At 42.9% G+C, this 57671-nt stretch carries 52 protein-coding genes (2 of these 52 running past the window's edge); 32 read left to right on the top strand and 20 right to left on the bottom strand.

The window, feature by feature from the left end; all coding sequences use genetic code 11:
- Positions 1–173 carry the 5' portion of a DUF2851 family protein gene (locus AC1RM2_RS29090; protein WP_492988656.1) on the bottom strand. The gene continues 1114 nt to the left of window position 1, outside the view, so the window shows 173 of its 1287 coding nt (coding positions 1–173); it begins with the start codon at positions 171–173; the stop codon falls past the left edge of the window.
- Positions 174–280: 107 nt separating this feature from the next.
- Between AC1RM2_RS29090 and AC1RM2_RS29085 the strand changes: the two genes are divergently transcribed.
- Positions 281–1579, top strand: a complete 1299-nt coding sequence (locus AC1RM2_RS29085) for an MFS transporter (protein WP_492988655.1) — start codon at positions 281–283, stop codon at positions 1577–1579.
- A 133-nt stretch (positions 1580–1712) separates the two neighbouring features.
- On the opposite strand, the gene AC1RM2_RS29080 is transcribed toward AC1RM2_RS29085, so the two are convergent.
- Positions 1713–2723: a cytochrome d ubiquinol oxidase subunit II gene (locus tag AC1RM2_RS29080; RefSeq protein ID WP_492988654.1), complete on the bottom strand. Its 1011-nt coding sequence runs from the start codon at positions 2721–2723 to the stop codon at positions 1713–1715.
- Between the two features lie 12 nt (positions 2724–2735).
- Positions 2736–4043 (bottom strand): cytochrome ubiquinol oxidase subunit I, encoded by a 1308-nt coding sequence (locus tag AC1RM2_RS29075; protein ID WP_492988653.1) that lies wholly within the window; start codon positions 4041–4043, stop codon positions 2736–2738.
- Between the two features lie 290 nt (positions 4044–4333).
- Between AC1RM2_RS29075 and AC1RM2_RS29070 the strand changes: the two genes are divergently transcribed.
- The gene (locus AC1RM2_RS29070) at positions 4334–7627 is read left to right on the top strand and encodes a glycosyl hydrolase (protein WP_492988652.1); all 3294 of its coding nucleotides are present in this window, start codon (positions 4334–4336) and stop codon (positions 7625–7627) included.
- Positions 7628–7785: 158 nt separating this feature from the next.
- Here AC1RM2_RS29070 and AC1RM2_RS29065 read toward each other — a convergent pair whose 3' ends face one another.
- Both AC1RM2_RS29065 and AC1RM2_RS29060 read right to left on the bottom strand, forming a co-directional pair.
- The gene (locus AC1RM2_RS29065) at positions 7786–8400 is read right to left on the bottom strand and encodes a nucleotidyl transferase AbiEii/AbiGii toxin family protein (RefSeq protein WP_492988651.1); all 615 of its coding nucleotides are present in this window, start codon (positions 8398–8400) and stop codon (positions 7786–7788) included.
- 26 nt (positions 8401–8426) lie between these two features.
- On the bottom strand, positions 8427–8930 hold the full coding sequence (locus AC1RM2_RS29060; RefSeq protein ID WP_492988650.1) for a helix-turn-helix transcriptional regulator: 504 nt from the start codon (positions 8928–8930) through the stop codon (positions 8427–8429).
- 529 nt (positions 8931–9459) lie between these two features.
- Here AC1RM2_RS29060 and AC1RM2_RS29055 point away from each other — a divergent pair.
- Complete coding sequence (locus tag AC1RM2_RS29055) at positions 9460–9834, top strand: VOC family protein (RefSeq protein WP_492988649.1); 375 nt, start codon at positions 9460–9462, stop codon at positions 9832–9834.
- A 128-nt stretch (positions 9835–9962) separates the two neighbouring features.
- Here AC1RM2_RS29055 and AC1RM2_RS29050 read toward each other — a convergent pair whose 3' ends face one another.
- Together AC1RM2_RS29050 and AC1RM2_RS29045 are read right to left on the bottom strand one after the other, a co-directional pair.
- Positions 9963–10472 (bottom strand): hypothetical protein, encoded by a 510-nt coding sequence (locus tag AC1RM2_RS29050; protein WP_492988648.1) that lies wholly within the window; start codon positions 10470–10472, stop codon positions 9963–9965.
- A gap of 129 nt (positions 10473–10601) precedes the next feature.
- Positions 10602–11639: a LacI family DNA-binding transcriptional regulator gene (locus tag AC1RM2_RS29045; RefSeq protein WP_492988647.1), complete on the bottom strand. Its 1038-nt coding sequence runs from the start codon at positions 11637–11639 to the stop codon at positions 10602–10604.
- 131 nt (positions 11640–11770) lie between these two features.
- On the opposite strand from AC1RM2_RS29045, the gene AC1RM2_RS29040 reads away from it, so the two are divergent.
- The 8 genes from AC1RM2_RS29040 to AC1RM2_RS29005 all read left to right on the top strand — a co-directional run bounded on the left by AC1RM2_RS29040 (position 11771) and on the right by AC1RM2_RS29005 (position 22748).
- Positions 11771–13258, top strand: coding sequence for a xylulokinase (locus tag AC1RM2_RS29040; protein WP_492988646.1), 1488 nt, complete (start codon positions 11771–11773; stop codon positions 13256–13258).
- 120 nt (positions 13259–13378) lie between these two features.
- Complete coding sequence (gene xylA / locus AC1RM2_RS29035; RefSeq protein WP_492988645.1) at positions 13379–14707, top strand: xylose isomerase; 1329 nt, start codon at positions 13379–13381, stop codon at positions 14705–14707.
- 52 nt (positions 14708–14759) lie between these two features.
- On the top strand, positions 14760–16460 hold the full coding sequence (locus AC1RM2_RS29030; protein ID WP_394349445.1) for a sodium/sugar symporter: 1701 nt from the start codon (positions 14760–14762) through the stop codon (positions 16458–16460).
- A 474-nt stretch (positions 16461–16934) separates the two neighbouring features.
- The gene (uxuA, locus tag AC1RM2_RS29025) at positions 16935–18134 is read left to right on the top strand and encodes a mannonate dehydratase (RefSeq protein WP_492989289.1); all 1200 of its coding nucleotides are present in this window, start codon (positions 16935–16937) and stop codon (positions 18132–18134) included.
- Between the two features lie 10 nt (positions 18135–18144).
- On the top strand, positions 18145–19557 hold the full coding sequence (gene uxaC, locus AC1RM2_RS29020) for a glucuronate isomerase (RefSeq protein ID WP_492988644.1): 1413 nt from the start codon (positions 18145–18147) through the stop codon (positions 19555–19557).
- Entirely contained in the window at positions 19554–20600 is a 1047-nt protein-coding gene (locus tag AC1RM2_RS29015) for a PfkB family carbohydrate kinase (protein WP_492988643.1), read from the top strand. The genes uxaC and AC1RM2_RS29015 overlap by 4 nt, the downstream gene beginning before the upstream one ends.
- A 111-nt stretch (positions 20601–20711) precedes the next feature.
- Entirely contained in the window at positions 20712–21371 is a 660-nt protein-coding gene (locus AC1RM2_RS29010) for a beta/alpha barrel domain-containing protein (RefSeq protein ID WP_492988642.1), read from the top strand.
- Positions 21372–21440: 69 nt separating this feature from the next.
- Positions 21441–22748 carry an MFS transporter gene (locus tag AC1RM2_RS29005; protein ID WP_492988641.1) on the top strand — a complete coding sequence of 436 codons (1308 nt, stop codon included), beginning with the start codon at positions 21441–21443 and terminating at the stop codon, positions 22746–22748.
- A 461-nt stretch (positions 22749–23209) separates the two neighbouring features.
- Here the strand turns inward: AC1RM2_RS29005 and AC1RM2_RS29000 are convergent, their stop codons facing one another.
- Entirely contained in the window at positions 23210–23437 is a 228-nt protein-coding gene (locus tag AC1RM2_RS29000; protein WP_274212877.1) for a hypothetical protein, read from the bottom strand.
- Positions 23438–23540: 103 nt separating this feature from the next.
- Between AC1RM2_RS29000 and AC1RM2_RS28995 the strand changes: the two genes are divergently transcribed.
- Together AC1RM2_RS28995 and msrA are read left to right on the top strand one after the other, a co-directional pair.
- Positions 23541–23804 (top strand): DUF3820 family protein, encoded by a 264-nt coding sequence (locus AC1RM2_RS28995; protein WP_090647026.1) that lies wholly within the window; start codon positions 23541–23543, stop codon positions 23802–23804.
- 194 nt (positions 23805–23998) lie between these two features.
- Positions 23999–24649, top strand: coding sequence for a peptide-methionine (S)-S-oxide reductase MsrA (msrA, locus tag AC1RM2_RS28990; protein ID WP_492988640.1), 651 nt, complete (start codon positions 23999–24001; stop codon positions 24647–24649).
- A gap of 105 nt (positions 24650–24754) precedes the next feature.
- Here msrA and AC1RM2_RS28985 read toward each other — a convergent pair whose 3' ends face one another.
- From AC1RM2_RS28985 to AC1RM2_RS28975, 3 genes are read right to left on the bottom strand one after another with little or no spacing between them, the layout of a single operon-like run.
- The gene (locus AC1RM2_RS28985; protein ID WP_492988639.1) at positions 24755–25198 is read right to left on the bottom strand and encodes a hypothetical protein; all 444 of its coding nucleotides are present in this window, start codon (positions 25196–25198) and stop codon (positions 24755–24757) included.
- A 26-nt stretch (positions 25199–25224) separates the two neighbouring features.
- Positions 25225–26349 (bottom strand): magnesium/cobalt transporter CorA, encoded by a 1125-nt coding sequence (gene corA, locus AC1RM2_RS28980; protein WP_492988638.1) that lies wholly within the window; start codon positions 26347–26349, stop codon positions 25225–25227.
- The gene (locus AC1RM2_RS28975; RefSeq protein ID WP_492988637.1) at positions 26350–26988 is read right to left on the bottom strand and encodes a WbqC family protein; all 639 of its coding nucleotides are present in this window, start codon (positions 26986–26988) and stop codon (positions 26350–26352) included. It lies immediately after the preceding gene.
- Positions 26989–27002: 14 nt separating this feature from the next.
- Here AC1RM2_RS28975 and AC1RM2_RS28970 point away from each other — a divergent pair, with 14 nt between their 5' ends.
- Positions 27003–27887: a lysophospholipid acyltransferase family protein gene (locus AC1RM2_RS28970; protein WP_492988636.1), complete on the top strand. Its 885-nt coding sequence runs from the start codon at positions 27003–27005 to the stop codon at positions 27885–27887.
- Entirely contained in the window at positions 27884–28936 is a 1053-nt protein-coding gene (locus AC1RM2_RS28965) for a glycosyltransferase family 2 protein (protein WP_492988635.1), read from the top strand. Before AC1RM2_RS28970 ends, AC1RM2_RS28965 begins: the two co-directional genes overlap by 4 nt.
- Before the next feature lie 34 nt (positions 28937–28970).
- Here the strand turns inward: AC1RM2_RS28965 and aroQ are convergent, their stop codons facing one another.
- On the bottom strand, positions 28971–29387 hold the full coding sequence (gene aroQ / locus AC1RM2_RS28960; protein WP_477363832.1) for a type II 3-dehydroquinate dehydratase: 417 nt from the start codon (positions 29385–29387) through the stop codon (positions 28971–28973).
- A 41-nt stretch (positions 29388–29428) separates the two neighbouring features.
- Here aroQ and xerD point away from each other — a divergent pair, with 41 nt between their 5' ends.
- The gene (xerD, locus tag AC1RM2_RS28955; protein ID WP_492988634.1) at positions 29429–30328 is read left to right on the top strand and encodes a site-specific tyrosine recombinase XerD; all 900 of its coding nucleotides are present in this window, start codon (positions 29429–29431) and stop codon (positions 30326–30328) included.
- A 239-nt stretch (positions 30329–30567) separates the two neighbouring features.
- Here the strand turns inward: xerD and AC1RM2_RS28950 are convergent, their stop codons facing one another.
- Positions 30568–30987 carry an acyl-CoA thioesterase gene (locus AC1RM2_RS28950; RefSeq protein ID WP_477363838.1) on the bottom strand — a complete coding sequence of 140 codons (420 nt, stop codon included), beginning with the start codon at positions 30985–30987 and terminating at the stop codon, positions 30568–30570.
- Between the two features lie 178 nt (positions 30988–31165).
- Between AC1RM2_RS28950 and AC1RM2_RS28945 the strand changes: the two genes are divergently transcribed.
- The 8 genes from AC1RM2_RS28945 (at position 31166) to AC1RM2_RS28910 (ending at position 40392) form a co-directional block, all read left to right on the top strand.
- Positions 31166–32971: a M61 family metallopeptidase gene (locus AC1RM2_RS28945; protein WP_492988633.1), complete on the top strand. Its 1806-nt coding sequence runs from the start codon at positions 31166–31168 to the stop codon at positions 32969–32971.
- 85 nt (positions 32972–33056) lie between these two features.
- Positions 33057–34010: an adenylyltransferase/cytidyltransferase family protein gene (locus tag AC1RM2_RS28940; RefSeq protein ID WP_492988632.1), complete on the top strand. Its 954-nt coding sequence runs from the start codon at positions 33057–33059 to the stop codon at positions 34008–34010.
- 262 nt (positions 34011–34272) lie between these two features.
- The gene (rpsO, locus tag AC1RM2_RS28935; RefSeq protein WP_090647072.1) at positions 34273–34551 is read left to right on the top strand and encodes a 30S ribosomal protein S15; all 279 of its coding nucleotides are present in this window, start codon (positions 34273–34275) and stop codon (positions 34549–34551) included.
- A gap of 129 nt (positions 34552–34680) precedes the next feature.
- Complete coding sequence (pnp, locus tag AC1RM2_RS28930; RefSeq protein WP_492988631.1) at positions 34681–36816, top strand: polyribonucleotide nucleotidyltransferase; 2136 nt, start codon at positions 34681–34683, stop codon at positions 36814–36816.
- Positions 36817–36984: 168 nt separating this feature from the next.
- On the top strand, positions 36985–37257 hold the full coding sequence (locus AC1RM2_RS28925) for a hypothetical protein (RefSeq protein ID WP_147060658.1): 273 nt from the start codon (positions 36985–36987) through the stop codon (positions 37255–37257).
- A gap of 180 nt (positions 37258–37437) precedes the next feature.
- On the top strand, positions 37438–38088 hold the full coding sequence (gene rpe, locus AC1RM2_RS28920) for a ribulose-phosphate 3-epimerase (RefSeq protein ID WP_492988630.1): 651 nt from the start codon (positions 37438–37440) through the stop codon (positions 38086–38088).
- 202 nt (positions 38089–38290) lie between these two features.
- On the top strand, positions 38291–39358 hold the full coding sequence (gene serC, locus AC1RM2_RS28915) for a 3-phosphoserine/phosphohydroxythreonine transaminase (protein ID WP_492988629.1): 1068 nt from the start codon (positions 38291–38293) through the stop codon (positions 39356–39358).
- An 83-nt stretch (positions 39359–39441) separates the two neighbouring features.
- Positions 39442–40392, top strand: coding sequence for a D-2-hydroxyacid dehydrogenase (locus AC1RM2_RS28910; RefSeq protein ID WP_492988628.1), 951 nt, complete (start codon positions 39442–39444; stop codon positions 40390–40392).
- Between the two features lie 103 nt (positions 40393–40495).
- Here the strand turns inward: AC1RM2_RS28910 and AC1RM2_RS28905 are convergent, their stop codons facing one another.
- The 5 genes from AC1RM2_RS28905 to AC1RM2_RS28885 all read right to left on the bottom strand — a co-directional run bounded on the left by AC1RM2_RS28905 (position 40496) and on the right by AC1RM2_RS28885 (position 45639).
- Complete coding sequence (locus AC1RM2_RS28905) at positions 40496–40825, bottom strand: hypothetical protein (RefSeq protein ID WP_492988627.1); 330 nt, start codon at positions 40823–40825, stop codon at positions 40496–40498.
- 73 nt (positions 40826–40898) lie between these two features.
- Positions 40899–42299 carry an MBL fold metallo-hydrolase gene (locus tag AC1RM2_RS28900; protein WP_492988626.1) on the bottom strand — a complete coding sequence of 467 codons (1401 nt, stop codon included), beginning with the start codon at positions 42297–42299 and terminating at the stop codon, positions 40899–40901.
- Positions 42300–42480: 181 nt separating this feature from the next.
- On the bottom strand, positions 42481–44307 hold the full coding sequence (locus tag AC1RM2_RS28895) for an ABC transporter ATP-binding protein (RefSeq protein ID WP_492988625.1): 1827 nt from the start codon (positions 44305–44307) through the stop codon (positions 42481–42483).
- Positions 44308–44337: 30 nt separating this feature from the next.
- Positions 44338–44853, bottom strand: coding sequence for a hypothetical protein (locus AC1RM2_RS28890; protein WP_492988624.1), 516 nt, complete (start codon positions 44851–44853; stop codon positions 44338–44340).
- Positions 44854–44862: 9 nt separating this feature from the next.
- On the bottom strand, positions 44863–45639 hold the full coding sequence (locus AC1RM2_RS28885; RefSeq protein ID WP_147060648.1) for an SAM hydrolase/SAM-dependent halogenase family protein: 777 nt from the start codon (positions 45637–45639) through the stop codon (positions 44863–44865).
- A 101-nt stretch (positions 45640–45740) separates the two neighbouring features.
- On the opposite strand from AC1RM2_RS28885, the gene AC1RM2_RS28880 reads away from it, so the two are divergent.
- The 4 genes from AC1RM2_RS28880 to AC1RM2_RS28865 all read left to right on the top strand — a co-directional run bounded on the left by AC1RM2_RS28880 (position 45741) and on the right by AC1RM2_RS28865 (position 49131).
- On the top strand, positions 45741–46700 hold the full coding sequence (locus AC1RM2_RS28880; protein ID WP_147060646.1) for a PhoH family protein: 960 nt from the start codon (positions 45741–45743) through the stop codon (positions 46698–46700).
- A gap of 120 nt (positions 46701–46820) precedes the next feature.
- The gene (locus AC1RM2_RS28875) at positions 46821–47765 is read left to right on the top strand and encodes a phosphoribosylaminoimidazolesuccinocarboxamide synthase (RefSeq protein ID WP_492988623.1); all 945 of its coding nucleotides are present in this window, start codon (positions 46821–46823) and stop codon (positions 47763–47765) included.
- 52 nt (positions 47766–47817) lie between these two features.
- The gene (locus tag AC1RM2_RS28870) at positions 47818–48195 is read left to right on the top strand and encodes an STAS domain-containing protein (protein WP_090650699.1); all 378 of its coding nucleotides are present in this window, start codon (positions 47818–47820) and stop codon (positions 48193–48195) included.
- Between the two features lie 21 nt (positions 48196–48216).
- Positions 48217–49131 (top strand): ribonuclease Z, encoded by a 915-nt coding sequence (locus AC1RM2_RS28865; protein ID WP_492988622.1) that lies wholly within the window; start codon positions 48217–48219, stop codon positions 49129–49131.
- 174 nt (positions 49132–49305) lie between these two features.
- Here AC1RM2_RS28865 and AC1RM2_RS28860 read toward each other — a convergent pair whose 3' ends face one another.
- Positions 49306–50250: an MlaD family protein gene (locus AC1RM2_RS28860; RefSeq protein ID WP_492988621.1), complete on the bottom strand. Its 945-nt coding sequence runs from the start codon at positions 50248–50250 to the stop codon at positions 49306–49308.
- Positions 50251–50387: 137 nt separating this feature from the next.
- Complete coding sequence (locus tag AC1RM2_RS28855; protein ID WP_492988620.1) at positions 50388–51290, bottom strand: N-acetylmuramoyl-L-alanine amidase family protein; 903 nt, start codon at positions 51288–51290, stop codon at positions 50388–50390.
- A gap of 52 nt (positions 51291–51342) precedes the next feature.
- Between AC1RM2_RS28855 and AC1RM2_RS28850 the strand changes: the two genes are divergently transcribed.
- The 4 genes from AC1RM2_RS28850 to AC1RM2_RS28835 all read left to right on the top strand — a co-directional run.
- Positions 51343–54192, top strand: coding sequence for a putative LPS assembly protein LptD (locus tag AC1RM2_RS28850; protein ID WP_492988619.1), 2850 nt, complete (start codon positions 51343–51345; stop codon positions 54190–54192).
- Positions 54193–54197: 5 nt separating this feature from the next.
- Entirely contained in the window at positions 54198–55445 is a 1248-nt protein-coding gene (locus AC1RM2_RS28845; RefSeq protein ID WP_492988618.1) for a competence/damage-inducible protein A, read from the top strand.
- A 44-nt stretch (positions 55446–55489) separates the two neighbouring features.
- The gene (locus tag AC1RM2_RS28840) at positions 55490–57223 is read left to right on the top strand and encodes a dihydrolipoamide acetyltransferase family protein (protein WP_492988617.1); all 1734 of its coding nucleotides are present in this window, start codon (positions 55490–55492) and stop codon (positions 57221–57223) included.
- Positions 57224–57424: 201 nt separating this feature from the next.
- On the top strand, positions 57425–57671 hold the start of the coding sequence (locus AC1RM2_RS28835; RefSeq protein ID WP_492988616.1) for a serine hydrolase domain-containing protein. It continues 1235 nt past the right edge of the window; only the first 247 of its 1482 coding nucleotides appear in the window; it begins with the start codon at positions 57425–57427; its stop codon lies off the right edge, out of view.

Below are 57671 nucleotides of genomic sequence, written 5' to 3'. Positions count from 1 at the left end.
CAAAGCGTTTCTCCAATTTTAATCCGGGCGTTATGAAAATCGGGGCCGGAATCGCTGTTGTGAATACCCGTGGAGAATATTTCCAGTGCCTCGCCATCTTCCGTTCGCAAATCTGAGCGGTCAAACAGGCGGAATTTCCATACGTAATGCAAAAAATCTTCGGTAAAAAGCATGCTTTAAATATAGTGAGTAGTTGATTTAGTTAGATTAGGTTGATTAAGTTTTTTGTACGCTAATTTGATTATGGTACATTTATGCGTTTATTTTTTTTAAGCAAAATATGACTAATACATCCCATGTTACCGTTAAAACAACAGGCGGCCGTATCAAATCAATAATTGGCGGATCGTTAGGAAACCTGGTTGAATGGTATGATTGGTATGTATACTCGGCATTTTCGCTTTATTTCTCCAGCTCGTTTTTTCCCAAAGGCGACCAGACAGCCCAACTATTAAATACCGCGGGTGTATTTGCCCTTGGTTTTCTGATGCGGCCGATAGGCGGGTGGCTGATGGGTACATATGCCGATAAACATGGCCGTAAAAAGGCGCTGACCATATCGGTACTGCTCATGAGCCTCGGCTCGCTTATTATTACCATAACGCCGGGTTACAAAACTATTGGTGTTGCTGCGCCGCTGCTGTTGGTGCTGGCCCGTGTTATACAGGGCCTGAGTGTTGGCGGCGAATATGGTACAAGCGCGACTTATTTAAGCGAAATGGCAGGCCGCAAACACAGGGGTTTTTATTCCAGCTTTCAATATGTAACCCTCATTATGGGCCAGCTGCTTGCCCTGGGATTATTAGTTTTATTGCAACGAATATTTTTAACTGAGCAACAGTTACATGACTGGGGTTGGCGCATCGCTTTCGGCATCGGGGCTTTTCTGGCTGTGATTACGATGTATCTGCGCCGTAGTTTGCAGGAATCAGCTTCGTTTGCCAAAGAAAAAACCAGTACGATAAACGGCACTATTGCCGAACTGGCCAAACACCCAAAGGCTGTACTAACAGTTATAGGCCTTACGGCAGGAGGTACATTGGCATTTTACACCTTTACAACGTATATGCAAAAGTTTTTGGTAGATACATCCGGTTTTAGCAAAGCCGAAGCTACCTTAATTTCAAGCCTTACGTTGCTGGTTTTTATGCTGATACAGCCGCTTTTTGGTTTGTTATCTGATAACATCGGGCGCAAACCATTGCTGATAGGCTTTGGGGTTTTAGGTACAATAACAACTATCCCGATACTCACATTATTGGGAGGCACAAAAGACGGCTGGATTGCATTCAGTCTTATTTTGGTAGCACTTATCATTATTAGCGGATATACCTCAATTAATGCTGTTGTGAAGGCCGAACTTTTCCCTGCAAACATACGTGCGCTTGGTGTCGGTTTCCCCTACGCCATAGCGGTATCTATATTTGGCGGCTCGGCCGAATACATTGCATTGGGTTTTAAAACGGCGCACCACGCCCAATGGTTTTACTGGTATGTAACCGTGTGCATCGCTCTATCGCTGGTGCTTTACGTGACCATGAGGGATACCCGGATGCACTCGAAGATGGAGGAGGATTAATTGATTTGAAAATTTTAGAATTTGAAGATTTGAAAATTATTTGTTTGAACTCGAATTTATTGAATTAAGGAATTTTCCAAAATTTAAAAATTCAAATAATTCCTTAATTCAATAAATTCAGTTCAGAAAAAAATTACTTTTCCTTCCGCTGAAAGCTATAATACAAATACCCCAATGCCGGCAATATAAACATACTGCCAACCAATAAGCCAATCCCCAAATCATCTATGGTATTTACGGTTGCATGGTCTGTGAGTAATGACATTGAGCTGCCGCCCTTGAATATCACAAACCTTGGGAAACGTGTCGACCCTACCGATATCAGGATCATACTTACCTGGAAAGCTGCCAATAGTCTTATCCATTGCCTGTTCTTTTGTTCGGAGATAATAAACCAAAGTAGTACGAGTGATAAAGTGGCAGCTATTACGGCTACCAAACTAATGGTATTGCCGAAAATCCATTTGGATAAGCCAACATGCTCAATTTCTGAAGCTATAAAAACCAGCCCCCCGCAAATAACGGCTACCACGTTAAATATCTTTGCTTTTTTGATGTAGCGTTTAATGTCGTCAATACTGTCCGTCTCTCCCACAATATAAATGGCTGCCAGGAAACCACAAAGCGCCACGGTAAACAGGCCTACAGCCACCGAGAACCAATTTAACCAGCTGAAAATATAGGCATGAACAAAATCTTTGGCTGTTGGATCAATCTGACCAGATAATGCGCTACCGGCTATAATACCCAGGAACATTGGTGTAACAAAACTTGAGTATATAAACAGGTGGTTATAAAGGTTTTGTGTTCTTTCGCCTTTAATGGCATCATAGTTTCTGAAAGTAAAAGCAGTACCACGCGCAATGATGCCTAATAACAAAATAAGTAGTGGGATATGCAGGTAGGTACACATCTGGCTGTAAATATCCGGGAAGCCTACAAATAATATTACCACCGTGATAATGAGCCACATGTGGTTAGCTTCCCAGATGGGACCAATGGCCTGGTACATGGTTTTGCGGGTGCGGTGCTTATTATCATCGGATGTAAAAAGCTCGATGATACCGGCGCCAAAATCGGCCCCGCCCAATAAGAAGTACAGGGTAATGGATGCAAATAAAAATAATATAACGATGTATAACATAGTGTCAGCAGGTTATTTGTCGTACAATTTGGGCACCATTTGGATCTGTCTTTTCAGCAGGAAAATAACAAATACGCTCAGGGTGAAGTAAATAAATGTAAACAGGTAAAATGTATACTGGATGCCCGGCATTTTGGTAACCGCCTCGCTGGTACGCATCACACCCTGGATAATCCACGGCTGGCGGCCAACTTCGGTTACTGTCCAGCCGGCCTCTAAGGCTATAAAACCCGTTGGCGTGGCAATAATAAACAGCTTTAAAAACCACGGTTTATTTAACCATTCTTTCTTCTTCCACAGGGCTATAAAGTACAAGATGCCGATAAACATCATCAAAGTACCAATACCCACCATCACCTGGAAAGCATAATGCGTTATTGCAACAGGCGGCTGATCTTTAACCGGGATTTTATCCAGGCCATTTACAACCGTTTTAAAATCATCGTGAACTAAAAAACTCAGCAGGCCGGGTATCTCCAGACCATAATTAACTTTTTTAGTGGCCGTATCCGGTATACCGCCAATAACCAGCGGCGCATATTCCTGTGTATGGAAATAAGCCTCCATAGCGGCCAGTTTAGCAGGTTGCCGTTTAGCTGCTCCTTTGGCAGATATATCGCCGCTTAAGGGCTGTAAAATGGCCGCAACCGCACCAAATACGATGGCTATTTTAAATGATTTGGTGTGGAAGGCCACATTTTGCTTCCGGTAGATCATCAGCGCGTGGATGCCGGCTACAGCGAAACCCGTTGCCGAAAATGCCGCTATCGTCATGTGTAGTGCTTCAGAAAACCAGGCCTCGTTAAACATGGCCTTTAACGGGTCTATATTGAGGTATTTGCCGTTTACGTAATCAAACCCCGATGGGCTGTTCATCCAGGAGTTGGCCGCCACTACCAATATGCCCGATGCTATCCCGCTTACACCCACCACAATACCCGTAACCCAATGAAACCAGGTGTTCAATTTGTTCCACCCGTACAGGAAAAAGCCCAGGGCTATCGCCTCAATAAAAAAGGCTGTTCCTTCTAACGAAAATGGCATCCCGAAAATAGGCCCGGCATGTTTCATAAAACCCGGCCAAAGCAGCCCCAACTCAAACGACAACATAGTGCCCGATACTGCACCAGTAGCAAAAAAAATAGCAACGCCTTTACTCCAGGCGATAGTTACATTTTTGTAAACCGGGTCTTTGGTTTTTATCCATTTATAATGCGATATGGCCATAAAAACAGGCATAACCATACCGATACAGGAGTAGATGATGTGAAACCCTAAGGATAAGGCCATTTGCGACCTTGCTGCTATAAAGTCATCCATAGTTGTGATATAAATTATGGTTGAAAGTTAAAAGCTATATCGCACAAATGTAACAGAAATGTTAATTGATATTGAATATGAATTGAAGGTATTTTAAGGTGGAGTATTGTATTTGTGGAGGAGATTTTGTAAAAAAAACACTCTGTAAATTAATAACTTTCAAAATATTTTAAAGAGGACAGCACAGGACAGTTTTGGAAAATATTAATGATAGTTTAGATTACCCAAATCCGGCAGGTATTTAAATGGATGCTGCCAACCCTTTATAACCTATAAGCAAAAACAAAAGGATGCGCCTAAAAAAAATATTATTCACGCTGTTGTTGGCTGTTTTGTTGATGATGGTAAGTTTTTTTTCATCAACGGCCCAGGTAGCGCCAATATTGCCGCCGGCGCAGCAGCTTAACCGCAGTTTTGGCCAATATGATAAGGCAGCCTTTATGTCGCCGCCAAAAGTTTACTATCCCGAAACCTGGTTTCATTTAATAGGGGGTAATGTTTCAAAAAAAGGCATCACGGCCGATCTGGAAGCTATTGCAAGGTCGGGAATTTCGGGCATCCAGCTTTTTCACGGACAGTTTGGCGGGCCCTGGCCGGGTGTTAGTCCGCAAATTGCATGTTTGAGCCCGTTATGGGAAGATGCTATACGCCATACCGCGCAGGAATGCCGCCGCCTGGGTTTGCGCTTTACCATGCAAAATTGCCCCGGATGGGCAATGGCTGGCGGGCCATGGATAACACCGGCCAACGCTATGCGACATTTAGCCTGGAGCAGAATCGATTTAGCAGGAGGGAGGGGAGTAATAAACATACACCTTGCCCAGCCGCAGCCCAGCAGCGAACCCTGGCGCGATTACAGGGATATCACCGTACTGGCATTTCCAACTCCGTTAGGCGATACCGGCAAGCCGCTTGTAGCCCAATCTGTTAAGGGCAGTAGCAATATTTCTTGGGAGGATTGTTTCCTGAAACAGGCGAAAGAATCTGTGCACCTTAAACCGGCAGCCACAGGCGAACCGTATTGGGCTGAAGTAACCTTTGCCGATACCGTGACCATCCGGACCATCGAATTTCCGAGCGTTAACAGCATGGGACATGCCTGGAATTATGAGCCCGGCGTAAAAATAAAAGCGCAGGCTATCATGGCAAGCGGTAAAGTAACAGATATTTTAAATACCACTATCCCCCAAGGGAACTGGCAGGATACCCGGCCGCTCTCTTTTGCCTGCACTGAAGTAAAAGGTGCTAAAACGATAAAGCTCTATATCGAAAACAAACACGATATGGCCCTTGGCTTCATCCGTTTCTTTTCGGCTGCCCGCAAAAATAGCTGGGAGTCAGAAGCCGGGTGGACCTTGCGCAGCATCGACCGCAACGGCAAAAAGTACGGGCAATCGCCTAAAAGCTATATCGATCCGGCCCAGATTCGCGATATCACCAACATGATGGATGCGCAAGGCAATTTAAAATGGGCTGCCCCACGCGGTAAATGGACGGTTTTGCGCATAGGCCACGTAAACAGCGGCAAGCAAAATGGCCCCGCCCCGGCAGAGGGTACTGGCTGGGAGAGTAATAAACTTTCAGAGGCCGGTGCCAACGCACACTTTGCCGGTTATATCGGCAGGCTATCCGGAGCAAATGGTGTGCTGGGCGATGGCCTGTTAAAAGGCATGCTGATGGACAGCTGGGAATGCGAAACTCAAACCTGGACACAAAATATGGAACAGGAGTTTAACCGTGTGGAGGCCTACCCGCTGCGCAAATGGATCCCTGCTTTGTTTGGCTATGTGCTGAAAGACCAAGAAACCACATTCAAATTCCTGCGCGACTGGCGGTCGACCTTAAACGACTTGTATACCAATAAGTTTTATGGACGCATGGCGCAGCTGGCCAAGCAAAACAACCTGGTTGTATCGTACGAAACTGCCGCCGGGGATGTTTTTCCGGCTGATATTTTAGAATATTACAAGTTTGCCGATGTACCCATGTGCGAATTCTGGCAGCCTTTTACCAATGGCTACGTAGGCTCGTTTAATTTTAAACCCATTAAACCGGCCGCCTCCGCCGCACATATTTACGGCAAACCCCGGTTGGGTGCCGAAGCATTTACATCTTTCGCGCTCACCTGGGACGAGCACTGGCAGGATTTAAAGGAAGTGGCCAACGTGAACATTGTTGAAGGCGTAACACACCTGGTATACCATACCTATACACATAATCCCAAAGCCGATTCGTTGAAGCCCGGTACTTCATTTGGGTCGGGCATAGGTACCCCGTTCCTGAGGCAGCAAACCTGGTGGGACGATATGCCACAGCTGAACGGCTATTTTGCGCGTGTTAGTTATTTACAGGAGCGTGGCAGGCCGGTATCGGATGTGCTTTGGTATCTGGGTGACGAGATAGACCATAAACCCGATCAAAACGCCCCGTTCCCGGAGGGCTTTAAATATGATTATTGCAACCCCGATGTTTTGCTGAACAGGCTTGCCGTGGCAAACGGGATGCTGGTAACGCCTGAAGGGATAAGCTACAGGGTGTTATGGTTGCCATCAACCATCCATATGCTGCCGCAAACATTAGAAAAACTGGAGGCATTAATCCGTGCCGGCGCTACAGTTGTTGGCGATGCCCCACAATACCTGGCAACGCTTAGCGGCGGCCAAAAATCACAACTCCGTTTTAATACCGCTGTAAAAAACATTTGGGGTGATAAACAAACAAAAGGCCTGCGTAAATTGGGCAAAGGCGCTTTAATATCAGGAACTTCCCTGGCCGATGCTTTACAACAAATGCAATTAACCCCTGATGTTACCGGCGGAGACGCCATTTGGACACACCGCAAAGCAGAGGGGGCCGACTGGTATTTCATATGCGCGCCAAAAGGCAAAGCATTTAAAGGCACGCTTGATTTCCGCAATACAGGTGCTGCCGAAATGTGGGATCCCCTTAATGGCACAACCAGGGCTGTAGCAGCCGAACAAAAACAAGGCCGTACATCTGTAACTTTTGATTTACCACAGACAGGCTCATGCTTTGTGGTTTTTAATCATAATCAGGCGCAAAACGCCGCAAATAAACCCGTCCAAACAAAAGTAATTGCCACAACCAACCTCACCGCTCCCTGGGAACTATCTTTCCCGGAAGGATGGGGCGCGCCGCAATCAACCCGGATCAATGAATTAAAACCCTGGAAAGATCTGGATCTATCGCCCGAGGCAAAAGCGTTTTCGGGTACCGCCGCGTATATCACCACGTTTAACATTGATAAAATTGAACCCGGTGCGCATTTTTTGATTAACCTTGGCTCGGTGAATATGATTGCCAAAGTTACGCTAAACGGGAAGTTTATCGGTACTGTATGGTGCAATCCTTACCAGCTGGATTTAACCAATGCAATTGTTGCCGGCAAAAATTCGCTTAAAGTGGAAGTAACCAGCACGTGGTTCAACCACTTGGCCTATGATGCCGGCTTACCCGAAGATAAACGCAAAACCTGGACGATAAGCGGGCCGGAAAAAGGTTCGCCGTTGAGGGAAAGTGGGTTGATTGGGCCGGTGAGGTTGGTGGTGGAGAAGGGGGAATAGATCCGATAATGTTTAGAATATCAATTAAAGATAGTCCACGCAGCCATTAGCGAATGATCACGAAGCATTGTTATACATACGATTAACTAAAAGAAATCTTTGATGAATAACTGGTGTTTACCGATGCAGATCGAAAGAGTGTTTGATGATAATGAAAATTAACGGTTAGTCACAGCATTTTCAATGTCTTCCATTATAAATATCCATTCTTTGTTTTTGAGGCAGATGGGGTCTGGCTCCTCATTGGCAGCGTCGAATGATACAAAATTCTTAAGAATGGTATCCCTGTTGTGTGTCCATTGAAAACGTTTGTTATGCAATTGGATCATGTCATCAATGGTGTATTTGGTAAGCAATTCGTGTAAGTCCCAAAAGTCTTTTTTACGGCCTCCGCGCAGTACCACGTCGATTTTCATGGCCACTATTTCTTCCATAGAGGCAATTCTGACACCATCCTCTAAAATAAACGGCTGGAAAAACGGATCCATCGAATAGTAGATGTCGAGTTTTACGGCATTTTCTGCATTTGTACCGATTCTGTAAGATTTTCCCATTCCAGGGTTGCCTCCAAAATCGCCATTTATAAAAGGGAACTTTTGTGCAAGCATTGATTCAATGCGGTTAAAATCAACAGTTCCATAAGGTTTGTCTGTAAAAAGGTCTATATCCACAGATATCCGGTGGCCGAGATGAAAACTTAGCGCGGTTCCTCCTACTAAGCGGAAGTCTATCAATTCCGGTGCATCCATCAAAGTTAGAAGGCTGTCTCTCAATTTATCTTCAACTGTATTCCAATACATTAGCGAGTGTTTAAATGCGGCATAACAGGACTATTTTTAGCCGATATGCTGGCACTCCCTGTGATCTCCTTTATTTTGGCTGCTCCGTAGAAGCGCAGCAGCTCTTGCTTCTGTTCGTGGGTGCCGCGCTCAAAAACACGCTGAATTACATACCTGGCATGTTTTTCCCAATTGATCTTACCCAGATCAGTATCCCAGAAAAGCGACTTATGAATGATTGAAAAATCAGGATGCTGCTTGTTTTGCCCTTCCTTTTGTTTTTTAATCTCGTAAAAAACCTGTAACATCATCATCGATCCTTCTTCCAGTCCCAGTGCATTTTCAATTTTCAGCGCCAGTGGGGTGTTTAGGTTTCGTATTCCTTTAGTTATCGCGTTGAGGGTTTGCGGATGCTCGGGAAGTGAAAGCGCAAAGGCGCGTTTGCTGAGCTTTCTTTTTTTTAACTCACGCTCCAATACCAGGCCGGGATGAATACCCTTGTATTTTTCAAATTCTTTGATCATATTCAAATGTAAGCAAATTTGCTTACATCAACAAATGCAAAACCTGGACGATAAGCGGTCCGGAGAAAGGTTCGCCGTTGAGGGAAAGTGGATTGATTGGGCCGGTGAGGTTGGTGGTGGAGAAGGAGTTGTAGGGGACAAGAAAACGTTGGTTATGAACGTAGGCGTAGCCCCGCCGGGTGAGTCTTCTCCGTTATGCAATATCGGTATTACATTAGCGCGTGTTTAAATGCGGCACAACAATCGTATTTTTAACAGAACTGTTGGACCACCCGGCGATCTCCTTTATTTTTGTGGCGCCGGTAAAACGTAGTCCCTGCTTTGCATGAATGGGCCGCTTGGGACGCGTACAGTTCTACAGATGAACCCGGCGCATTATTTGAAAAATACAGTGCTGCCAGTGTATTATTTATTTCACAAATCAATCCATAATAATAGCAATTGATTGCGTGGGTTTGAGGTAGCGGATACCGATGGCTACGTTTTATTTTTTTTTGGAGGCCTAACGCATAATTCTAAATTTATCAAAATGAGTACAAATTATCTGAAAATCAAAAGCATGAGTCCGCAGTTTGTCGTAACCGACCTTGAGCGTTCCCTGGATTTTTATACCCGTGAACTGGGATTCGAAATTGATTTCCGTTACGAGGATTTTTATGCCGGGATTATTAAAGGTAGTTACACAATACACCTTAAATTAGGTTACGGAACTATCGAAAAAAAGGCATTCAAAGCTAAAAACGAACACCTTGATCTGTGTTTTGCGGTAGTAGATATTGACAGCCTTTTTGAAGCGATAAAAAAACAGCCGATAAACATTATACAGCCACTAAGGGAAATGCCCTACGGACGCGAATTTTATATTACCGACCCGGATGGTTATATCCTGAGTTTTTTAGAATAATCCGGTTTCGCTGAGGATGTCTATTATTTGTTATAGAAGAGAGAATTGCTTTGAATCGTCATGCCATATAGGCTATTCCCACTTGGGTAAGCTGGCATTATTAAAATATCTAAAGGATAACGTGCTTACTAAAACCAGCTTTTAAGTTCCCCCGTCATTTTATCTTGTTCAGGTAGTTCAGTTTTACCGCATATCAGGTCATCAATTCCCGCAGCAATACTGGTAGCTACAGTTTCGTGTCTTATAAAACTGATAATCCAATTGGCACCGCATAACCACAAAAACGCGGCAATGCCTACCCACCAGGAACCGCCACTTACCAACGAAAAAGCGCCCATAATAGTTGAGGCTATTGTTGTGAAAACAAAAAGCTCACGCATATCGATCTGATAATTCAACCACCATGTATCATTTTTATAAATTAAACTAAAGATCCCATCGTCAACGCTCCCGAATAAAGACCCTCTCCTGGCAGATGTCGAACCTTTATAGCTTACATGGATATCTTCGGCAACAACGTTATTTGCTTTATCGTCCAATATACTCTTCACTATATATTGCAATACCTTATGTTGGTTATTAGGTGTTATTGTTGCTTTTAATCGCCTGTTATAGTTTATGCTGAATGGGAAAATCATAGCCTAATGATCTGTTAAATAAAGATAACAGGATATTTTGACAATAAGATAATCAAAAAACTGGGGCAAGCGTTACAATTTGATCATTGACACCTTCATCTGGTTTGATGAAGAAAATAAATTTACTTTTTACCCTTTCCCATTTCTCGCCGTCGATCCCCTGATAATCAATTCCGGTTTTATGCTGATGATTTTTGGTTTGGATGTGGTATCGGTATTACCTTTTTCCTGGAAATACAGGTTGGCAACCGTATTGCCCATATAAATACTAAACTGGTCTATCGTAGTTATGGATGGGCTGGTAATTTCTGAGAAACCTTCGTTGGCGTAGCCGCAAACGCCTAACTCAGATGGCACCTTTATTTTCATCGCATTGGCAACCTCCAAAACACCCAGGGCCGAGAAATCAGATGTGGAAGCAAATATGGCATCGGGAGGCTGGGGGAGGCTGAGCAGTTTGCGGGTACCTTCGGCACCTAATTCTTTTGTCCAGGCGTTTTCAACTATCAGTTCGTCAATCACATCAATATTGTAGGCTTTTAAGGCCCGCAGGTAGCCGGTTTTGCGCTGTTTAAAAATGCTTAGGTTTTGTGGGCCTTCCAGTAAGGCTATGCGTTTGTAGCCACTTTCTATCAGGTGCGATACGGCTTCGTACGATGCCTGTTCGTTATCGTTTATTACTTTTAGGGTTTCCAGTTCCTCGGCCACACGGTCGAACTGGATGAGCTGGATGCCATGGTCAATCACGTTTTGCAGGTGCTGGTAGTCGCTGCCATCAGCCGATACCGATATTACAATACAATCCACATCTTGGTTTATCAAGGTATTTACACACTGTATCTCTTTATCATGCGATTCGCCCGATTGGCAGATGATGAGATTGTAGCCTTTTTGATAGGTTGCTTCCTCGATACCCGCAATAACGTTGGCAAAAAAGTTTTGATTAATGCGCGGCACCACAATGCCGATAGTTTTGGAATGCCCCTTGCGCAGGTTTGACGCCAGGATGTTACGCTTGTAGTTAAGTTCGTCGGCGGTTTTCATGATCAGCTCCTTGGTTTTTTCGTTTACCTGGTTGCTGTTATTCAATGCGCGAGACACCGACGAAGCGGTTATGCCCAGTTTTTCGGCGATGTCATAAATGGTGGTGCGTTTTCCCTTTTTCATTATAAAGTGCAAGTTGGAAAAAATATTTTACGCAATCGATTGTAATTTTAAATATTTATTTAATTTCGTGAAGTTAAATACCCAAAAATAAACCCGTTTTTACTATTCATGCTAAAACCCAAAACAAATCCATGTTATTATTAGGGATTGATATAGGTACTTCTTCAGTTAAAGTTAGTGTTGTTAACGCTGATACGCAACAAATTATAACGTCGGCACAGTTTCCGGACGAGGAATCGCCTATAAAGGCGGTACATCCCGGTTGGGCCGAGCAGTCGCCACTCATGTGGTGGGACCAGGCGCAACAGGCATTGGCACGCTGCCATGCCAAAGGTGGTTACAACCCGCAGGATATTGCCGCCATAGGGATAGCTTACCAGATGCACGGCTTAGTTTTGGTTGATAAAGACCAGAATGTTTTACGCGACAGCATTATCTGGTGCGATAGCCGCGCCGTTGAAATTGGCGATAAAGCCTTTGCCGCCATAGGTGAAGAAAAATGCTTATCGCACCTGTTAAACTCGCCGGGCAACTTTACCGCATCCAAACTGGCCTGGGTAAAAGAGAACGAGCCCAGGATTTATGCTAAAATAGACAAGATCATGCTGCCAGGCGATTACATCGCCATGAAGCTAACCGGCGAGATCACCACCTCGGTATCGGCATTATCAGAAGGGGTGTTCTTCGATTTTAAAACCAACGGTATCTCTAAAGATGTTATCAATTATTTTGGTTTTGATGAAAGCCTGTTCCCGGTTATCAACCCGGTTTTTTCATCACACGGAGCGTTAAAAAGCGATGTAGCCGGAAAACTTGGCCTTAAAGCAGGTATCCCGGTGACCTATAAATCGGGCGATCAGCCAAATAATGCTTTATCATTAAATGTATTAAACCCAGGCGAGGTAGCTGCCACGGCAGGCACATCAGGCGTAATATACGGTGTAAGCGATCAACTGGCTTATGACCAGCAATCGCGCATCAACACCTTTGCCCACGTAAACTATTCCGAAGAGGAGAAACGATTGGGCGTATTGCTTTGCATTAACGGAACGGGCAGCCTATACCGCTGGGCCAAATACAATTTTGGCGCAGGCTTGGGCTACAATCAACTCAACGAAGAAGCAAAAAGAGCCCCCCTGGGCAGCGATGGCTTGCGCGTGCTGCCCTTTGGCAACGGTGCCGAGCGCATGCTGAACAATAAACAGGTAGGCGCCCATTTTCAAAATATCGACCTTAACCTGCATACCCAGGCGCATATTTTCCGCGCGGTACAGGAGGGCATTGCATGCGCGTTCCGCTATGGTTTTGATATCATGCGCAGCAACGGCATGAACCCAACCGTCATCCGCGCCGGCAAAAGCAACCTGTTTTTAAGCGAGCTGTTTACCGAAACTTTTGTAAACGCCACTGGCGTCCCCGTTGAACTATACAACAACGACGGCAGCGTAGGCGCGGCATTAGGCGCCGGGATAGGTGCAGGCATCTTCAAATCGCCGTCAGAAGCATTCAGCAATACCAAAGCCATCCAATTAATAGAACCAGATCTTTCCGTTGATTTTGAACCTATTTATAATGAGTGGAAAGAACTACTTGAGATTAGGTTAAAGGCGAAAGGATAAAGGCAAAAGGACGGAGCCGCCAATAAAAGCAGACGAAATTCAATAACTCAGTAATTCAATAATTAATAAAATTCAATAAATCACTAATTCACTAACTCAATAATTCACTAATTAAACAATATGAAAATCATCACAGGCGAAAAGGAATTTTTCAAAGGAATAGGGCAGATAGCTTACGAAGGGCAGGAATCAGATAACCCGCTGGCGTTTCGCTGGTACGATGCCAACAGGGTAGTGGCCGGCAAAACCATGGCCGAGCATTTGCGTTTTGCCTGCGCTTACTGGCATTCATTTAATGGTAACGGCGCCGATCCGTTTGGCGGACCAACCCACATTTTTGAATGGGACGAGAAAACCGACGCTGTAGAACGCGCTAAAGACAAAATGGATGCAGCGTTTGAGTTTATCACCAAAATGAATATCCCTTACTACTGTTTTCATGATGTAGACGTGGTAGATTATACCAACGATGTAAACGAAAACGACCGACGCATCCAGGCTTTGGTTGAATATGCCAAACAAAAACAAGCCGAAAGCGGTGTTAAATTGCTTTGGGGAACATCAAACCTGTTTAGCCACCGCAGGTATATGAACGGTGCTGCAACTAATCCCGATTTTCATGTATTAGCCCACGCTGGCGCACAGGTTAAGGCTGCAATTGACGCCACCATCGCTTTAGGCGGCGAAAACTATGTTTTCTGGGGTGGTCGTGAAGGCTATATGAGCCTGCTGAATACCGATATGAAACGCGAGCAGGAGCATTTTGCTAAATTTTTACATACCGCTAAAGATTACGCACGCAAACAAGGCTTTAAAGGAAACTTCTTTATCGAACCAAAACCCTGCGAGCCAACCAAACACCAGTATGATTATGATGCCGCTACCGTTTTAGGCTTTTTGCAGAAATATGATTTGCTGAATGACTTTAAACTGAACCTGGAAGTTAACCACGCTACATTGGCCGGCCATACTTTCCAGCATGAATTGCAGGTAGCTGCAGATTCGGGTTTATTAGGCTCGATAGATGCCAACCGTGGCGATACCCAAAACGGATGGGATACCGATCAGTTTCCGAACGATATCAACGAAATTACCGAATCGATGATGATTATCCTGGAAGCAGGTGGTTTACAAGGCGGCGGTATTAATTTTGATGCCAAAATTCGCCGTAACTCAACAGATCAGGCTGACTTGTTCTACGCTCATATTGGTGGTATGGATATCTTCGCCCGCGCCCTGGTTATAGCCGATAATATTTTGCAAAAATCGGAGTATAAAAAGATCCGTGCCGACAGATATGCCTCATTTGATGCAGGTTCGGGAAAAGATTTTGAGGATGGTAAGTTATCGTTAGAAGATTTGCGTAACTATGCAATAGCCAATGGCGAGCCAAAAACATTAAGTGGCCGACAAGAATATTTAGAAAATTTGATAAATCGCTATATATAGCTTATAATTGTCAATCTAACATTATTAAAACCAACTTAACCAAACAATGAACCTGAAAACCCTCTCGTACGGCGATTATGTCGTGTTTTTTATTTACTTCGTTATAGTATCCAGCTATGGCTATTGGGTATACAAGCGTAAGCATAATGCCGACGCGACCTCGAAAGACTATTTTTTGGCCGAAGGATCGCTTACCTGGTGGGCAATCGGGGCATCATTAATCGCCTCCAATATATCTGCCGAGCAATTTATCGGCACCAGCGGATCGGCGTTCAAGATGGGTTTAGCGATATCAACTTACGAGTGGATGGCGGCAATTACGCTGATTATTGTGGCTGTATTTTTTATACCGGTATATCTTAAAAACAAGATATTCACCATGCCGCAATTTTTGCACCAGCGCTATAACAGCACGGTTGCTATGATAATGGCTATATTTTGGCTGTTGCTATACATTGTAGTTAACTTAATGTCTATCCTTTACCTGGGTGCATTGGCTATCAGTGGTATATCTGGCCTCAACATCTGGTTATGTATTATATTACTCGCAGTTTTCTCGGCATTTATTACTCTTGGGGGCATGAAGGTTATCGGTTACACTGATGTTATTCAGGTTGCTGTGCTTATTTTAGGCGGATTGATGGCTTCTTACCTGGCGTTAACGTTATTAAGTGAGAAGGAGGGCACTACAGGTTTATTAAATGGATTTAAAATATTACATTCAGAAGCTTCAGACCACTTCCACATGATCTTCAAGAAGGATAATCCTAACTACATGGATTTGCCTGGTTTATCAGTTTTAATAGGCGGTATGTGGATCACCAATCTTAATTATTGGGGCTGTAACCAATATATTACACAAAGGGCTTTGGGTGCAAACCTTAAAACCGCCCGTGGTGGTATTCTTTTTGCGGCTTTCCTTAAACTATTAATGCCTGTTATTGTGGTACTACCGGGTATTGCAGCTTATTTATTGTACCAAAAAGGCATGTTCCATCAGGAAATGATGAGCTCAACAGGTGTAACCGATCCTAATAAAGCTTATCCATCTTTATTGAACTTATTGCCAACCGGATTAAAAGGCCTATCGTTTGCGGCACTAACGGCGGCAATTGTAGCTTCTTTAGCAGGTAAAGCCAATAGTATAGCCACTATATTTACATTAGATATCTATAAAAAAGCTATCAATCCCGGGGCTACTGATAAAAAATTGGTAAATCTTGGTAAAATATCTGTTCTCGTTGCTTTGGCATTAGGCGTTATTTTATCGTTTTTTATCGGCAACGCTTTGATGGGCGAAGGTAAACAAGGGTTCCAGTACATCCAGGAGTATACAGGGTTTGTATCTCCTGGTATATTTGCCATGTTCATTCTTGGTTTTTTCTGGAAAAAAGCTACATCAAACGCGGCCTTGTTTGCTACAATTGGTGGTTTCATTATGTCGTGTGTATTTAAAGTTTTACCACGCTTTGCCGATCTTAGCTTCCTGTCGCCATACGGTTTCTCCAAACTGGCTTTACAGGATGATAAAGTAACCAAACTGTACGAAATACCTTTCCTTGACCGTATGGGCTTTGTATTTGTTATTTGTATTATAGGTATGTACATCATATCAAAAATTGAAACTGCCAAAGGTGTTGTTACCAATGGCCTTGAAATTGACGCATCGATGTTTAAAACTTCGAAAGGCTTTTTGGCCGGTGCGGTAATTATTACAGGTATCGTGGTTGCACTTTACTCTGTTTTCTGGTAGCAGACAATTTTGTTGAAATACTTAAAGAGCGGCGGGTTTTACCTGTCGCTCTTTTTTTTACCCACAGCCTCACAGCCGGATTAATTCAATGAATTTAACACCACGCATCGCCTGGATTAAAAATATTAACCGATGGTAGTGTACTACCCTGTGCCAGGGTGTACCACCCCGTGCCAGGGTGTTTCATCCTGTTTCATTTGTTCCGGTACACACAGTTTGTATTTAATCTATGCAGTTTACAACGCCTCTTCCATGCCCATTTCTACTTACCGCAGGTAAAGACATTTATTCTACTTTTTTTGATCGAGATTCACCCTTTTGCAGTTTTCTTAAAACTTGTATACACACAGTAGCCTTTGGAGAGGGCAGGGCGAGGCTTCTCCGCAATCGTTATCGTAGATTGTTGCAAATATCGTTTCCATCCTAAACTAATGATGTGTAATTTGCCCGTTCAAACTACAATACCATTAACCTATAGTGAATAATTTAGAAGAAACATTCCGGTGGTTTGGCCCTGCCGATCCGGTTACACTAACAGCAATTTCGCAATCCGGGGCTACCGGCGTTGTTACAGCACTTTACCACATCCCAGTTGGCGAGGTTTGGAGTTTGGATGAAATCATCCAACGTAAAAATATAATTGAGGCAGCCGGTTTACGGTGGTCGGTTGTAGAGAGCGTGAATATTCACGAAAGCATAAAAACCGCCGGTGCCGATAGGGATACATATATCCAAAACTATGTGGCTACGCTTCAAAATCTGGCGCAGGCAGGCATCAATATTGTATGCTACAACTTTATGCCCGTGCTTGATTGGACACGAACCGACCTGGATTACCTGCTGGCCAACAAGGCAACTGCCTTAAGATACGATGCTAAAGCTTTAGCCGCATTTGATTTGTATATCCTGGAGCGCCTGGGCGCCCGCGATGATTACAGCGCCGCCCAACAGCAGGTTGCCAAACAATACCTTGACAATATTACCGCCGATGAACGTACGCAGCTGATCAATAACCTGATGGCAGGTTTACCAGGCACCAACAAAACATTAACCATTCCCGAATTTAAAGAGCACTTAAAGCGCTACGCGGATATTGATGCCGCTGGTTTAAAGGAAAACCTTGCCTATTTTTTACGTGGAATTATCCCGGCTGCCGAAAAAGCAGGCGTTAAAATGTGCATTCACCCGGACGATCCTCCATTCCCGATATTGGGCCTGCCACGAGTGGTATCTACCGAGCAGGATTTGGCCGACCTGGTTAACTATTGCCCTTCGCCAAGTAACGGCATCACTTTTTGTACCGGGTCATTAGGGGCAAGGGCCGATAATGATTTGCCTGGAATTGTAGAACGATTAGGCGAACACATTCACTTCCTGCACCTGCGCAATGTGCAGCGCGAAGCTGATGGCAGCTTTTACGAGGCCGAGCATTTGGGCGGCAGTACCGATATGTACGCCGTAATGAAGAATATTGTATTGGAGCAGCAAAAACGTGTGGCCGATGGCCGGGATGATATTGCCATACCCATGCGCCCCGATCATGGACATAAACTGCTGGACGATTTTAACCACAAAACTTACCACGGCTACTCGGCCATAGGCAGGCTGAAAGGCCTTGCCGAATTACGGGGGCTTGAAATGGGCGTTAAACGTTCTTTATTGGATAAAGCATAACCTACTATTGATGAAAAACTTTTTAGATAAAGACTTTTTATTAACTACCGATACAGCGCGGCGACTGTACCATGAATATGCCGCGGATTTACCTATTATTGATTACCACAGCCATTTGCCGCCCGACCAGATTGCCGGCGATATTAACTTTGAAAACATAACCCAGGTATGGCTCAACGGCGACCATTATAAATGGCGTGCCATGCGTGCCAACGGCGTTGATGAGGATTACATTACCGGGAAGAAAACCGACCTGGAAAAATTTGAACAATGGGCGGCCACCGTACCCTATACACTGCGCAACCCGCTTTACCATTGGACACACCTCGAACTGCAGCGGTATTTTGATATTCACGACCTGTTATCGCCGGTTACGGCCAGGCAGATTTATGAGGAGAGTAGCAAAAAACTGCAATCTCCGGAGTATAGCATCCGCAATATCATCAAAAGCAAAAATGTTGAGGTAATATGTACTACCGACGACCCGCTTGACGATCTGGCTTATCATCAAAAAATAAAAGCCGATGGCTACGAAGTACAGGTGTTGCCAACCTTCAGGCCGGATAAGGCTATGAATGCCGATGATTTGGTAGGATTAAACTTGTACATTGATAAACTGCAGGTGATAGCAGGCACCGCTATCAATACTATTGATGCCTATTTATTGGCCTTAAAAGGCCGCCACGATTATTTTGCAGCAAACGGAGGCCGGTTATCTGACCATGGTTTGGAGCAGGTATATGCCGAAGATTATACCGATGCCGAAATAGCGGATATATTTATCAAGATAAGGAGCAACCAGTCCCTTGATGTAACCGAAGCTTTGCAATTTAAATCGGCCATGCTGCATAATTTTGCTTTGTGGAACCACGAAAAGGGCTGGGTAATGCAATTGCACCTGGGTGCCTTACGCAATAACAACGCCCGCGGACTAAGCGAGCTTGGGCCGGATACAGGTTGGGATTCGATAGGTGATTTTTCGCAGGGCAGGGCTTTGTCTAAATTCCTGAACCGGTTGGATACAACCAATCAGCTTAGCAAAACCATCCTGTATAACTTAAACCCGGCCGATAACGAACTAATGGCATCCATGACCGGTAATTTTAACGATGGCTCGGTAGCAGGAAAAATCCAGTTTGGTTCGGCCTGGTGGTTTTTGGATCAAAAAGACGGCATGACCAAACAGATGAATGCGCTATCCAACATAGGCTTGTTAAGCAGGCTCGTCGGGATGCTTACCGACTCGCGCAGCTTTTTATCTTTCCCAAGGCACGAGTATTTCCGCAGGCTGGTTTGTAACCTGTTTGGCGATGATATCGAAAACGGCGAGTTACCAAACGATATCGCCTGGACGGGCAAGATCGTTCAGGATATCTGCTACTACAACGCAAAAAATTACTTTAATTTCGATCAGAGCAAATGAGCGCGCCATTTGAAATAACAGCATCAAAAGGCCGCATCCTTTCATTTGGAGAGCTGCTTTTGCGGATTTGCCCCGATGCCGGCGGCCAATGGCTGAACCATAACCAACTGCCATTTTTTATAGGCGGTGCTGAACTGAACGTAGCCAGCGCACTGGCGCTTTGGCAATTACCATCGGCATATTTTACAGCCCTGCCGGACAATGCGCTGTCTGCCCAGATAATTGATCACCTGGAGGCAAAAAAAATTGATACTTCTCCGGTATTTAAGCAGGGCGATAGGATAGGGTTGTATTATTTAACCCAGGGTAAGGATGTTAAAAACAACGCCCTTATTTATGACCGCGAAGGTTCGGCATTTGCCATGTTAAAACCCGGCCAGGTTAATTGGCACGAGGTTTTGGATGGGGTAACCTGGTTCCATTTCAGCGCCATATGCCCGGCCATAAGCCAGGATGTGGCCGATGTTTGCCTGGAGGTGCTGGAAGCTGCTTCGGCAAAAGGGATCGCCATTTCTGTCGATTTAAATTACCGTTCAAGATTGTGGAAATACGGCAAGCAGCCTATAGATGTAATGCCACAACTTGTAAAATATGCCGATTTGGTAATGGGTAATGTTTGGGCGGCCGAATTGATGCTCGGCATCCCGGTAGCACCGGATATTCATGAATCAGGACAAAAAAGCATTTACCTGAAAGAGGCGCTTAAAACGTCAGAAACCATCATGGCCCAATACCCCAAATGCAAGGCTGTAGCCAATACTTTCAGATTTGACGCCGGCGAGGGTATTAACTATTATACGGCTTTATACACCGGGGATAAGTTATACAACTCCAGCCAATATGAAACCGACAAAGTGGTTGACAAAGTTGGCAGCGGCGATTGCTTTATGGCCGGGCTTATTTATGGTTTTTACAATAACCTGGGGCCGCAGCAAACATTGCAGTTTGCAACCGCCGCCGCATACACCAAACTGTTTATTGAGGGCGATGCCACTACTAAAACGGTTGAAGAAATTACTAATGTCGCGTTAACTGCGAACTGACTGATGGTTATTTAGTCGAAAGTCTTAAGTTCTAAGTCAGAAGATGACAAAATTAGACTTGGGACTTAAGACATTCGACTTAAGACTTTGAACTCAAGACTTAACAAAATTATGAGCAAAAAAGATATAGTACTGAATGCGATAGTAACACAGGGCACCTTACCGCTGTTTTTTTATCCCGATGCCGAGGTTAGCCTCGAAATTACCCGCACTTTGTACAAAGCAGGGGTGAGGGTATTTGAATATACCAACCGCGGAACCGCCGCGCTTGCCAATTTTAAAGTGTTAAAACAGGCACAGCAAACTGAAATGCCCGATTTGCACCTGGGGATAGGCACCATTAAAAGTCTTGATGAGGCGACAGCTTTTATTGACGCCGGGGCAGATTTTATCGTATCGCCAATTGTGAACCCGGAAGTGGGTGAATTTACCGCGAAACAGGATTTGCTATGGATTCCGGGATGTATGACGCCTACCGAAATTTATACAGCGCAGCAGCATGGTGCGGCGTTAATAAAAATTTTCCCGGCCAATATTTTAGGGCCGGAATTTGTATCATCAATCCGCGATTTGTTTGCCGGTCAGTTGTTTATACCAACGGGCGGTGTCGACCTGAATATCAACAGCATTAGCGGCTGGTTTAGGGCCGGCGTTTGCGCGGTAGGTATGGGCAGCAAATTGATCAGCAAAAATGTATTGGAAAACAAACTGTACGACCAATTATACAGTGATACCGTAACACTGCTTGACATGGTTAAGGCTGCCCGGTAACTTTTGATTTTAGCGCGAATTGCCCCTTGTTTGCGTTTACAAACCAATAAAATATAAACCAATTATATAATGAGAGAAGCAAAAGTTGGAAATTACAGATGGGTGATATGTTCGCTTGTTTTTTTTGCAACCACCATTAATTACCTTGACAGGGCTGTAATCAGCCTGTTAAAGTCGCCGCTAACGGATGAATTCAAATGGAACGATGGGGACTACGCTAATATTGAAATTGCATTTAAAATAGCATACTCCTTAGGGTTATTGGCTGCCGGCAGTATTATCGACAAAGTAGGGACCAAGCTGGGCTATTTTTTGTCGACTTTTTTTTGGAGCGTAGCCGCAGTGTGCCACGCCTTTGTTGCCAGTACATTTGGTTTTGGCGTTGTTCGTTCGGCATTAGGTATTAGCGAGGCCGGTAACTTCCCGGCTGCTATCAAAACGGTGGCCGAGTGGTTCCCTAAAAAAGAAAGGGCTTTTGCAACGGGCATCTTCAATTCCGGATCAAATATTGGAGCCATTGTTGCTCCTTTAACGGTGCCCTTTATAGCTGTTATGTGGGGCTGGCGCTGGGCGTTTGTTATTACCGGTTCGATAGGTTTTATCTGGCTGGTACTCTGGTTCTTTTTTTACCAAACTCCTGCTAAACATAAGTATGTAACACAAGCAGAACTTGATTATATCAACAGCGACCAGGAAACAGCAACGCCGGACGAAAAATTAATTGAGCGCGAAAAAATATCATGGGGCAAACTGCTCACTTTTAAACAAACCTGGGCATTTGTTATCGGCAAGTTTTTAACTGATCCTATCTGGTGGTTTTACCTGTTTTGGCTACCCGATTTTTTACAAAGCCAATATGGTTTAAAAGGTACCGACGTAGCATTCCCCGTGGCGGCTGTTTATACCATGTCGACAGTTGGAAGTATTTTTGGCGGCTGGTTGCCAATGAGATTGATCAGGAATAACTGGGCGGTTTTTAAAGCCCGGAAAACGTCGATGTTTATTTATGCTTTGTTTGTGATACCTATTGTTTTTGCACAGGTTTTGGGCGGCATTAACATGTGGCTTGCCGTATTGGTTATTGGTATTGCCGCATCGGCACACCAGGCCTGGAGCGCCAATATATTTACAACCGTGTCGGATATGTTCCCTAAAAAATCTATAGGATCAGTTACCGGTATAGGGGGGATGTTTGGGTCGATAGGTGGTGTGTTTTTGTCAATGGCGGTACAAAAAAATCTGTTTGTGCATTACAGGGCTATTCATAAAATAGAAATTGCCTATTACATCATGTTTTTTGTTTGCGGCAGCGCCTACATACTGGCATGGTTAATTATGCATGCGCTTGTTCCTAAAATGAAGCCTATTAAACTTTAACCTTATATAATAAGGGTAAACGCACCTGATTGGGTTAACATAACTTAACACATTTCAGATAAAAAAATTATAAATATTTGATAATCAATATTTTATATTTTAACATGGTTAACATTAAACTGATTGCGAAATTTAGGCGCATCCCAATAATTGTGCCTGTTGTTGGCCAATACAAATCCCTTTCGTACCTGGATTATTTAACCAGGATCAGGCAATAAAAACAAGGTATCGTTTGTTACTTATATCTTACCAACGCTATCGCTGTTAACTATTTAGATGCGTTTGTCCTGCTTATATAATCAAGCACCGGTGTTTGCAGCCGGTGCTTGATTATATGATTTTGTTTAAGTTTTTTAAAGCCGACTATTTTTTGGGGATCAAGTGACTAAGTCGGGTTGATTGCCAATAAATTACTTTCGGCTTTCTGCCTTTCGCCTTCTGCTTTTCGCTATTATATAAATTCAACTCACCTGGGCTGCAAGTTCGTCAATCCAACTTGACAGGTATGGCTCGGTACCGGTTAACCTTATCCATTCGCCATCGGCTTCCTGCGCTATTACCAGGTGCAGTGTGCCATCAACCGACTTAAATTCATATGCTTTTGTAAAATTGCCGTAAGCAATGGGTTCTAATGTGCCATCAATGGTACTGTCGGTGCCGGTTAATGTGGCTTCAATTTGCTGTTCCATAATTTATAATTTTAATACTAACACGCGTTATTGCTTTGTGTTTGCAGTAAATGGGTTAGTATCAGGGTAAATCTTCAATCCCAAAAAACATTATCTTTAACACGTGAAAAACTTACAGCCCGACCCCAAAGTATTGATTGACATTGTACAAACACCAATGCCTTATGGTAAATACAAAGGCACAATAATTGCCGATATACCAATCAGTTACCTGGAGTGGATGAGCGGTAAAGGTTTTACAAAAGATAAGCTTGGGATGATGTTATCTACCGTTTTTGAGATCAAGACCAATGGTTTAGGCGAGATTTTGTTTATGGTGCGCAAGTCACTGAATAAAGGCCAGGGCATTAGCCCGAAATTGAAGTAGTGTTAAGTTAATAGTACTAAGTCTTAAGTCAAAAGTAAAATTATTCTTTTTTGACTTAAAACTTAAGACTTTCGACTAAAGACTATGCGTCATTACACTATTAACATAACGGTAGCTTAAAGTGACCAATTGATGACCATCCGCTTGTAAGGTATCCTGCGTATATCCGACTAACAGTAAAAACATAAATAATTATGAAAAAGTTGATGTTATATATTGCCGGCATATTTTTATTTACAAGCTGTGCAAACGGACAACCTAACCAGGATGCGATGGCCCCGTTGCCAAAACCCAAAACAGGCGAAGCCCTGGCTACCTTTGGCGGCGGATGTTTCTGGAGTATGAGCGAGGCCATGTCTGAGCTTAAAGGGGTAAACAAAGTTATTTCGGGATATGCCGGTGGAAATACCAAAAATCCGACCTATGAAGATGTTAGCACCCGCACCACCAACCATGCCGAAACGGTGCAGATTTATTACGATCCTAAGGTGATTAGCTACGCTACGCTGGCCGAAGCTTTCTTTTTTGCCCACGACCCAACTACGTTAAACCGCCAGGGGCCTGATGAAGGTACAGATTACCGCTCGATAGCTTTTTACCGTACGCCCGAAGAGAAAAATATCCTGCTGGCCACAATCAAAAAAGTAAATGAATCAAAGCATTATAATAATCCGATAGTTACACAGGTTGTTCCGTTCACTGTATTTTACGCCGCCGAAAATTATCACCAGGGCTATTACAAAACTCATTTAAGCCAACCCTATATTGCCTCGGTATCAACACCCAAAGTGCTGAAATTCAGGAAAGCCATGGCTGCAGAGTTGAAGCCGGAGTTTGCGAAGTAAGATACTGTTTAAATTAATCTGCTACTAAGTGTATAAAAGTCTTTCAAATAGCCGAAAGACTTTTTTCTTATTTTACGGCACAAAAATGGAAACTTATTACTGAGATTAAGTATATCGTAACACGATTCCAGAGAATCCGCCTTTGGAATCATAATAGGAATGGACAGTTCCCCATGGAAACTTTCTTTGAGCCCCAAGTTGTTCGGTGAGCCAGCTATCAAAAAAAAGTTGCTCTTTTAATTCTTCTTCTTCGCTCCAGTCGTCCCATGAACCATTTTCGAACTCGTTCATAGAAATAAAAAAAATTGCAAATTCCAGTGCTTCGTTTAAAAAATAGAACCGGAACATGAAATATTTTCCATCAATAAAAAGATTTTTTATAGTATGGTTTTGCCTTTCGCCGTCTTTTGCAACCCAGGCTTCTACCTCATCAGTTTTACAATTGTTCAAAATATCGGAGGGTTTTATTCCGTGGTATATTTTAAAATTATCGGATAACGTTAATTCGCCCGTTTCGGCGTTTAAAATTTTGTGCTGCAGGTTAGGCATTTACGGATGGCAAAGTTTTAGTTTTACTACAATTTATTAAACCACCCTTTTTTCCAGAATATGTACACCAGCGTTACCGCGATAAAAAACATCAGTAATAAAGCGTAGGCGTAACCATTATGCCAGTAAAGCTCGGGCATATTACCTGGGATAAGGTGGCCTTTATCGTCTTGCCGGGCAAAGTTCATCCCGTAAATACCGGCTATAAAGGTAAGGGGGATGAAAATTACCGAGATAATAGTCAGCACCTTCATAATCTCGTTCATGCGGTTGCTCACCATAGATAGGTAAAGGTCGATAATGCTGGATGTTACCTCTTTGTAGTTTTCAATCAAATCCATTGCCTGGATGCAATGGTCATAGGCATCGCGTAAAAATAACTTTACTTCGGGTGTTATCAGCGGACTGTCGGAGCGGATCATGTCGTTTATCTTATCACGCTCAGGCCAGCTTGCCCGGCGGATGATGATAAGCGTACGCTTGAGCTGTTGCGAGTTAAACATGATGCTTTTATCGGCATCGGTATAAACCTTATCTTCAATGGCATCCAGTTTATCGCCTATCTGCGCCAGCAAAATAAAATAGGTGTCAATTATAGTATCTGTAAGGGCATAGCACATATAACCAGGCCCTGCCGTGCGGATAGCTCCTTTACCGGCCTTTAAGCGGGCTTTAACGGCCTCAAAGCACTCCACATGGTCTTCTTCAAAGCTGATGATCAGGTTATCTTTTATAATGGCCGAAAACTGGTGGTTCACCAGTTCGTCTTCACTGTTAAAATGTACGATGCGGCTGGTGCTAAAGGCGTAATCTTCGTACTCATCAAACTTGGGGCGTTGATGAATATTGGCAATATCCTCTAAAACCAAGGGGTTTATTTTCAGGTGCTCACCAATTTGTTCAATCAGCCGGGCATCGCCAAGGCCGTTTATTTTTATCCAGTGGGTATGGTTATCGCATTTTTTTAACTGCGCTAATATCACCTTAATGTCTTTGCCTTCGGATGTTATCAGCTCATCTTTATTATAGCTAAACATAGCTATATGCGGCTTAAGAGCGCCATCAGGCACTCGTATCATCCCGGGGCTGTCGCCAACATTTCCTGCATTGCGGCGGGCATTATACTTAACCCTTTTTATCAGATTATTCATTTACAAATAATTTATGGCCTGCGGGCCCTGGTTAAACAGTAAATCGACAATGCTCAAATTTTGCAGGAAGCCTTGCCGGTCTTCAAAAACCTGAAAATACGGTTTTTGTTGTAACTCTGTTTCTTTTTTTGGGTGGATGGATGTGCGAAAGTCGGGAACCGAAGGATATTCAGCATGATATTCGGAAGTGTGCTGCAGCTCAGTTTTTATTTTGAGGAATTTGAGCAGCATTTGTAAAAGCTCCTGGTTGTAATCAAATAAATAGGTTACCTGTTTTTGCTTGTCATAAAACCGGGCAAAATCTGCCTCGTAATATTCAAAATACGCCGAGCTGCGGTAACACGCGCCCAGGCTAAGCCAGTGCAGGCGCTGCCAGTCAAAATCGTAGCTTATTTTAACATCTTTAACTTTGGTATGTGTTTTTGAACCTTTTACCACCGGCACCACCAATGTAAGGATACCCTCGGGCGAATAGATATTTGCCCGGTTACGGTAAGTTTGTTTGGGGAAATGTTCTTCTCTTTCTATCAGTATATCAGGCTTGTACGTGTTTAACTGTACAAAGTATTCAACCGGCGGAAGATAAAACATAGGTAATACAGCACCTTTTTCAATCATATATTTTATGTTTGTGGTCAAAATTGGTTAAAATAATGGTAAAAAAAGGGTTTATAAGGTTAGGGATTTTATTTTTATACCTTACCTCGTTATTGCCCTTTTGGCTTTTATACATCATATCTGATGTTTTGTTCGTTATTATTTACCACATTGTTCATTACCGCAAGGCAGTGGTCCAGCAAAACCTGGCCAACGCTTTCCCCGAAAAAACTGAAAAGGAACGCCACGATATTGAACGAAAATACTATCATTACCTGGCCGATTTGATTGTAGAAACGGTAAAAATGATTACCGTATCTGAAAAACAAATTCAAAAAAGGGTAGTGGCTACCAATGCCCAATTAGTTCACGAATACTTTGCAAAAGGCAAAAGCATCATAGCGGTGGCAGGTCATTATTGCAACTGGGAAATGGCTGCGCTGAACTTTAACTTCGTAACTGATAAAAGGTTTATGATTGTTTATAAACCCTTGAATAACGAAATTTTTAATGATTTTTTTATCCAGATCCGGTCGCGGTTTGGGGGGCAACCCATTGCCATGAAACAAACCATGCGTAAAATGGTGGAGTACCGTAAAGAATTAACGGTAAGCGTATTGGTGGGCGATCAAACCCCCGGTGTAAACGAGGTAAACTATTTTACTACTTTTTTAAACCAGCCTACAGCGGTTTTCCTGGGCATCGAAAAAATATCGAAAACAATTGATGCCGCTGTTGTTTTTTACGATATGAAACGCGTTAAACGCGGTTATTATACTTATACATTGGTTCCGCTGACAGAAAATCCGAAACAGACTGCAGAGCATGAGTTAACCGAAATGCATGTGCAATACCTGGAAGGAATGATCAGGAAGGAGCCTCAATATTGGCTATGGAGTCACCGGAGGTGGAAGTTTAAGCCGGAGGACAAACATAGATGATCAGTGCACCAAAAGTTGCCGTAGTTATTTTAAACTGGAACGGTATTAAATATCTTAAACAATTTCTTCCTTCGGTGATGGCATCAACCTGGCCCGGGCTTGATGTTGTTTTGGGAGATAATGCCTCCACAGATGATTCCGTGGCGTTTGTGAAAGGAAACTATCCCACGATAAAGATCATTCAAAATGATGAAAATTACGGTTTTACCGGTGGTTACAATCGTGTGCTGGCCAAGGTGGATGCCGATTATTATATCCTGTTAAACTCAGATGTTGAGGTGGTGCCCGGTTGGATTGAGCCGGTGATAAGCCTGATGGAAAGCGACGAAAAAATAGCCGCGGCAGCGCCCAAACTATTAGCGTATGCCAATAAAGATACATTTGAACACGCAGGGGCGGCCGGTGGGTTTATTGATGCCTACGGTTACCCATTTTGCCGTGGCCGCATGTTTTATGAAGTTGAAAAAGACCATGGCCAATACCAGCAATCGGGCGAGGTTTTTTGGGCCTCGGGTGCGTCGTTGTTCATCAAAAAGAAATACTGGGACCTGGCAGGCGGTTTTGACGAATACTTTTTTGCCCACATGGAAGAGATTGACCTGTGCTGGCGACTGAAAAATATGGGCTATAAAGTAATGTATTGCGCCGAATCTACCGTTTACCACGTTGGTGGCGGTACGCTAAATACCGAAAACCCTTTTAAAACTTACCTCAATTTCAGGAATAACCTTTTGTTGTTAAAAAAGAACCTTCCTTTCCGGACGGCATTCCGGGTAATCACTATCCGTTTTTTTATGGATCTGCTTGCGCTTATCCGGTTCATGATGGAAGGTAAACGTAAAGATGCCTGGGCCGTAAGCAGGGCGCATCAGGCCTTTGTTTTGGGCTTATTTAAGGCGAAAGGTAAAAGGCAAAAGGCAAAAGGATTATATAACTCACAACTCACAACTCATAACTCAAAAGGCACTTTCCAAGGCAGCATAGTGTGGCAGTTTTTTGTTAAAAAGAAACGAAAGTTTACAGATTTGCCGCAGCAGGAGTTGGTTTAATTTTTGTCTTGACTCTTGACTCTTGACTCTTCTTCTACCCAACCAGGTTTTCTACCCCCAGTCTATATGAGTCCATCCCAAAACCGGCAATAACGCCCTTGCAGCTTGCAGCCAGCATGGAGTGATGCCTGAATTCTTCGCGTTTGTATACGTTGGATATATGCACTTCGATAACCGGCGTATTGATAGCCGCGATAGCATCGGCAATGGCGATAGAGGTATGGGTGTAAGCACCTGCGTTTATCACAATGCCATCATAACTAAAGCCAATTTCATGAAGTTTATTTATAATTTCGCCCTCAACATTACTTTGGTAGTAAGCTATATCTACGGCCGGGTAACGCGCACGCAGTTGTTCAAGGTAACCTTCAAAGCTGGTATCGCCGTAAATGGATTTTTCGCGAACGCCTAACAGGTTTAAATTGGGGCCGTTTATAATTTGTATCTTCATTGCTCCAAACTTAAGTATAAATACATTAAATTAAAATCAAATTGGATTGGCGTTCGGCAATAAAGGGTTTCCAGGCTTATTTGAAATTAGAGAAATCGCTGGCCGATAATTCTGTGGAGGCTTATAGCCGGGATATAGAAAAGCTATATCAGTATGCCGAAACGAAACCATTTAAGCTGAAGCCGGAAACCATTACCTTGACCGATTTGCGGGAGTTTATTACCTGGGCCGCCGAGTTGGGCATGATACCATCATCCCAGGCGCGCATCCTATCGGGCATCAAGGCTTTTTACAAATATATGCTGATGGAGGATCTGATAAAAAGTGATCCGTCGGAGTTATTGGAATCGCCCAAAATTCGGCGTAAACTGCCCGATACACTCAGCTACCAGGATATTAATAAACTGATTGCCGCCATCGACCTATCTAAACCCGAAGGCCCGCGCAACAAAGCGATATTAGAAACCTTGTACGGCAGCGGCCTGCGGGTATCTGAATTAACCGAGCTAAAGCTATCTAACCTGTACCTGGATATTGAATTTATAAAAGTTACCGGGAAGGGCAATAAAGAACGCCTGGTACCCATAGGTGCCGAAGCCATCAAAGCCATTAAAATTTATATCGAAAACCTGCGGGTGCACATTGCAATCAAAAAAGGCGAAGACGATATTGTATTTTTAAACAGGCGGGGAGCAAGGCTAAGTCGCCAAATGATATTTTTGATGATCCAGGGCCTGGCGCAAACTATCGGCCTTAAAAAAACAATCAGCCCGCACACCTTCCGCCATTCCTTTGCCACCCACCTGGTTGAAGGCGGCGCCGACCTGCGCGCCGTACAGGAAATGCTGGGCCACGAAAGCATCACCACTACTGAAATTTATACCCACCTGGATAGGGAATATTTAAAAAGCACGATAAGCCAGTTTCACCCGAGGTCGTGAGTTGCGGGTTGCGGGTTGCGGGTTGCGGGTTGCGGGTTGCGGGTTGCGGGTTGCGGGTTGCGGGTTGCGGGTTGCGGGTTGCGGGTTGCGGGTTGCGGGTAAAATGGCCGTCAAGATAATCAAAATCCGAAAAAATTTGACAAATCTGTTTAATCCGGGTTCAGACAAATTGCTGAGGCGAATTTGCTTTCCTTCGCAAAATATGCTGCCAACTGCAAACTCAAAACCGCCAACTGGCACTAAATGGTATAATGCGCAATCACATCCTCGGGTACCTTGGCGCTTCTTCCGGTAGCCATATCAATCATTACGTAATCAAAATAGCCGTCGCAGCATACTTTGCCGGTGGCTTTGTTGCTTAGGCTGAATTTTACGCGGCAGCCTTTATCGTCGATGCTTTCGATACCGGTTTTTACAATGAAGTAGTCGCCCATGGCGAGGGCACGTTTATAATCTACGTGGGCCGTGCGAACTACCCAGCCGAAACCGCGCTCCATAAATTTTTCCATAGCCATGCCGTAGCAGCGTTCCATCTGATCGTATCGGGCGGCCAATACATAATCAAAATATTTGCTGTTGTGTACGTGCTGAAACATGTCGATATCGTCCGGGCGTACACGAAACTCACTTTCGAAGGTGGAGTAGATGGGAGTATCCATAGGGCAAATATAGTGATTGGGTTGGAGAGTGGTTGATTGGTAGGGCAGTTGATTAAGTTGATTAGGTGAGTGGTTGTATTTTGAGTTATAAAGAGGGTGGACTTAACTCGATGAAATTATATTTGAGCGTTACAAAGTTAGCGGCTGTTTTTCTATATTCGGAAAACTCTTATCTGCCATGAAAATATTATGCAAGGGGTGGTTGATCGCCGCCCTGTTTTTAAGCGCTAACTCCTTTGCCCAGCAGCAACCTGTAAATATGCAATACGCTGTATCGATGGAGAAGGCAGCCGATCATCTTTACCACGTTGAGCTTACCAATAAAACGCCAGGTAAAACACTCGATTTTAAAATGTGTGCCTGGACTCCCGGTTACTACCAGCTTATTGATTTTGCCGCCGCGGTACAAAATTTTAAAGTAACCGATAGCAAAGGCGTAAACCTGAAGTGGCAAAAGGCCTCGGAAAATACCTGGCGCGTTTATCACAACAGCCCTGGCGCGGTAAAAATTTCGTATGACGTTAAAGCCACGGTGCCCTTTGTGGGCAATATTTACCTTGATGAAACCCGGGGATATATTACCCCCGGTGGTTTATTCATGTACCTGGATAATGAACTGCGGCATCCGGTTACCATAAAAATGCAACCCTATAGCAAATGGAATGCGATGGTGGCCACGGGCTTAGATACGGTTGCAGGTAAATATCACCTGTACAAAGCCGATAATTTTGATGTGCTGTATGATAGCCCCTTTTTAATGGGCGAACTGGAAGTGCTGCCTCCGTTTATGGTTAAAAATAAACCACACAATTTTATTGGTTATAAGTTACCTGAATTTGACAGGCGGGCATTTATGGACGATTTGAAAAAGATTGTGGTTACGGGCAGCAACATCATTGGCGAAATACCCTATACGCACTATACCTTTTTATCAATAGGTGCCGGGGGCGGCGGTATCGAACATTTAAACTCATCGTCGTTAAGTTTTAGCGGGGGCGAGGGTTTTAATTCGCCCGAGGCCAAAAAAAGGCTTTACAACTTTATAGCCCACGAGTATTTTCACCATTATAATGTTAAGCGCATAAGGCCAGTTGAATTGGGCCCGTTTGATTATTCGAAAGAGAACCATACCAATATGCTTTGGGTATCTGAAGGGTTTACGGTTTATTACGAATATATGATTACAAGGCGCGCCGGTTTAATGACGGGCGAAGATATGCTGAAAGATTTTGAAGAAAATATTAAAAACTATGAGAATAAGCCGGGCCATTTTTACCAGTCGGCCACCCAGGCCAGTTATAATACCTGGAACGATGGGCCAAACGGCCGCGTAAATGAGGATATTAATAAAACGATATCCTATTATGATAAAGGCCCTGTGCTTGGCTTAATGCTCGATTTTAACATCAGGCATGCCACGCAGAATAAAAAAACACTTGATGATGTAATGCGGCTGCTTTACTACAAGTATTATAAAAAACTTAACCGCGGTTTTACCGAAAAGGAATTTAGGACCGAATGCGAAAAAATGGCCGGCACGCCAATGCCCGAAGTGTTTGAATACGCAGCTACTGTTAAGCCGCCCGATTATCCTAAATACTTTGCATACGGCGGTTTGCTGATTGATACCAACGCTACTGTTACCTATACCTCATGGGCCGGCATAAATTACCGGCAACGACGCGATACATTAACTATTGGCACTGTTGAACCCAATTCGCCTGCCTGGGAAAAAGGCATAAGGGGTGGAACAAAAATTTTAACTATTGAAGGCCAGCCGGCAACGCAAAAATTATTAGACCATACACTGGAAGCAAAAAACACGGGCGATGCTTTAACGCTCACCATACAAAAAGGCACGGAGAAACGCGACGTAACTATTATACTGGGCAGCAAAAAAGAAAAAACTTTTAAGATAAGTCCGCTACCCAATCCCGATCCGTTGCAGGCTGCTATTTATAAGAGCTGGATAGGGGGTTTGTAAAGTCAAAATTCAAAAGTCAAAATTCAAAAATGACTTGCAATTTTAAAGCTATTTGTTTGTAGCATTGTGGGGTAATTAAAGCGCTATGAAAATTACAGATCAAACACACCGGCTTGTTCAGCTTGGCCTTGGTGCGGATATACTAAACCATTACCATGAGCCGCATCGTTTTTACCATACGCAGGAACACCTGGGCGATTTGTGCACGCAATTGGAGCTAAAAGGTTTTGCCGACAATAATGCCTTGCTACTTGCTACAGTATTTCATGATATAATTTATGATCCGCGATCGGCAACAAACGAGGAGGATTCGGCTAAGTATTTTAATGGTGTGTTTAATGGCGACCAAGGTTTAAAGGATGAAGTAACGCAGATTATCCTCGATACCAAAACTCATCAGCCCAAAACAGAACTGTCAAAAGTGTTTTGTGATGCCGATTTAAATATTCTCACGCAGCCATTTGATAAATTGCTGCAATATGAGCAGCAGATATTTAAGGAGTTTCAGTTTGTTGACTATGCCATTTACAGCGAGAAGAGGGTAGAGGTGTTGCGGAGTTTACAGCAAAATGTAAACAACCCCGCGCTGGAGTATTTAATTGATTACGTGCGTACCCGCCAGCCCAGGATAGCAGTTTACCCAGGTAGTTTTAACCCATTCCACAAGGGCCATTTTAACATACTGCAAAAAGCCGAGCAGGTTTTTGATAAGGTAATCATAGCCCGCGGCATTAACCCCGGTAAAGATGCCGCCAGTTATGCTTTACCCGATGTTTTAAAATACAGGCAAATGGCTACTTACGAGGGTTTACTAACTGATTTTACCGGTAACCTGGGCTACCCGGTAACAATAATCCGAGGCCTACGCAATGGATCGGATTTGCAATACGAATTAAACCAGTACCGCTACATGCAAGAACTTGGCGATAAAAGTATCAATGTAATTGCCATATTTTGTGATATGGAGTTTGAACATATCTCCAGCACCGGCATAAGGCAATTGGAAAAATATGGGAAAGCCGGGGAGTATTTGGTTTAGAGGGGTGGTTGATTGGGTTGATTGAGTGGGTGGTTGAGGTTTTATTTGCAAGGACTCTCCGGCTTGCTTCAGCTGAAAGCTGAAACAATGTAACCCACGAGCTGAAAGCTCGAGGGAGCGGCGGGAGCAAACGTGGTCAACCACTCCCCCAATCAACCACCCTCCAAATCTTTTGAATTTTGAATTTTTACTTTTGAATTTAATAACTATCTTTGCACCCACAATTAACAAAAGTATTTAACGCTTTAATATTATTCACGTAATGTATTTAGGTAAAGAGACAAAGGCAGAGATCTTTGCAAAACACGGTAAGGGTGCTACAGACACTGGTTCAACCGAAGGTCAGGTAGCATTATTCACACACCGCATCGCGCACTTAACTGGTCACCTTAAGAAAAACAAACACGATTTTTCTACCCAGTTATCACTGCAAAAATTAGTAGGTAAACGCCGCGGTTTGTTAGCGTACCTGTACAAAAAAGACATTGAAAGATATCGTGCTATCATCAAAGCTTTACAGCTAAGGGATATCATTAAATAATTCTCATACTTTTTATTGAAAAGCCATCCCGATTTTGTGGATGGCTTTTTTACTTTTGAAAAAATTATACACACACATAAAAAACCGGTGCGCTCCGAAAGATGAAAAGTGCACCACAACAAAAAGAAGATGAGTTTAAACGTAATTAAAAAAGTTATTGATTTAGGTGACGGCCGCACCATTGAGATCGAAACAGGTAAACTGGCCAAACAGGCAGATGGCTCTGTGGTTATTAAAATGGGTGATACCATGTTATTGGCTACCGTAGTATCGTCGCCGGAAGCGAAAGAGGGAGTTGATTTTTTACCCCTTTCTGTTGATTATCAGGAAAAATACGCTGCCACCGGCCGTATCCCGGGTGGCTTTTTACGCCGCGAGGCACGTTTGTCAGACTATGAGGTTTTAATCTCGCGTTTGGTTGACCGCGCTTTACGCCCGTTATTCCCTTCAGATTATCACGCTGATACCCAAGTGATGATCTCTTTAATTTCTGCAGATAAAGATATTATGCCCGATTGCCTTGCCGGTTTGGCAGCATCAGCAGCATTAGCTGTATCTGATATTCCTTTTAACGGCCCTATTTCTGAAGTACGTGTCGCTAAAATTGATGGCCAGTTGGTAATTAACCCTACTTTAAGCCAGCTTGAGCGTGCTACTTTAGAATTTATTGTTGCAGGTAGCGAGCATGACATCAACATGGTTGAAGGTGAATCGAAAGAGATTCAGGAAGCCGAACTGGTTGAAGCCATTAAATTTGCACACACAGCTATCAAAATTCAATGTTTAGCTCAAAAAGAGTTGACTATTGAAGTTGGCAAAACCGAAAAACGTGTTTACAGCCATGAAAACAGCAACGAAGATTTGAAGAAAGCCATCTACGCTGCTACTTATGAGCAGGTTTATGCTATCGCTTCATCTGCGTCGGCAAAAGATGAGCGCTCGGCAAAATTCAAAGAAGTTCGTGATGCTTATATCGCTACTTTAGGCGAGATTGATGATGTTACTAAGTTTTTAGCTAAAAAATACTACCACGATGTGGAGTATGATGCTATCCGTAACCTGGTATTAGATGAAGGCAAGCGTTTAGATGGCCGTTCAACTACCCAGATTCGTCCTATCTGGAGCGAAGTTGGTTATTTGCCGTCTGCCCATGGTTCTGCCGTATTTACACGTGGCGAAACACAATCATTAACTACTGTTACTTTGGGTGCAAAAGATGATGAGCAAATGATTGATGGCGCGTTCATCAACGGTTACCAAAAATTCTTGTTGCACTACAATTTCCCTGGTTTTTCAACCGGCGAAGTTCGTCCTAACAGGGGTGCTGGTCGCCGCGAAATTGGTCACGGTAACCTGGCTATGCGTTCATTAAAACAAGTATTACCATCTGAAGATGAGAATCCATACACCATCCGTATTGTTTCTGATATTTTAGAATCTAACGGTTCATCGTCAATGGCTACGGTTTGTGCCGGTACATTGGCTTTGATGGATGCTGGTATCAAAATCAAATCGCCGGTATCTGGTATCGCGATGGGATTGATCACCAACGAAATGGGTACTAAATATGCTATCTTATCTGACATCCTGGGCGACGAAGATCATTTGGGTGATATGGACTTTAAAGTAACCGGTACCGCCAACGGTATTGTTGCTGTACAAATGGACTTGAAAATTAATGGCCTATCGTACGAAGTGTTAACCAACGCTTTAAACCAGGCTAAAGATGGCCGTTTACATATCCTTGGCGAAATGGCTAAAACCATTACAGCCCCTCGTGTTGATTTGAAACCACACGCTCCGCGTATTGTTACCATTAAAATTGATAAAGAATTTATTGGTGCAGTTATCGGGCCCGGTGGTAAAATCATCCAGGAAATGCAACGCGAAACCGGTGCAACTATTTCTATCGAAGAAAAAGACAACCAGGGTATCGTTCAGATTTTTGCCGACAACAAAGCATCTATCGACCAGGCTTTATCGCGTATCCGCAACATTGCTTCTAAACCAGAAGTAGGCGAGATATACGAAGGTAAAGTGAAATCAATTATGCCGTTTGGTGCATTTGTTGAGATTATGCCAGGTAAAGATGGCTTGTTACACATCTCTGAAATCGACCACCGTCGTATCGAAAAAATGGACGGTATATTTGAGGTTGGCGACGAGGTAAGGGTTAAATTGCTCGATGTAGATAAACAAGGTAAACTTAAGTTATCGCGCAAAGCGTTACTACCGAGGCCGGAAGCCCCGAAATCAGAAAAATAACTGTAAATATTACACATGCAAAACCCTCTTTATGAGGGTTTTGTTATTTTATTTGGTTTTTTTATACTTTTTTTGAGAAAAATTAAAACAAAAGTTGGATGTTTAAACTTTGTATTAGTTGATAGATAGTTGAATAAACCATAAAATCCGAGCCTGCTTGTAAAAACGATGACCCCTGCTACAAACGATCCTTTAGATTTTCTTAACAGTAATCCGCAGGGAATGCAACCGGCCACGCAAACCGATTTGGTTCAGCTGTTGCTCTATGAGATCATCCGGGTTAAAGAATTAATATTGTATTATGACTCCATTCCCAATGGAGGAGGGCAACTTGGTTCATCAATTTTGAATGAACTGGTATCAGAAGCCTATCAATCGCTGGTAAATTACGATACGGTACTGATGAAGAAGTACTATGACTTGTTGCTGAACTGTGATTAAGGAGCCCCCTAACCCCCTGAAGGGGGAACGATTTAGCATATCTTTATACTGTTTAGTCCAACACTTACGTGGCATTTAATTCTTGGTTATATTATTAACGTAAAATAAACTTAGGAATTAACCCGATAAAACTTTACAAATAATTGCCAATTGCAATGTTGGGGATTTATATATTTGCACATGAACCATCTGATAGCGCCATCTATTTTAGCAGCCGACTTTGCCAACCTGCAACGCGATATTGAAATGATCAATAACAGCGAGGCTGATTGGGTGCATGTTGATATTATGGATGGTATGTTTGTGCCAAATATCTCTTTTGGTTTCCCGGTTGTTGCTGCCACAAAAAGGCATGCCACCAAACCGCTGGATGTGCACCTGATGATTGTTGATCCTGATAGGTACCTTAAGGCGTTTAAAGATGCAGGTGCCAATGGTATCACTGTTCATTACGAAGCCTGTCCCCATTTACACCGCACTGTACAAGCTATTAAAGAGCTTGGCTGCAGGGCAGGAGTAGCCCTTAACCCGCATACGCCTGTTGCTTTGCTTGAGGATGTAATCGCCGATTTGGATATGGTGCTTATTATGTCTGTAAATCCTGGTTTTGGCGGACAAAAATTTATTGCCAATACTTACAAGAAACTTAACGATTTGAAAACGCTGAGTGAAAAGAAAAACCCGGGCTTATACATCGAGGTTGATGGCGGCGTAGACCAAAACAATGTTAAAGAATTATTGCAAGCTGGTGCAAATGTGCTTGTTGCCGGCAGTTCGGTATTCTCATCGGCCAGTCCGGCCGATGCAATTTCACACCTCAAACGTCCCTAAAAGTTATTACAATTGTAATAATTACTACCAACCTAATAGGATTAATTTAATATTTGCAATCAAAGAGGCTTTTGTTGATTAATTGTATATTTTTTCAAAAAACGTAAATAAATCCTATGAATTTTGTCAAATTGATTAACTTCGGCCCAACTAAATACAAAGTTCCTAATCAAGTATTCAGAACCTACAATTCGTTAATTATATGAAACATAATTTTGGTGCCGGACCAGGCATTTTACCTCAGGAGGTTTTAAAACAAGCTTCCGAGGCGGTTATTGATTTTAATGGTACAGGATTATCATTGCTGGAGATCTCTCACCGGTCGAAAGAATTTGAAGCAGTTTTGAATGAAGCTGTTGCATTGGTAAAAGAATTATTTGCTGTGCCAGAGGGTTATTCGGTACTATTTTTACAAGGCGGCGCCAGCACGCAGTTTGCCATGGCCCCTTACAATTTATTGCCATCAACGGGCAAAGCCGCTTACCTGGAAACAGGTGTTTGGGCTAATAAAGCCTTAAAAGAAGCCAAGTTTTTTGGCGAAGTAGAGATTGTTGCCTCTTCAAAAGCCGATAATTTTACTTATATCCCTAAAGATTATACTATTCCTGCTGATGCGGCTTATTTCCACATCACTTCAAACAATACCATTTATGGTACACAGTTACAGGAATTCCCAAAATCGCCGGTACCGGTTGTTTGCGATATGTCGTCAGATATTTTCAGCCGTAAAATTAACGTTGCCGACTTTGGTTTAATTTACGCCGGCGCTCAAAAAAACATGGGCCCTGCAGGTGTTACCTTAGTTATTGTTAAAGACGATATTTTAGGTAAAGTTGACCGTAAAATCCCGGCTATGTTTAACTACCAGGTACAAATTGAAGGCGGATCGATGTATAACACCCCTCCATGTTTTGCTATCTACGTATCGATGCTTACGCTGCAATGGTTAAAAGCCAAAGGCGGCGTTGAAGTTATTGAACAGGAAAACATCACCAAAGCACGCGTATTATATGACGAGATTGAACGCAACCCGTTATTTAAGCCCGTTTGCGCTACAGAAGATCGCTCGCACATGAACGTAACCTTTGTAATGGAAAATCCTGAACTGGAAAAACCATTCCTGAAACTATGCGACGAAAGAGGTATAGTGGGTATCAAAGGCCACAGAAGCGTTGGTGGTTTCCGCGCATCAATTTACAACGCGTTGCCAATAACCAGCGTTTACGCCTTGATTGACGTAATGCAGGAGTTTGCTGAAGGAAATAAATAATTTTTAATCATTAAGTCATTGGGTCATTAAGTCATTTTTTATGGCAATGACTCAATGACAAAATGACTCAATGACAAATCAAGATGATCAAAATATTAGCTAATGACGGTATCGACCCAATTGGAAAACAGCTTTTAGAAGAGGCTGGTTTTATTGTTGATACCAATAACATTCCGCAGGATGAATTGCCTGTAAGATTACAAGAGTACGATGCCATTACTGTACGAAGTGCAACTAAAGTGCGTAAAGCGCTTATTGATGCCTGCCCAAATCTTAAAGTGATTGGCCGCGGTGGCGTTGGTATGGATAACATTGATGTAGAATACGCAAGGGAAAAAGGCCTGAGCGTTTATAATACGCCTGCATCTTCTTCACTATCTGTTGCCGAACTTGTTTTTGCCAGTTTATTTGGCGCGGTTAGGTTTTTACCAGATAGCAACCGCAAAATGCCGGTTGAAGGTGGCACCAAATTTAACGACCTGAAAAAGGCCTACGCAAAAGGTATTGAACTGCGCGGTAAAACTTTAGGTATTGTTGGCTTTGGCCGTATCGGCCGCGAGGTGGCTAAAATAGCTATCGGCGTTGGTATGGAAGTTTTGGCTTATGATTTATTTCCGTTTAACCCCGAATTGGATATTGTTTTAGGTGGTGGCGCTACTGTTAAGGTAAGTGTAAAAACTTCAACTTTAGAAGAGGTAACCAAAACGGCTGATTTCATTACCTTGCACACGCCATTTATTGATAAGGCCTTGTTTGGTGCCGAAGAATTGGCCTTAACCAAAAAAGGTGTTGGCTTTGTAAATATTTCACGCGGTGGTTTAATTGACGAATTAGCTTTAGTTGACGCGTTAAACAGCGGCCAGGTTTCATTTGCAGCCTTAGATGTATTTGATAACGAGCCTACCCCTCGCGAAGAGATCCTGAAACACCCTAAAATTTCTTTAACTCCGCACATTGGTGCTGCCACCAACGAGGCTCAGGAAAGGATAGGAGTGGAGTTAGCTAATTTGATCATAGATCACTTCAAAAAATAATTTTAGAAAGGATTTCACGAATAAACTAATGGCACGAATTCTTAAAGAGTTCGTGCCATTTTGTTTTAAATTATACTATGCGTAAGTAGAAGAATAAATAAGATTATTGTTTTTCAACTCCTATATATTTTATAAATTCAACGGGATATTTTCTTGAAACAAGTAACCTTATTTTAGTATTTATCTTTAAACTGTCGATGTGATTTAGAGAAAACTTATTGTCTATCATCTTCCCGTTATAAACATATTGTACATCTACTTCAGTTCTATCAAGCTTAGGGTGTCGAAATCCCGTTACTTTAGCAATTACAACTAATGCGTTTTTTAGTGCTTTTTCTCTTCTTAAATAACCGTAAGTAACTATAAGAAAACCACAGCAAAAAATTGCCCAGCTAAGGTGCTTGCGATATTTAAAATTCATCAATACAGCCATGGTATTATTGACCAGGATTCTTTTTTATAAAGATAAATTAATATTTATAAAAAAGAATATGCGTATCCTCGTTTTAAAGCATGTACGTTACATCCTTTTCCGGAATGGTAACCGTATACCCTTCATCTTCCAGGGAAGTAGCCAGCAGTTGCATACTCTCTCCCTCGCCGTGTACAAGGAATACGTTCTGTAGCTTGGTTTTATCCTGCTGTTTTACATTATCTAAAAGGTCCTGGTGATCGCCGTGAGCACTTAGTACATCGGTTTGTTTAATGGTGGCGTAAACGGCTAATTCACGGTCTTTAATGTGAACGATAGGATCGCCCCGTAGTAAACGGTGCCCCAGGGTTCCTTTGGCGCAATAGCCAATGAACAGGATAGTGCAATAGTAATTTTGAATATTGTAAAACAGGTGGTCCTGGATGCGGCCACCTTCAAGCATTCCTGCCGACGAGATGATGATGCAAGGCTCCCAGTAATTAGAAATCTGGCGGCTATCCTTCAGGGTTTCTACATACGTAAGGTTATCAAATTCAAACTCATCGCCCTTATCTTTATAAAAGTTCTGGGCCTCCTGGTTTACCAGGCTATGGTATTTGCGGAAGATGCCGGTTGCCATGGTAGCCATCGGGCTATCAACAAAAACTTTTACAGCTGGCAATAATCCTTCAGTGAAAATTTTGTTTAACGAATATACCAACGATTGTGTGCGCCCGATACTGAAAGCCGGGATAATTAAACGGCCTTGTTCTTTAATACATGCCTTTTCAATCACTTCAACAAGGGTTTCTTCTACCGATTTTCCTTTGGTATGATAACGGCCGCCGTAGGTTGACTCTGATACCAGGAAGTCAACAGGAGGCAATTCCTGCGGATCATTTAATACCGGGTAATTTTTTCGGCCGATATCGCCGGTAAAGGCAATTGATTTTTCTTCACCGTTTTCGGTTACTTTTAAAACAGCAGATGCTGCACCCAGCAAGTGGCCAACCGGGATAAAAGTAAGCTCGATATCACCGTTAATCCTGAACGGGCGGTTAAAGCCAATGGTAACAAAACGTTCTACCGTATCCATCACGTGCTTTTGCAAATACAGGGGCTGTGGGCCGCCGCCCGAATTGAATTTGCCTTTGCCGCGTTTACGGTTACCCTTGCCTGCCTTGTTCATGAAGATGCTTACAGAATCAAGCAATAATAGCTCGGTCAAATCGGCAGTAGGGGGAGTGCACAAGATCTGGCCGTTAAAGCCAAGCCTTACCAATGTGGGTAAATTACCAGAGTGATCGATGTGGGCATGTGTAAGTATTACCACGTCGATCTCTTCCGGCCGAAAAGGAAAGTTTTCATTTGATTGTATACTGCGGTCCTTCTCATAATCTAACCCGCAATCCACTAATATTTTGTATTGGCCTACCTGCAGCAAATGCATGCTGCCGGTTACCTGTCGGGCCGCCCCGTGTATGGTTAATTTCATTTGTTACGTTGAACGTTGTACGTATTACGTTATACGTTTTATATGTTGCGCTGTGATGTTATACGTGTTACGTTGTACGTATATTAAAGCAATATTATTGTTTTTTTATTATAGTTTACGGGCTATCTATCCGTTAATCCACCGTTCGGGTACGTATAACGTAAAACGTTCAACGTATAACCTAACTCGTTTCAAACTGCAGCTGGCTTAAATAACGGTAAAGCCCTTGTTCGTTACCAATGAGCTCCTGGTGACTACCGCTCTCGATGATCTCGCCTTTTTCCAGAACGATGATCTTATCAGCCTCGCGGATGGTTGATAAACGGTGGGCGATAATGATAGATGTGCGGTCTTTCATCAACTCTTCCAAAGCTTCCTGTACCAGGCGTTCCGATTCTGAATCTAAGGACGACGTTGCCTCATCCAATATCAATATGGATGGATTTTTAAGCAATGCCCTTGCTATAGCAATGCGCTGGCGCTGCCCGCCCGATAGTTTTACCCCACGCTCGCCAACAATGGTTTCATAACCCTCGGGGAACGATAGTATAAACTGGTGCGCGTTTGCCCGTTTGGCAGCTTGTATAATATCTTCTTTTGATGCATTTAGGCGGCCGTAAGCAATGTTCTCTAATATCGATCCGCCAAAAAGTAACACGTCCTGCGGCACTATGGCCACCTGGTTACGGATATCGGTTATTGAGTATTCATCAGCCGCACGGCCATCAAATAAAATAGTACCGTTTTGCGGATGGTAAAATTGTAATATCAGCGACGCCATTGTGGATTTGCCCGAACCGCTTGGCCCAACAATGGCCACTTTTTGGCCTGCTGCGGCATTAAAAGAAATGCCTTTTAAAACGGTAAGCTCTGCGCGGGATGGGTAGGCAAAAACGACGTTGTTAAAAGATAAATTACCTTGAATGTGCTGCTCTATTTTGTTGTTGCTTTCAATCATGGAAATATCTTCGCCGGTTTCGGCCAATATCTCTAAAACACGCTCACTCGCTCCTACAGCCTTTTGCAGGTTGGCGTACAAGTCAGGAAAACTTCCCATTGCCGCGCCTACAAACACAGCGTAAAGCGAAAACGTGAACAATGCGCCTATTGTAAGATCGCCATGGCTCACCATTACCGTGCCGTACCATATTACAGCAACCACGGCACCAAAAAAACAAAATACTATAAAAGATGCAAAAATGCCCCGATACTTAGCGCCCTTAACTGCAATGCCAACCACATCGCGCAGTATTTTATCGTAACGTGTTGCTTCATAAGCTTCATTTACAAACGCCTTTACATTAGCAATGCCTTGCAAAGTTTCCTCAACAATGGTATTTGATTCAGCAAGCTTATCCTGTGCTTGTCTTGAAATTTTTCTGATAAAGCGGCCAAAAAATATTGCTACGACTATTAAAACAGGTAGCATAAGTAACAATGCAAGTGTTAATTTTATAGATACAATAGCCAAAAAAACAATACCACCCACTAATAAAACCAGTTGTCTTATCATTTCGGCAAGGGTAGTTGTTAGGGTATCTTGAATTTGTGAAAGATCAGCTGAAATTCTACTGTTTAATTCACCCACTCTGCGATTGGCAAAAAAATTCATCGGCAGTGTGATTAACTTAAAATAGGTATCACGCCTTATATCGGCAAGTGATTTCTCGGCTACCTGTACAAACCATAAGATTCTGAAAAAAGAAACGAATGCCTGACCAAACAAAACAATAAAGGCAAGTAAGCCAATGTCTTGTAATGTTGCAGGTAATAATTTGTTGGTGTGTTTGCCTTGAGCGGTATCAACTAAAGCCCCTAAAAAGGAAGGAAATGCTAATGCAACCAGGCTGGAAACAAAAAGGCACAGCATACCCGCTATAAATTTCCATCTGTAAGGTTGTATGTATGAAAGCAGTTTACGAATATTCTGGATGCTCTGCCTGTTAATTTTTGCTTTGGGTAGTTCGGCTTCTGCTTTAGCGCCACTGTTCAGTCTTCCTCGTGCCATTTATAGTTTTAAGTAGTTTCGGGCGCGAAATTACGCCTTCCCTTTGTTTTTTTGGTAAAGCAAATACAAAATTGACGCAAGCATGAGCACAATAACCGTAATATAGATAGGGTTGGTATTACTTTTTTCATGTGCAGCTGCTTTTAACTGCGCATTCTGCTGCCTTAACTTGCTTATTGTAAGCAAAAAATTGTGATTAATTGTCTCGGCCTCTTTGCTGTGGCTTTGAATTAGCCTTTGTTGGAAGGCGCTGTATTCAAATAGTATTTTTAATTCTTTGAAGATGGCATCATCTGTGCGGGCAATGTCCATCAGGATGCTGTTTGATCTGCGGATATCGTCTTTTGTTTGCAAACCGAAAATGCCGGTATGCTGGCTTAAGCTTTGATCATACTGGCCAAATTTGGCTTTGCGGGCGGCCAGCATGGTATTTATCTTTTTGCGTTGAAGCTGATATGCAACAGAATCGGAGTTAGCCTGCGATTGCGCAAGCACGCCGCCTGTGGCAAAAAAATACAAAAAGCCAAACAGTAACAGTTTTTTCATATCCTAAATTTACTGAAATTCGATGATAACCTTGTCATTAAGGTTTAACCCCAGCAGGCCGCTGGCATTGCCTTTATTAATGGCAATTTCCAAATGGTCGCTTATGCCAAACAGGCAAAGTTTTTCGCCAACGGGTACTTCGTTATAATGCCAGCTCAGGTGATTGATGGTTTCATTACGTTTAAAATTAAGTACAAACTTGCGGCCCTGCTGCACACTGTTAAAAAATTCCTTGGTAATATTGGTTATCACATTTTGAAACGAATCGATATAGATCACTACGCCTTTGATCAGATTTTTTTCGATAACAGGCTGCAGGTTCATTTTGTTTTCAATATCGTATACCGGCAGGCCAATTTCGCTCAGTTTGCCGCCTTTGGCCAGGTGGCAGGCGGCTTTAACAAAAATATCTGCAAGTGGGAAATGCAGGAACTTTAAATCCTGCATAATGTTTATCTCTACAATTTCTTCCGGGTCGGTATCAAACATCAATGAAAAAATTCCATTATCGGCACCCACAAAATAATGTTTTTTGTACCTTACCGCCAGGTACTTGGTATGGTCGCTGTAAACGGTATCTATACCTATAAGGTGTACGGTATCTTCGGGGAAGTAGTAAAAACTGTTCTTTAATATAAAAGCGGCCTGTTGCACGTTAAAGGCCGCCACACTGTTGGTAATATCAACAATATTAACTGTTGGCAACGATTTGTATATGCTGCCCTTAAGCGCAGCCTGGTAAATGTCCTTATCGCCCAAATCAGTAGTTAATGTTATTATTGCCATTAATTTTATAAATATTTATTGCTAATCTTGTAATAGCATTTGAAGCTACAAATATTCAATTTTTAATTCATAAAAATCCGTAACTAAAAAATCAATTAGTATTGAACGAACTTAAGCTATCAATTGAAAACGTAAATCCAGCCGTATTGTGGGGGCCAAATAATGATCATTTTGAGATCATTAAGAAACAATATCCCAAGCTTAAAATTGTTGCACGAGGCAGCGAAGTAAAAGTTTTGGGTGATGATCACGAACTCAATGTTTTCCAGGAAAAATTCTCGCACCTGCTTGCTCATGTTGAAAAATTCGAGAACCTGAACATTACCGATCTTGAACGTATTTTAGGATCAAAAGTATCTTCAAATTCATCGTCGGAACCTGTAACTGATAAATTTGCCAGTGGCGAAGTTATCGTTTTTGGCCCGAATGGTGTAATGGTGAAAGCCCGTACCGCCAACCAGCGCAAGATGGTTGATAGCATAAACCAAAGCGACATTTTGTTTGCTATTGGCCCTGCAGGTACCGGTAAAACCTATACCGCGGTTGCATTGGCAGTACGTGCGTTAAAGAACAAAGAAATTAAACGCATTATTTTAACCCGCCCGGCGGTTGAAGCGGGGGAGAACCTTGGCTTTTTGCCCGGCGATTTAAAAGAAAAGATTGACCCGTACCTGAGGCCATTGTACGATGCGCTTGACGACATGATCCCGGCAGAGAAATTGAAATTTTACCTGGAGAACCGTACCATCGAGATTGCACCGCTGGCATTTATGCGTGGCCGTACTCTGGATAATTGCTTTGTAATATTGGACGAGGCCCAAAACGCTACCGATATGCAGTTAAAGATGTTCCTGACGCGTATGGGACCATCGGCAAAATTTATTGTTACCGGCGACGTAACGCAGATAGATTTGCCAAAAAAACAGCAATCTGGCCTGCACACCGCCCTGCGCATATTAACAGATATAAAAGGAATAGAAATAGTATACCTAAGCGGTGAAGACGTTGTACGCCATAAACTGGTACGCAAAATTTTGGCAGCCTACGGGGATATACAGTAAGACGGTAGTAGTAAGTATCAAGTAGTAAGTATCAAGATGCATTGCATATTTGATACTGTTGTATTCTCTTAATTTAAGCAAATACTTACTACTTGATACTTACTACTTGATACTAAAATTATGAATGCAATAAAAGAAACACATTTTAACTTTCCGGGCCAGACGGGCTTTTATAAGGGAAAGGTACGTGATGTATATACGATAGATAATAAGTACCTGGCCATGGTGGTATCCGACAGGATCTCGGCCTTTGACGTGGTATTACCCGAGGCTATCCCTTACAAGGGGCAGGTGCTTAACCAGATAGCCGCCCGTTTTTTAAAGGCTACCAGCGATATTGTACCCAACTGGGTTATATCCGTGCCCGATCCAAGCGTTACCATTGGCCGCATTTGCGAGCCTTTTAAGGTGGAGATGGTGATAAGGGGATATTTGGCAGGCCACGCTGCACGTGAATACGCGGCCGGCCGCAGGCAGGTTTGCGGTGAAGCGCTGCCCGAAGGTTTAAAGGAAAACGATATCCTGCCCGAGCCAATAATTACACCCACTACCAAAGCATCGGTAGGGCATGATGAAGATATTTCAAAAGGAGATATCCTGGCGAAAGGCATTGTACCTGCCGAAGACTACGCACAACTGGAGGCATATACCAAAGCCTTATTTGAACGAGGTACCGAAATTGCTGCCGGGCAAGGCCTGATATTGGTTGATACCAAATATGAATTTGGTAAGGTTGATGGCGTTATTTATTTAATAGATGAAATTCATACCCCCGATTCATCAAGGTATTTTTATAAAGATGGGTATGAGGAGCGCCAGCAAAAAGGCGAGCCACAAAAACAGCTCTCGAAAGAGTTTGTACGCAAATGGCTGATTGAAAACGGTTTCCAGGGAAAGGAAGGACAGGTTGTTCCTTTAATGACAGAAGAGATAGTTACATCGATATCTGAACGGTATATTGAACTTTATGAAAAGATTATAGGTGAACCGTTTGTAAAATCGGATACCGAAAGTGTGTTAAACAGGGTTGAAACCGCTATAAAGAATGCGCTTAGTATTATGTAATTTTTAATTACACATAAATTAATCATATCTTAGCTTATTAATTTTTATAAGAATGAAATTTGCTGTCGATAAACACGAGAAATACATTTTAGTGAAGCTTAACGAATCAAAATTGAATTCGTTAGTAACGCCTCAATTAAAATCTGAACTGATATTGATCAATACGGAAGGACAAAGAAACATCATTCTTGACCTTTCACAAGTGAAATTTGCCGATTCATCCGGCTTAAGTAGTTTGTTGGTTGGTCACCGTTTGTGCAAAAACGCATCTGGCGTATTTATATTGTGTGGATTAAACGATGCCGTGGCGCGTTTAATCACGATCTCGCAACTGGATAACGTACTTACAGTTGTACCTACTGCCGAAGAAGGTGTCGATCTTATTTTTATGGAAGAGATTGAGAAAGAATTGAAAAAAGAATCAAGATAATCCTTACATTGTTATCCCATTATGAAATTTGAGGTAACAATACTTGGAAGCAGTTCGGCAACACCCATTTTTAACAGAAATCCTACAGCACAAGTGCTCAATATCAACGAGCACTTGTACTTAATTGACTGCGGCGAGGGTACCCAGCAGCAAATGCTGCGTTTTGACATTAAAGCCAGCCGGATAGATTATATTTTTATCAGCCACCTGCACGGCGATCATTACCTTGGCCTGGTAGGCCTGCTATCGTCAATGCACCTTAACGGGCGAAAAAAAACGCTTTATCTTTTTGGGCCGCCACATTTAATGGAGATCATTGATCTGCAGTTAAAATATTCAGAAACTACCCTGCATTTTCCCTTAGAGTTTAAACAAACCCATACCCAGCACCCCGAAGTAATTGTAAGCAACAATGATATTATTGTTGAAACAATCCCCCTCAACCACAGGATTGATACCACCGGGTTTATCTTCCGCGAAAAAAAGCGCCTGCGTAAACTACGCAAGGAAGTGATTGAGCAACTGCAAATCCCGGTGCCTTACTTTACGGCGTTAAAAAAAGGGGCCGATTATATCGCGCCAAACGGGCAGGTTTACAAAAATGACGATTTGACTATCGATTCGGATCAGCCTAAATCATATGCCTACTGCTCTGATACGCTTTACGGCGAGCAGTATTTTGAACAAATAGCCAATGCCACGCTGCTTTACCACGAAGCCACATTTTTAAATGAAATGCTTGACAGGGCTAACGATACCTTCCATACAACGGCATTACAGGCCGGGGATGTGGCGCTAAAAACAAACGCGAAAAGATTACTGATTGGCCACTTTTCTGCCCGTTATAAAACCCTCAACGAGTTGCTGGATGAAGCTAAAAGTGTATTCCCTGCAACTGAACTGGCTGTTGAGGGGCGGACTTTTTATATTGAATAATGCCTGTGGATGTGCAGATTTCAAATGTGCAGATTTTAGATGTTTGATGACTTTTTAATGTTTTTAGAATTCAGAATCAAGGTATTCAGAATGAAAGAAGCCGGTGACTATTAATGATCGCCGGCTTTTTTGCGCTTGTCTTAATTCTTGATTCTTAACTCTTGATTCTTCCCCTTAGTCTTTTTTACCACCAAATACCGAGAAGCTTACATAGCGTTTAGGATGTGCTTTTAAATCGAGCAACAGGTTGTTGAGGCTGTTGGTGGCTGCATCCATGTTTTTGTATACTTTATCGTCATTCATTAATAAGCCTAAAGTTCCTTTGGTGGAGTTGATATTGGCAATGGTAGCCTGTAAATCGGCCATGGCTTTGTTGGCATTATCCAACGTGTTTTTGATGTTTGATGCCGCTATGTCGTTACTGACTTTTTCGAAATTGACAGCCATGCCGTTGATGTGCCCTGTACTGGTTTTTAAGTTAGACGATACTACTTCAGCATTTGATAGTATTACGTCGATATGCTTGGTTTGCGTGCCTACAAGGTTATCTATCTTTTTGGTAACACCCTCCAGGGTTTGCAACGAATTGGCAATGCTCATAAAACTGCGGTCAACATTCTTCTGAAAGTTTGGGTTCAGGATCTTGTTAATGGCAGCTAATGACGAATCGAGTTTGTTGATCAGCATTTCTGCTTTCTTTTGTATGGGTTGCAGGCTTTCGGCCAGGCTTCCCTGAATATCGGCCTTCAAAGTATCTTTGTTTTCGGCAAGTATTTTACTATTGCCCAGTTCAAAAACAATGGCTTTACTACCTAACAGATCGGTACTTTCCAGTTTGGCCAGGGTGTTGTTAGGTACATCGTATTTCTCTTCAATCTTAAATTCAACAATAGTGCGGCCATCCGGTTGAAGCTCCATTTTAGATATACGGCCAATCTGGAAACCATTTACCAGTACTGGCTTTGATACCCCCAATCCTTCAACGCTATTATAAACGGCGTAAAACTTATTCGACCCCGAAAATACATCGTTACCTTTTAAAAAGCTGTATCCTAAAACAAGTATGGTGATTGCAATTACTGTAAGGGCGCCTATTTTTGTTTCGTTTGAAATTTTCATTCAGTAGTGTGATTATGTTTAAATGTTTTTTTGCAGGCAATGGCTGCGGCACAGGTGATGTTATATGCAATATACGTTTGAAAGATCGATTAAGTTTTGGCAGTAAACGTGAAGAATGTCATTTTATTACTTGCTTGTTACTGCGATACATGTTCAACCTCGTTTTTATAATTTAATAGCGCACGAACTATTGAACTTACAATTTCATTTTGCCCCTCTTCCGAGTTCAGGTAAGCTTCATCTGTTGGGTTATTAATATAACCGGTTTCAACCAAAACAGAAGGCATTGCTGTATGGCATAATACGTAAATACCTTGTTCCCGTAAACCTTCGCTCGTCCGCCCGTCGGTTTCAGTAAATTCATTGTTAATTAACGTAGCCAGCTTAATGCTCTGCTGTCTGAATTTTCTTTTATACTCGTTGGTCAAAATAATAGTAATCGGGTCATCCGGGTCTAAACCGGCGTCCATTCCAGAGTCTTCTTCTACCTGGTTGTGTACTATGGTTCGTTCCTCTTCCTTTGACCGGTGCAACCCGTAAACCAATAACAATACACCCTTGCCCGAACGATCGGGTACGGTTACCGTACGATAAACCGGCTTGTGGTGTTTTGTGCCTACTTGTTCTCGCACACGTCTGTCAGATAGTGAGTTGCAGTGGATGGATACAAAAACATTGCCTTTGTTTTCGTTGGCTATTTCTGCACGGCGTTCAAAGGATACGTCATCCTCTGTCGACCGGGTTAAAACAGCCTTTACTCCGGCCATATCTTTTTCTATAGCGGCCTGCAATTTTAAAGCAATGGCAAGCGTTACATTTCTTTCTGAAGAAAAACTTCCTGATGCACCATGCGAAAAATGCCCCGTCCCGGTGGGCTTACCGCCATGACCTGCGTCAACGATAATAGTTTTTATTTTGAAACCCGAATTAACAACCGTATCTGTTTTGATTAGGCCGTAAGAAATAAGTGGGAACGATGAAAGGAGTACCAACAATACCGATAAACTATAAATCAATCTTTTCAATGCCCTATTTTTCATTATTTTTGAACGCTGTTAACTATATCTGCAAAAATACTATTCATAATCAATTTTGAAATTCATAACTCTTTTTTTTCTGCTTGCAATTATTTTAACGGTAAATGTACTGGTTGCCGAAAGCAAAGGTACATATAACAGGCATAGCCGCAAGGCCGTCGCAGATACGATCATTAAACTCGATACCACTAAGGCAAGAGACAGGAAACTTCTTAAAGTTAAGAAATCTAAGCAAAATAAGCCAAATCTAAATGCAGATGGGCAGGGTGTAAGCAGTACTTATAACATTACGCCCGCTGTGGATACTGTTATTAAGACAGATACTAACAAAAATAGAACGATCCAGGCTAAGCCAACTATTCCGGGGAAACCCCAAACCAAGTTGCCCGAAACAGATACAACAAAAAAGAAAGAGGGCATTCAATCTGAAGTTAAAGCGGTGGCCGAGGACTCGACCGTTGTTGATAATGAGCATAATATTTTATACCTGTATGGGCGCGCCAGGGTAACTTATGAGGATTTTGAGTTAGATGCCGATTATATCCGGGTCGACCAAAAAAATCACCTCATATTTGCCAGCGGCAGTATCGACCCGCGCACCAAACGGTATATCGGGAGGCCCTTATCAAAATCAAAAAGCGAAAAACCAATAGCATCCGACTCGCTGCTGTTTAATTATACTACCAAAAAAGGAAAGCTCTATAACCCGGCATCTGAGCAGGAAGGCAATTTTATATCGGGCGGCCAGGCAAAAAAACTTAACGAAACAGAAGTAGCTTACCGCAACGTAATTTTTAGCACCTGCGATTTGCCTTATCCCGATACGCACTTTGGTATAGTAATTACCAAAGGTATCGGCGAAAAAAACAGGATTATTTCTGGCCCGGCGTATCTCGAAATTGAAGGGGTTCCATTACCGCTTGCTATTCCATTCGGCTTTTTTCCCAAGCCCGATTCGCGAACATCGGGGGTTATACTGCCAACTTTTGGCGAAGATGCAAAGTTGGGCTTTAAATTAGCCGGCTTTGGTTATTACCTGGGGTTAAGCGATTATGTGGATTTAACTACCACCGGTACCATATACTCCAAAGGGTCATACGAGATAAATTCTACGGCACGTTATCTTGTGCGTTATAAATATACGGGCAACCTGTCCTTAAGTTACGGATCGCATAATTACGGTTTGCCGGGCGATCCTGCAGTAAAAGATATCCATATCGACTGGACACACTCACAGGACCCGAGTGCAAATCCAGGCTCAACATTTAGTGCGTCGGTAAATGCCGGTACCTCCGGTTATTTTTCGCGTAATCCATCAACATCAAATTATAACGTGGTTACCGCTGCGCAGAGTAGTTTACGGTCAAGTATCTCTTATGGTAAAACCTGGGCCGGTACACCATTTAATTTAAGTGTGGGTATTGGCCACAGCCAGGATATAGCTAATAAAACAATTACCATTGAGTTGCCAACCATTGCTTTTGGTATGTCGTCAATTAATCCTTTTGATTCAAAAGACAGGGTTGGCGAGCAAAAATGGTATCAAAAAATAACGGTGAGTTATAACCTGAATGCTACCAATAAAGTAAACAGCATTCCCGAATCTGAACTTTTTAAAAGTACGATTACCCGCCGCCTTCAAAACGGTTTTCAACACCAGATACCGGTAAGTTTGGGTTTAAATGTGCTCAAGTACTTTCAGTTTAATAGCAGCGTGAATTATACGGAGCGCTGGTATTTTCAATCGGTAAACAAACATTTTGAGCGCGGAAGTATCAGCAGTTCTGATCAATTATTGGTTGATACTTTGCAAGGTTTTAAACGTGCCGGTAATTATAGTTTAAGTACGGGCCTATCAACCAAATTATACGGTACGTTAAATTTTAAAGGGAATTTAAAAGCTATAAGGCACGTAATGACCCCGTCTATCGGGTTTGGCTACACACCAGATTTTAGCGATCCCAGCTACGGGTATTATAAAACCGCGGTAAGCCAGGCAAGTGTACCTTATCCTTATACCTACCAAAAGTATTCAATTTTCGAAAACGGGGTATATGGCTATCCGTCGGCAGGCAAGCAGGCCGGTATCAGTTTTGCGCTGGATAATACCATCGAAGCTAAGCTAAAACCCAAAAGTACCGATACATCGGCTACCGAGAGGAAGATCACCTTATTGCAGGGTTTATCGTTTTCGAGCTTCTACAATTTTGCTGCCGACTCCATGAAACTGGCTAATATTCAGTTTTCGGGGCACACGGCTATTTTTAAGCAAAAGGTAAATATCAGTTTCAGCGGCTCGTTTGACCCTTACGTTACCGCTGTGCATGATTCTATCGCCAATAACACTATTGTACGTACCAGCCAGCGGATTAACAAGTTCAGGTGGTCAAACGGGCAGTTTCCACTGCTGAACCAACTGAGTATATCCATGAGCGGAAGTTTAAATTCTACATCAGCCAAAGCGCCGGGCACGCCTAATGTAAATACCTTGCAAGGGGCGGGAGCCCCACAGCTGCAACGCCTGGCACTGGTAAACAGCGACCCTAATTCATATGTGGATTTTAATGTGCCCTGGAATATCTCTTTAAATTATAGCTACAGTTACAGCAATTATCTTAACCAGGTATCTACCAGTAATACACTCATGATAAGCGGGGATTTGAGCATTACCCAGAAATGGAAAATACAATATTCAACCAACTACGATTTTAAGGCGATGAAACTGGCCAGTGCTACTTCATTTTCCATTTATCGCGACCTGCATTGCTGGGATCTCTCGTTTCAATGGGTACCCTTTGGCTATTTAAAATCATATAATGTTACATTAAAGGTAAAATCGACTATTTTGCAGGACTTAAAACTGAGTAAAAGAAACGATTATTCAAGTAGCAGAACTTTTTATTAATTACTATGCTGGCAGAGATCATAACCATTGGCGACGAAATACTGATAGGACAAATTGTTGATACCAATTCGGCCTGGATGGCTAAGGAGCTAAATAAAATAGGGGTAAGGGTAAAACAAATCTCGTCTGTATCTGATGACAGGGAACATATCCTGAAGGCATTGGCCGAAGCCGCGGGCCGCGCTAAGGTTATTTTTATAACCGGGGGATTGGGCCCGACAAAAGACGATATCACCAAAAAAACATTAGCCGAATACTTTGGCGTTGGTATGATGGAAGATAAAGACGCATTGGAAAATGTGGCGCGTATTTTTGCTAAATATAACCGGCCATTACTTGAAGTAAACAGGTTACAGGCACAAGTACCGGCAAATTGCGAGATCATATTAAACAAAAACGGTACAGCGCCAGGTATGTGGTTTAATCATGATGGGGTGATATATGTATCGATGCCGGGGGTTCCGTTCGAGATGATGTATATGATGGAAGATGGCGTAATACCGAAGTTGAAAAATACACTTAAGCTGCCATCCATCATTCATAAAACACTTTTAACAGTTGGAGAAGGCGAATCGTTTTTGGCCGAAAGAATTGCAGATATTGAAGATGCCTTGCCATCGTATATTAAGCTGGCTTATTTACCTAAATTGGGCCAGGTTAGGCTGCGGCTGAGTGCTTTTGGCGACGATGTTGCTTTGATGCAAAAAGGCGTTGATGAATTTGCCGGAAAAATAATTGAGCGTATAGGCCGTGTTTTTGTTGTTGCCGAAGACATCCCTTTAGAAAAAGCGATCCTGAACAAAATGGCCGAAAAAGGGCTTACTTTATCGGTGGCCGAAAGTTGCACTGGTGGGTATCTTTCTCATCTTTTTACCCAGCACGCCGGGTCGTCAAAAGTGTTTTTTGGCGGAGGAATTGTGTATTCGTACGAGTTGAAGGAGCATATTCTTGGGGTAAAACCAGAAACTTTGGCAACTTTTGGCGCCGTAAGCGAGCAAACTGTGAAAGAAATGGTGGAAGGCGCACTATTAAATTTCAAGTCGGATTTTGCCATATCCATAACGGGCATAGCAGGCCCCGATGGGGGCACCGAAGATAAACCTGTTGGTACTGTGTGGATTGCGGTTTCGGGTAAGGGGAAATTGTTAGTAAAGAAATACACATTTGGCAATAAAAGGCAGCAAAACATCGAAAGGAGCGCTGTAACGGCATTGTCGATGTTGAATACTTTACTAACAGATGTTGCAGATTAACCTTCAAAATGCATAATTTTGTGCCTAAAGTATAATTTGTATCTATGGCCAAATATCAACTATTATTGCCAAAAATGGGTGAAAGTGTTGCGGAGGCAACCGTAATCAAATGGAACAAAAATCCAGGAGATCGCGTTGATGCCGACGAAGCAGTAATGGAGATTGCGACTGATAAAGTTGATTCTGATGTACCATCACCCGTTGCCGGTAAATTAATAGAGCAGTTATACCAGGAAAATGATGTAGTGCAGGTAGGGGCGATAATTGCCATTATTGAAACTGATGAACCGGAACAGGCAGCTGCCGGATCTGAGGTAAGCTCAGCGCCCGAAGTTGAAACAACAATTCCTGCTATTGAAGTACCTCACGTAGCAGAATCTGCTCCCATTGAAGAAAGTCAAACTGATTTTAAGGAATATACCCCGTTTAACGAGGTTCGGTATGATGCACCAGCACCTGTGATTGAAAATCACAAGGTTACAGAATATCAACCTGATATTGCGGCACCTGTTGATATCCCGGGAATTTCACAGCTTGAACCTCAGGCACCTTCGCCTTACGATCAGAATTTTAAAGGTGAGGGACGTTTTTACTCGCCTTTGGTCCGTAACATCGCCAGCCAGGAGAATATCAGCATTGACGAACTTGACCGTATCCCCGGTACCGGGTCTGAAGGCCGTTTAACCAAAGATGATCTGTTAAGTTATATTCAATATAAGAATTTGCCACCTGCAGCGCAGAAAGCAGAAGCTCCCGCGCAATCTTTTGCTCCCGCTGAAAGCAATACCCAAAGTGTAATACAACCCGCTGCTGAAGCTTCGGAAACAACCGTTGAGCCAACAAACGCTGTGTTACCTGAAGAAAGTGCGGTAAGCCAACCAGATACTTTAAATGATGTAGTAACTTCCGGCGAGCCGGACACAGTAATTCCAGAGCCTGAACCGGTTAAAGAACATGAAGTAACAGCACCGCCCAAAACAGAACCGGTAGTGGAGCCTGCAAAAGCACCTGAGCCCAAAGCAGAAGCTGCACCGGCAAAACCGACGCCGCCATTAAGCTCGGTTTCGGGTGCCGATGAGATTATAGAAATGGATAGGATGCGCCGCCTGATTGCCGACCATATGGTGATGAGCAAGCAAACCTCGCCGCACGTTACCTCATTTGTTGAGGCTGATGTAACGGGACTGGTTTTATGGCGCGAAAAGGTGAAAGGTAGTTTTGAAAAACGCGAGAACGAAAAAATAACATTTACACCGATATTTATCGAGGCCGTAGTTAAGGCGATCAAAGATTTCCCGATGATCAATGTAACTGTTAATGGTACACAAATTATAAAGAAAGCAGCTATCAATATCAGCATGGCAACCGCCTTGCCAAGTGGTAACCTGATAGTGCCGGTGATTAAAAAAGCCGATGAGTTAAACCTGTTGGGGATTACCAAAGCAGTTAATGACCTGGCCAATCGTGCCCGTACCGGTAAATTATTACCGGACGATGTAAGAGATGGTACATTTACAATAACTAACGTGGGGTCGTTTGGCAATGTGATGGGCACGCCAATTATTAACCAGCCACAGGTAGCTATATTGGCAGTTGGCGCCATTAAGAAAAAACCGGCTGTAATAGAAACTCCACAGGGAGATGTAATAGCCATCCGTCACATGATGTTCCTGTCATTATCATATGACCACAGGGTTGTGGACGGTGCTTTGGGAGGCTCATTTGTGCGCCGCGTAGCAGACTACCTGGAGAAATGGGACGCAAACAGAGAGATATAAACAACTCTTTATATAAAACAACAAAGCCGGACTAAATAGTAATCCGGCTTTATTGTTTATAGTAGCATAGCTCAATTTTTTCAGTTTCGTAAATGAACAGTCACTGTTCGTTTTTAATACAAGGTTATTGTTTGTTGTGTTTGTAATGTATTGATTGTAAGTTAATTGTGTAGCTGGCATAATGATTGGCCTGTTACAGGTATGAAAAAAATATGGCTTTCGCTATCCTTAGCAATCTTCGTATTCACTATTGCCACCGCACAAGACATTGGTTCCATTGCGACTAAGGCTGCCAATAAGTTGTTTGCCGACACCTCGCGGGTTGGACTTTCCATTGGGATTATTAAGGATGCCAGGGTATATACCTATCATTTCGGCACAACCGAAAAGAATAGGGGCTTATTGCCAGCCGGCGAAACGATTTATGAGATAGGCTCGCTAACTAAAA

Source organism: Mucilaginibacter sp. GW822-FHT03E02 (genome assembly GCF_058801545.1).
The sequence above is the reverse complement of the archived record's forward strand: the minus strand, read 5'-3'. Positions and strand labels throughout refer to the sequence as shown.

Coding starts and splice junctions, on each gene's coding strand:
- AC1RM2_RS29085 (WP_492988655.1), top strand. CDS start 281: ATGACTAATACATCCCATGTTACCGTTAAAACAACAGGCGGCCGTATC.
- AC1RM2_RS29080 (WP_492988654.1), bottom strand. CDS start 2,723: ATGTTATACATCGTTATATTATTTTTATTTGCATCCATTACCCTGTAC.
- AC1RM2_RS29075 (WP_492988653.1), bottom strand. CDS start 4,043: ATGGATGACTTTATAGCAGCAAGGTCGCAAATGGCCTTATCCTTAGGG.
- AC1RM2_RS29070 (WP_492988652.1), top strand. CDS start 4,334: ATGCGCCTAAAAAAAATATTATTCACGCTGTTGTTGGCTGTTTTGTTG.
- AC1RM2_RS29060 (WP_492988650.1), bottom strand. CDS start 8,930: ATGATCAAAGAATTTGAAAAATACAAGGGTATTCATCCCGGCCTGGTA.
- AC1RM2_RS29055 (WP_492988649.1), top strand. CDS start 9,460: ATGAGTACAAATTATCTGAAAATCAAAAGCATGAGTCCGCAGTTTGTC.
- AC1RM2_RS29050 (WP_492988648.1), bottom strand. CDS start 10,472: ATGATTTTCCCATTCAGCATAAACTATAACAGGCGATTAAAAGCAACA.
- AC1RM2_RS29045 (WP_492988647.1), bottom strand. CDS start 11,639: ATGAAAAAGGGAAAACGCACCACCATTTATGACATCGCCGAAAAACTG.
- AC1RM2_RS29040 (WP_492988646.1), top strand. CDS start 11,771: ATGTTATTATTAGGGATTGATATAGGTACTTCTTCAGTTAAAGTTAGT.
- xylA (WP_492988645.1), top strand. CDS start 13,379: ATGAAAATCATCACAGGCGAAAAGGAATTTTTCAAAGGAATAGGGCAG.
- uxaC (WP_492988644.1), top strand. CDS start 18,145: ATGAAAAACTTTTTAGATAAAGACTTTTTATTAACTACCGATACAGCG.
- AC1RM2_RS29015 (WP_492988643.1), top strand. CDS start 19,554: ATGAGCGCGCCATTTGAAATAACAGCATCAAAAGGCCGCATCCTTTCA.
- AC1RM2_RS29010 (WP_492988642.1), top strand. CDS start 20,712: ATGAGCAAAAAAGATATAGTACTGAATGCGATAGTAACACAGGGCACC.
- AC1RM2_RS29005 (WP_492988641.1), top strand. CDS start 21,441: ATGAGAGAAGCAAAAGTTGGAAATTACAGATGGGTGATATGTTCGCTT.
- AC1RM2_RS29000 (WP_274212877.1), bottom strand. CDS start 23,437: ATGGAACAGCAAATTGAAGCCACATTAACCGGCACCGACAGTACCATT.
- msrA (WP_492988640.1), top strand. CDS start 23,999: ATGAAAAAGTTGATGTTATATATTGCCGGCATATTTTTATTTACAAGC.
- AC1RM2_RS28985 (WP_492988639.1), bottom strand. CDS start 25,198: ATGCCTAACCTGCAGCACAAAATTTTAAACGCCGAAACGGGCGAATTA.
- corA (WP_492988638.1), bottom strand. CDS start 26,349: ATGAATAATCTGATAAAAAGGGTTAAGTATAATGCCCGCCGCAATGCA.
- AC1RM2_RS28970 (WP_492988636.1), top strand. CDS start 27,003: ATGGTAAAAAAAGGGTTTATAAGGTTAGGGATTTTATTTTTATACCTT.
- AC1RM2_RS28965 (WP_492988635.1), top strand. CDS start 27,884: ATGATCAGTGCACCAAAAGTTGCCGTAGTTATTTTAAACTGGAACGGT.
- aroQ (WP_477363832.1), bottom strand. CDS start 29,387: ATGAAGATACAAATTATAAACGGCCCCAATTTAAACCTGTTAGGCGTT.
- AC1RM2_RS28950 (WP_477363838.1), bottom strand. CDS start 30,987: ATGGATACTCCCATCTACTCCACCTTCGAAAGTGAGTTTCGTGTACGC.
- AC1RM2_RS28945 (WP_492988633.1), top strand. CDS start 31,166: ATGAAAATATTATGCAAGGGGTGGTTGATCGCCGCCCTGTTTTTAAGC.
- AC1RM2_RS28940 (WP_492988632.1), top strand. CDS start 33,057: ATGAAAATTACAGATCAAACACACCGGCTTGTTCAGCTTGGCCTTGGT.
- rpsO (WP_090647072.1), top strand. CDS start 34,273: ATGTATTTAGGTAAAGAGACAAAGGCAGAGATCTTTGCAAAACACGGT.
- pnp (WP_492988631.1), top strand. CDS start 34,681: ATGAGTTTAAACGTAATTAAAAAAGTTATTGATTTAGGTGACGGCCGC.
- AC1RM2_RS28925 (WP_147060658.1), top strand. CDS start 36,985: ATGACCCCTGCTACAAACGATCCTTTAGATTTTCTTAACAGTAATCCG.
- rpe (WP_492988630.1), top strand. CDS start 37,438: ATGAACCATCTGATAGCGCCATCTATTTTAGCAGCCGACTTTGCCAAC.
- serC (WP_492988629.1), top strand. CDS start 38,291: ATGAAACATAATTTTGGTGCCGGACCAGGCATTTTACCTCAGGAGGTT.
- AC1RM2_RS28910 (WP_492988628.1), top strand. CDS start 39,442: ATGATCAAAATATTAGCTAATGACGGTATCGACCCAATTGGAAAACAG.
- AC1RM2_RS28905 (WP_492988627.1), bottom strand. CDS start 40,825: ATGGCTGTATTGATGAATTTTAAATATCGCAAGCACCTTAGCTGGGCA.
- AC1RM2_RS28900 (WP_492988626.1), bottom strand. CDS start 42,299: ATGAAATTAACCATACACGGGGCGGCCCGACAGGTAACCGGCAGCATG.
- AC1RM2_RS28895 (WP_492988625.1), bottom strand. CDS start 44,307: ATGGCACGAGGAAGACTGAACAGTGGCGCTAAAGCAGAAGCCGAACTA.
- AC1RM2_RS28890 (WP_492988624.1), bottom strand. CDS start 44,853: ATGAAAAAACTGTTACTGTTTGGCTTTTTGTATTTTTTTGCCACAGGC.
- AC1RM2_RS28885 (WP_147060648.1), bottom strand. CDS start 45,639: ATGGCAATAATAACATTAACTACTGATTTGGGCGATAAGGACATTTAC.
- AC1RM2_RS28875 (WP_492988623.1), top strand. CDS start 46,821: ATGAATGCAATAAAAGAAACACATTTTAACTTTCCGGGCCAGACGGGC.
- AC1RM2_RS28870 (WP_090650699.1), top strand. CDS start 47,818: ATGAAATTTGCTGTCGATAAACACGAGAAATACATTTTAGTGAAGCTT.
- AC1RM2_RS28865 (WP_492988622.1), top strand. CDS start 48,217: ATGAAATTTGAGGTAACAATACTTGGAAGCAGTTCGGCAACACCCATT.
- AC1RM2_RS28860 (WP_492988621.1), bottom strand. CDS start 50,250: ATGAAAATTTCAAACGAAACAAAAATAGGCGCCCTTACAGTAATTGCA.
- AC1RM2_RS28855 (WP_492988620.1), bottom strand. CDS start 51,290: ATGAAAAATAGGGCATTGAAAAGATTGATTTATAGTTTATCGGTATTG.
- AC1RM2_RS28845 (WP_492988618.1), top strand. CDS start 54,198: ATGCTGGCAGAGATCATAACCATTGGCGACGAAATACTGATAGGACAA.
- AC1RM2_RS28840 (WP_492988617.1), top strand. CDS start 55,490: ATGGCCAAATATCAACTATTATTGCCAAAAATGGGTGAAAGTGTTGCG.